The sequence below is a fragment of the Microbacterium lacusdiani genome (genome assembly GCF_054779895.1).
The window spans coordinates 55,210-100,170 of sequence record NZ_BAAGXJ010000008.1 but is presented as its reverse complement, the minus strand read 5'-3'; the positions used below and the strand labels follow the sequence as shown (position 1 = coordinate 100,170).

Annotated in this window: 43 protein-coding genes; 23 read left to right on the top strand and 20 right to left on the bottom strand. The window is 73.1% G+C overall.

The features are described 5' to 3' along the window. Nucleotides 1-464 precede the first annotated feature (464 nt). Nucleotides 465-3,656, top strand: a complete 3,192-nt coding sequence (locus tag ACYVGN_RS08045) for an SNF2-related protein (RefSeq protein WP_460789992.1) — start codon at nucleotides 465-467, stop codon at nucleotides 3,654-3,656. Nucleotides 3,657-3,852: 196 nt separating this feature from the next. On the opposite strand, the gene ACYVGN_RS08040 is transcribed toward ACYVGN_RS08045, so the two are convergent. After that, on the bottom strand, nucleotides 3,853-4,446 hold the full coding sequence (locus ACYVGN_RS08040) for a uridine kinase family protein (protein ID WP_460789990.1): 594 nt from the start codon (nucleotides 4,444-4,446) through the stop codon (nucleotides 3,853-3,855). Nucleotides 4,447-4,606: 160 nt separating this feature from the next. Here ACYVGN_RS08040 and ACYVGN_RS08035 point away from each other — a divergent pair, with 160 nt between their 5' ends. Both ACYVGN_RS08035 and ppnP read left to right on the top strand, forming a co-directional pair. Continuing rightward, complete coding sequence (locus ACYVGN_RS08035) at nucleotides 4,607-5,512, top strand: serine hydrolase (protein ID WP_230667963.1); 906 nt, start codon at nucleotides 4,607-4,609, stop codon at nucleotides 5,510-5,512. A 31-nt stretch (nucleotides 5,513-5,543) separates the two neighbouring features. Further along, nucleotides 5,544-5,852 carry a pyrimidine/purine nucleoside phosphorylase gene (ppnP, locus tag ACYVGN_RS08030; RefSeq protein WP_055988634.1) on the top strand — a complete coding sequence of 103 codons (309 nt, stop codon included), beginning with the start codon at nucleotides 5,544-5,546 and terminating at the stop codon, nucleotides 5,850-5,852. A 25-nt stretch (nucleotides 5,853-5,877) separates the two neighbouring features. On the opposite strand, the gene ACYVGN_RS08025 is transcribed toward ppnP, so the two are convergent. From ACYVGN_RS08025 to purU (ACYVGN_RS08000), 6 genes are all read right to left on the bottom strand, one after another. Beyond that, entirely contained in the window at nucleotides 5,878-6,483 is a 606-nt protein-coding gene (locus ACYVGN_RS08025) for a PadR family transcriptional regulator (RefSeq protein WP_134746839.1), read from the bottom strand. Between the two features lie 81 nt (nucleotides 6,484-6,564). Then, complete coding sequence (gene ligM / locus ACYVGN_RS08020; RefSeq protein WP_460789988.1) at nucleotides 6,565-7,974, bottom strand: vanillate/3-O-methylgallate O-demethylase; 1,410 nt, start codon at nucleotides 7,972-7,974, stop codon at nucleotides 6,565-6,567. A gap of 42 nt (nucleotides 7,975-8,016) precedes the next feature. After that, nucleotides 8,017-8,892, bottom strand: a complete 876-nt coding sequence (gene purU / locus ACYVGN_RS08015) for a formyltetrahydrofolate deformylase (RefSeq protein WP_460789987.1) — start codon at nucleotides 8,890-8,892, stop codon at nucleotides 8,017-8,019. Beyond that, nucleotides 8,889-9,698: a methylenetetrahydrofolate reductase gene (locus tag ACYVGN_RS08010; protein ID WP_460789995.1), complete on the bottom strand. Its 810-nt coding sequence runs from the start codon at nucleotides 9,696-9,698 to the stop codon at nucleotides 8,889-8,891. Before ACYVGN_RS08010 ends, purU (ACYVGN_RS08015) begins: the two co-directional genes overlap by 4 nt. Before the next feature lie 164 nt (nucleotides 9,699-9,862). Continuing rightward, a complete protein-coding gene (locus ACYVGN_RS08005; protein ID WP_460789985.1) occupies nucleotides 9,863-11,098 on the bottom strand; it encodes an MFS transporter in 1,236 nt (411 codons plus the stop codon). 204 nt (nucleotides 11,099-11,302) lie between these two features. Next, nucleotides 11,303-12,172, bottom strand: coding sequence for a formyltetrahydrofolate deformylase (gene purU / locus ACYVGN_RS08000; protein WP_055988645.1), 870 nt, complete (start codon nucleotides 12,170-12,172; stop codon nucleotides 11,303-11,305). A gap of 154 nt (nucleotides 12,173-12,326) precedes the next feature. Between purU (ACYVGN_RS08000) and ACYVGN_RS07995 the strand changes: the two genes are divergently transcribed. The 6 genes from ACYVGN_RS07995 (at nucleotide 12,327) to pcaC (ending at nucleotide 17,293) form a co-directional block, all read left to right on the top strand. Next, entirely contained in the window at nucleotides 12,327-13,121 is a 795-nt protein-coding gene (locus ACYVGN_RS07995) for an IclR family transcriptional regulator (protein WP_055988646.1), read from the top strand. 91 nt (nucleotides 13,122-13,212) lie between these two features. Then, nucleotides 13,213-14,034, top strand: a complete 822-nt coding sequence (pcaH, locus tag ACYVGN_RS07990; protein ID WP_460789983.1) for a protocatechuate 3,4-dioxygenase subunit beta — start codon at nucleotides 13,213-13,215, stop codon at nucleotides 14,032-14,034. Continuing rightward, nucleotides 14,034-14,594, top strand: a complete 561-nt coding sequence (pcaG, locus tag ACYVGN_RS07985) for a protocatechuate 3,4-dioxygenase subunit alpha (protein WP_460789981.1) — start codon at nucleotides 14,034-14,036, stop codon at nucleotides 14,592-14,594. The genes pcaH and pcaG overlap by 1 nt, the downstream gene beginning before the upstream one ends. A 7-nt stretch (nucleotides 14,595-14,601) precedes the next feature. Further along, a complete protein-coding gene (locus ACYVGN_RS07980) occupies nucleotides 14,602-16,125 on the top strand; it encodes a lyase family protein (protein WP_460789979.1) in 1,524 nt (507 codons plus the stop codon). Further along, complete coding sequence (locus ACYVGN_RS07975) at nucleotides 16,122-16,895, top strand: alpha/beta fold hydrolase (RefSeq protein WP_460789977.1); 774 nt, start codon at nucleotides 16,122-16,124, stop codon at nucleotides 16,893-16,895. The genes ACYVGN_RS07980 and ACYVGN_RS07975 overlap by 4 nt, the downstream gene beginning before the upstream one ends. Beyond that, nucleotides 16,892-17,293 (top strand): 4-carboxymuconolactone decarboxylase, encoded by a 402-nt coding sequence (gene pcaC / locus ACYVGN_RS07970; RefSeq protein ID WP_460789975.1) that lies wholly within the window; start codon nucleotides 16,892-16,894, stop codon nucleotides 17,291-17,293. The genes ACYVGN_RS07975 and pcaC overlap by 4 nt, the downstream gene beginning before the upstream one ends. 51 nt (nucleotides 17,294-17,344) lie before the next feature. Here pcaC and ACYVGN_RS07965 read toward each other — a convergent pair whose 3' ends face one another. The 5 genes from ACYVGN_RS07965 to ACYVGN_RS07945 form a co-directional block, all read right to left on the bottom strand. Beyond that, nucleotides 17,345-17,476, bottom strand: coding sequence for a hypothetical protein (locus ACYVGN_RS07965; RefSeq protein ID WP_460789973.1), 132 nt, complete (start codon nucleotides 17,474-17,476; stop codon nucleotides 17,345-17,347). Next, on the bottom strand, nucleotides 17,473-17,685 hold the full coding sequence (locus ACYVGN_RS07960) for a M14 family zinc carboxypeptidase (RefSeq protein ID WP_460789971.1): 213 nt from the start codon (nucleotides 17,683-17,685) through the stop codon (nucleotides 17,473-17,475). Before ACYVGN_RS07960 ends, ACYVGN_RS07965 begins: the two co-directional genes overlap by 4 nt. Nucleotides 17,686-17,751: 66 nt before the next feature. Next, complete coding sequence (gene cydC / locus ACYVGN_RS07955; RefSeq protein ID WP_460789969.1) at nucleotides 17,752-21,081, bottom strand: thiol reductant ABC exporter subunit CydC; 3,330 nt, start codon at nucleotides 21,079-21,081, stop codon at nucleotides 17,752-17,754. Nucleotides 21,082-21,137: 56 nt separating this feature from the next. Continuing rightward, entirely contained in the window at nucleotides 21,138-22,193 is a 1,056-nt protein-coding gene (gene cydB, locus ACYVGN_RS07950) for a cytochrome d ubiquinol oxidase subunit II (RefSeq protein ID WP_460789967.1), read from the bottom strand. A 17-nt stretch (nucleotides 22,194-22,210) separates the two neighbouring features. Then, the gene (locus tag ACYVGN_RS07945) at nucleotides 22,211-23,797 is read right to left on the bottom strand and encodes a cytochrome ubiquinol oxidase subunit I (protein ID WP_460789965.1); all 1,587 of its coding nucleotides are present in this window, start codon (nucleotides 23,795-23,797) and stop codon (nucleotides 22,211-22,213) included. Between the two features lie 134 nt (nucleotides 23,798-23,931). Here ACYVGN_RS07945 and ACYVGN_RS07940 point away from each other — a divergent pair, with 134 nt between their 5' ends. The 3 genes from ACYVGN_RS07940 to ACYVGN_RS07930 all read left to right on the top strand — a co-directional run bounded on the left by ACYVGN_RS07940 (nucleotide 23,932) and on the right by ACYVGN_RS07930 (nucleotide 26,711). Then, complete coding sequence (locus ACYVGN_RS07940; RefSeq protein WP_055988662.1) at nucleotides 23,932-24,294, top strand: BlaI/MecI/CopY family transcriptional regulator; 363 nt, start codon at nucleotides 23,932-23,934, stop codon at nucleotides 24,292-24,294. Nucleotides 24,295-24,318: 24 nt separating this feature from the next. Further along, nucleotides 24,319-25,077: a M56 family metallopeptidase gene (locus ACYVGN_RS07935; protein ID WP_460789963.1), complete on the top strand. Its 759-nt coding sequence runs from the start codon at nucleotides 24,319-24,321 to the stop codon at nucleotides 25,075-25,077. Between the two features lie 239 nt (nucleotides 25,078-25,316). Further along, nucleotides 25,317-26,711: a flavin monoamine oxidase family protein gene (locus tag ACYVGN_RS07930; protein WP_460789961.1), complete on the top strand. Its 1,395-nt coding sequence runs from the start codon at nucleotides 25,317-25,319 to the stop codon at nucleotides 26,709-26,711. A 12-nt stretch (nucleotides 26,712-26,723) separates the two neighbouring features. Here the strand turns inward: ACYVGN_RS07930 and ACYVGN_RS07925 are convergent, their stop codons facing one another. Next, nucleotides 26,724-27,368: a Pr6Pr family membrane protein gene (locus ACYVGN_RS07925; protein ID WP_460789959.1), complete on the bottom strand. Its 645-nt coding sequence runs from the start codon at nucleotides 27,366-27,368 to the stop codon at nucleotides 26,724-26,726. Between the two features lie 124 nt (nucleotides 27,369-27,492). Next, nucleotides 27,493-28,317, bottom strand: coding sequence for an SDR family oxidoreductase (locus tag ACYVGN_RS07920; protein ID WP_460789958.1), 825 nt, complete (start codon nucleotides 28,315-28,317; stop codon nucleotides 27,493-27,495). A 166-nt stretch (nucleotides 28,318-28,483) separates the two neighbouring features. On the opposite strand from ACYVGN_RS07920, the gene ACYVGN_RS07915 reads away from it, so the two are divergent. The 4 genes from ACYVGN_RS07915 to ACYVGN_RS07900 all read left to right on the top strand — a co-directional run bounded on the left by ACYVGN_RS07915 (nucleotide 28,484) and on the right by ACYVGN_RS07900 (nucleotide 32,038). Next, entirely contained in the window at nucleotides 28,484-29,233 is a 750-nt protein-coding gene (locus ACYVGN_RS07915; RefSeq protein WP_055988673.1) for a 3-oxoacid CoA-transferase subunit A, read from the top strand. Next, a complete protein-coding gene (locus ACYVGN_RS07910; RefSeq protein ID WP_134746206.1) occupies nucleotides 29,230-29,868 on the top strand; it encodes a 3-oxoacid CoA-transferase subunit B in 639 nt (212 codons plus the stop codon). Before ACYVGN_RS07915 ends, ACYVGN_RS07910 begins: the two co-directional genes overlap by 4 nt. Before the next feature lie 13 nt (nucleotides 29,869-29,881). Continuing rightward, nucleotides 29,882-31,054, top strand: coding sequence for a thiolase family protein (locus tag ACYVGN_RS07905; RefSeq protein ID WP_460789956.1), 1,173 nt, complete (start codon nucleotides 29,882-29,884; stop codon nucleotides 31,052-31,054). Between the two features lie 261 nt (nucleotides 31,055-31,315). After that, nucleotides 31,316-32,038 carry an IclR family transcriptional regulator domain-containing protein gene (locus tag ACYVGN_RS07900; protein WP_460789955.1) on the top strand — a complete coding sequence of 241 codons (723 nt, stop codon included), beginning with the start codon at nucleotides 31,316-31,318 and terminating at the stop codon, nucleotides 32,036-32,038. Nucleotides 32,039-32,051: 13 nt separating this feature from the next. Here the strand turns inward: ACYVGN_RS07900 and ACYVGN_RS07895 are convergent, their stop codons facing one another. Continuing rightward, nucleotides 32,052-32,270, bottom strand: a complete 219-nt coding sequence (locus tag ACYVGN_RS07895; protein WP_055988677.1) for a dodecin — start codon at nucleotides 32,268-32,270, stop codon at nucleotides 32,052-32,054. A 133-nt stretch (nucleotides 32,271-32,403) separates the two neighbouring features. On the opposite strand from ACYVGN_RS07895, the gene ACYVGN_RS07890 reads away from it, so the two are divergent. After that, the gene (locus ACYVGN_RS07890) at nucleotides 32,404-33,084 is read left to right on the top strand and encodes a GNAT family N-acetyltransferase (RefSeq protein WP_055988678.1); all 681 of its coding nucleotides are present in this window, start codon (nucleotides 32,404-32,406) and stop codon (nucleotides 33,082-33,084) included. A 193-nt stretch (nucleotides 33,085-33,277) separates the two neighbouring features. Here ACYVGN_RS07890 and ACYVGN_RS07885 read toward each other — a convergent pair whose 3' ends face one another. Together ACYVGN_RS07885 and ACYVGN_RS07880 are read right to left on the bottom strand one after the other, a co-directional pair. Continuing rightward, the gene (locus ACYVGN_RS07885) at nucleotides 33,278-34,579 is read right to left on the bottom strand and encodes an HNH endonuclease signature motif containing protein (RefSeq protein WP_460789953.1); all 1,302 of its coding nucleotides are present in this window, start codon (nucleotides 34,577-34,579) and stop codon (nucleotides 33,278-33,280) included. Nucleotides 34,580-34,642: 63 nt separating this feature from the next. Continuing rightward, on the bottom strand, nucleotides 34,643-35,038 hold the full coding sequence (locus ACYVGN_RS07880) for a GrpB family protein (protein WP_055987558.1): 396 nt from the start codon (nucleotides 35,036-35,038) through the stop codon (nucleotides 34,643-34,645). 145 nt (nucleotides 35,039-35,183) lie between these two features. On the opposite strand from ACYVGN_RS07880, the gene ACYVGN_RS07875 reads away from it, so the two are divergent. From ACYVGN_RS07875 to ACYVGN_RS07865, 3 genes are all read left to right on the top strand, one after another. Continuing rightward, complete coding sequence (locus ACYVGN_RS07875; protein ID WP_055987560.1) at nucleotides 35,184-36,572, top strand: glycine--tRNA ligase; 1,389 nt, start codon at nucleotides 35,184-35,186, stop codon at nucleotides 36,570-36,572. 260 nt (nucleotides 36,573-36,832) lie between these two features. Then, complete coding sequence (locus tag ACYVGN_RS07870) at nucleotides 36,833-37,504, top strand: GntR family transcriptional regulator (protein WP_460789951.1); 672 nt, start codon at nucleotides 36,833-36,835, stop codon at nucleotides 37,502-37,504. 108 nt (nucleotides 37,505-37,612) lie between these two features. Continuing rightward, nucleotides 37,613-38,245: a GntR family transcriptional regulator gene (locus ACYVGN_RS07865; RefSeq protein WP_460789949.1), complete on the top strand. Its 633-nt coding sequence runs from the start codon at nucleotides 37,613-37,615 to the stop codon at nucleotides 38,243-38,245. Nucleotides 38,246-38,252: 7 nt separating this feature from the next. On the opposite strand, the gene ACYVGN_RS07860 is transcribed toward ACYVGN_RS07865, so the two are convergent. The 3 genes from ACYVGN_RS07860 to ACYVGN_RS07850 are packed head-to-tail and all read right to left on the bottom strand — an operon-like array spanning nucleotide 38,253 to nucleotide 40,579. Next, nucleotides 38,253-38,678 (bottom strand): DUF1801 domain-containing protein, encoded by a 426-nt coding sequence (locus ACYVGN_RS07860; protein WP_460789948.1) that lies wholly within the window; start codon nucleotides 38,676-38,678, stop codon nucleotides 38,253-38,255. Between the two features lies 1 nt (nucleotide 38,679). Continuing rightward, nucleotides 38,680-39,249 (bottom strand): HhH-GPD-type base excision DNA repair protein, encoded by a 570-nt coding sequence (locus ACYVGN_RS07855; protein WP_460789946.1) that lies wholly within the window; start codon nucleotides 39,247-39,249, stop codon nucleotides 38,680-38,682. Between the two features lie 46 nt (nucleotides 39,250-39,295). Then, complete coding sequence (locus tag ACYVGN_RS07850) at nucleotides 39,296-40,579, bottom strand: glutamyl-tRNA reductase (protein ID WP_460789945.1); 1,284 nt, start codon at nucleotides 40,577-40,579, stop codon at nucleotides 39,296-39,298. Between the two features lie 140 nt (nucleotides 40,580-40,719). Between ACYVGN_RS07850 and hemE the strand changes: the two genes are divergently transcribed. The 3 genes from hemE (at nucleotide 40,720) to ACYVGN_RS07835 (ending at nucleotide 44,923) form a co-directional block, all read left to right on the top strand. Continuing rightward, nucleotides 40,720-41,790: a uroporphyrinogen decarboxylase gene (gene hemE, locus ACYVGN_RS07845; protein ID WP_460789943.1), complete on the top strand. Its 1,071-nt coding sequence runs from the start codon at nucleotides 40,720-40,722 to the stop codon at nucleotides 41,788-41,790. Continuing rightward, nucleotides 41,787-43,295, top strand: a complete 1,509-nt coding sequence (locus ACYVGN_RS07840) for a protoporphyrinogen/coproporphyrinogen oxidase (protein ID WP_460789941.1) — start codon at nucleotides 41,787-41,789, stop codon at nucleotides 43,293-43,295. The genes hemE and ACYVGN_RS07840 overlap by 4 nt, the downstream gene beginning before the upstream one ends. Before the next feature lie 65 nt (nucleotides 43,296-43,360). Continuing rightward, complete coding sequence (locus ACYVGN_RS07835; RefSeq protein WP_460789939.1) at nucleotides 43,361-44,923, top strand: TIM-barrel domain-containing protein; 1,563 nt, start codon at nucleotides 43,361-43,363, stop codon at nucleotides 44,921-44,923. Nucleotides 44,924-44,961: the final 38 nt, after the last annotated feature.

The following is a 44,961-nucleotide window of genomic DNA, read 5'->3' as shown; positions in this document are numbered from 1 at the left end:
TCCGGGAGACCTCGACGCCTACCCGGCCACCGCGACGCTCAGACCGCTACACGCTCAAATGCGATGAGCCGGATTACGATGTTGTGCTTGATCCGATTGGTGGCGGCCTCACGCCGTAGCAGTCCTCGGACCGACCCGCACTCGCCCAACGAGTTCCGGCGCAAGCAGATCGTGTGCAACATCGATGCGTTCTACTACGCGCTCGGCGTGACGAGGCAGATGCGCGCTGGTGTCCGAGGGGTTTCGCGCGAGAAGGCTCACATGATTTCCCCTCGAAGGAGCCGCGCCCGCCAGTGGCCGAGGGAGGTCACCGCGCGGGCCGAAGTGCCACGCCCGAGTGGGCGACTGCCGCGTGCAGTACCGGATTGAAGACGGTTGGCTAATCGTGGTCATCGTGCACGCGGGTCGCCGCCGCGAGGCGCACGACCATCGGCGGTGTCGGGCGTCCCGCTTAGGCTCGGGGGGTGCCGTTCGTGCTGAGCCCCGCGGACCTCCCGCGGATCCTGCCCGTGTGGATGGTTCAGCACGGTGCGCACCTCGCCGAGCAGGGCGTGGCGCGCATCGTCGAGCGGTACGACCTGGGCGGCACCACCTCGTACGAGGGGCGCGTCGCGCGGTGGACCGTCTACGTCGACCTGGATGAGCGCACCGGCCCGCGGATGGACTGCACGGAGTGCGGCGCCGTCGGATGCGTGCACGCGGCGGCCGTCCTGCACCTGATCGCGCACGGTGCGACGTCCGGGGCGACGCTCGCACGCGGCCCGGGCGCGGGCGCCGGAACCGGCACCGGCCTCGTCGAGCCGTGGCGGCGCGCACTCGAGCGCGCGCTCGACGAGGGCCACCACAGCGAGACGGTGGACGTCGCCCTGCTGATCGGGCTGGATCGCGACGGGGTGCAGATCCGCCCGGCGCTGCGCGGCACGCGCGGCACGTGGATCCGCACCGGCATCGGCTGGCGCGACCTCGACGGCAAGGGCCTCACGGCGGATCAGCGTCGCGCGCTCGGCGAGCTCGAGGCGCTGTTCGAGGCGCGCGAGCACTTCCCTGGCGCCGCAGCCGACCACCGCCCGGTGCACCGCAGCCGCTGGGGGTCGTACGACCGCGCGCCGCAGTGGATCCGCCTCGACGAGCTCCCGAGCCGCGGCCTGTGGGACGTGCTCGTCGAGCTGCGCGACGCCGGCGTGCATCTCGTCGCCGACACCAGGGCGCAGCCGGCCGTGACGCTGCGGGCCGAGCCGGCGGCGCACTTCCTCGCGCTCGACCGCCGCGACGACGCGCTGCACGTGCAGCCCGTGATCGACCTGGCCGACGCCGCGGATGCGCGCATGCTGCCGGTCGGCGTGCCCGTGGCCGCCATGGCGCTGACCGACGACGAGCGCGTGCGCGAGCTGGTGCCGCTGCGCGAGCCCCTGGCCGACTCCTTCACCCGGCTGATGCAGGGCGAGCCGTTCGCGGTCCCCGCCGAGGCCGTCCCGGACTTCGAGCGCGAGTACCTGCCGAAGCTCCGGGGCATCGCGGCGCTGCGATCGCCCGGCGGCACGTACGACATCCCGGCTCCGCCGCGGCCGGCGCTCATCCTGACCGTCGCGCACGACGAGGCGCGTGCGCGGCTCGCGTGGCGGTGGGAGCAGCCGCCGGGAGCGCCGCGGGTGCCCGCCGAGGAGCGCCGCATCGGCGACGGCGTCGCGGATGCGGCGGGCGAGCGCGCCGACCTGCTGGGCGTGCGGCAGGGCACCGGGTTCGGGGCCGCGTGGCTCACACGCGACGAGACGGTCGAGTTCTTCGCGGCCGTGCTGCCCGCGCTGCGCGGGGTCGAGGGACTCCGGATCGAGGAGACCGACGAGCTCCCCGAGTACCGCTTCGCGGGAGAGCTGCCCGTCGTGCACGTGTCGGCCCAGCCGCACGGCAACGACTGGTTCGACCTCGAGGTCAGCGTCGACGTCGGCGGCGAGCCCGTGCCGCTCGGCACGCTGCTCGCGGCGCTCGTGGCGCGCGACCGCTATCTCGTGCTGCCGAGCGGCGCGGTGTTCACGCTGCGCTCGGAGCGCTTCGAGCCGCTGCGGCAGCTGCTCGACGAGGCCCGCGGGCTGCAGGACCGCTCGACCGGCCCGCTGCGGATCAGCCGCCTGCAGGTGGACCTGTGGACCGAGCTCGTGCAGACCGGCGTGGTCGAGGCGCAGGAGCAGGAGTGGCTGCAGTCCCTCCGCGCGCTGTCGGACGCCGACCGCCTCGAACCCGTCGCGGCGCCGGACGGCTTCCGCGCCACGCTGCGCGAGTACCAGAAGGTCGGGCTCGCGTGGCTGGACTTCCTGCGCGTGCACCGGCTGGGCGGCATCCTGGCCGACGACATGGGCCTCGGCAAGACCGTGCAGGTGCTCGCCGCACTCGAGCGGGCGCGCGCGGATGAGCCGGATGCGCGGTTCCTCGTCGTCACGCCGACGAGCGTCGTGGGGCACTGGGTGTCGGAGTCGGAGCGCTTCGCGCCCGGGCTGCGAGCGGTCGGCATCGAGGAGACGTCGGGCAAGCGCGGCACGCCGCTCGCCGAGGTCGCGGCCGACGCCCGCCTGGTGGTCACGAGCTACGCGCTGTTCCGCCTCGACTTCGCGGAGTACGAGGCGCTCGGCTTCCGCGTGCTCGTGCTCGACGAGGCGCAGCAGATCAAGAACCACCGGTCGCAGGGCTACCGGTGCGCGCGGCTGCTCAGCGCGCCGACCAAGTTCGCCATCACGGGCACGCCGCTCGAGAACAACCTGCTCGAGCTGTGGGCGCTCGTCTCGCTCACCGCGCCGGGCCTGCTGGGCGGCGAGAAGTCCTTCACGGACCACTACCGCAAGCCGATCGAGCGGGAGCGCGACGGCGCCCGGCTCGCGCGGCTGCGGCGGCGCATCCGGCCGTTCCTGCTGCGGCGCACCAAGGACCGGGTCGCGGCCGACCTCCCGGAGAAGACCGAGCAGCTGCTCGAGGTCGAGCTGCACGGCGCGCACCAGCGGATCTACCAGGTGCGGCTGCAGCGCGAGCGGCAGAAGGTCATGGGGCTGCTCGACGACGTCAAGGCCAACCGGATGGAGATCCTGCGCTCGCTCACGACGCTGCGGATGCTGGCCCTCGATCCGGAGCTGGTCGGGGAGGCGCCCGCGCCGTCCGCCAAGCTCGAGAAGCTCGGCGACCTGCTCGACGAGATCGTCGGCGACGGGCACAGCGCGCTGGTGTTCAGCCAGTTCACGACCTTCCTCGGCCGCGCCGCGGGCGGCGCCGAGCGCCGCGGCATCCCGTTCGCGTACCTCGACGGATCCGTCACGGCGCCGCAGCGGCGCCGGATGATCGACCGCTTCACGTCGGGCGACGTGCCGGTCTTCTTCATCTCGCTCAAGGCCGGCGGGTTCGGGCTCAACCTCACCCAGGCGGACTACTGCATCCTGCTCGACCCGTGGTGGAACCCGGCCGCCGAGCTGCAGGCCACCGACCGCGCGCACCGCATCGGCCAGACGCGTCCCGTGGTGGTCTACCGGCTGATCTCGAAGGGGACGATCGAGTCGAAGGTCGTCGCGATGCAGGAGAAGAAGTCGCGGCTGTTCCGGGATGTGCTCGCGGGCGACGAGGATCCGGCCGCGATCGGCGGGCTCACGGCCGACGACTTCCGCGCGCTGGTGCAGTAGGCCGCCGGCGGCTTGGGGCGTTTCGACTCCGCTCGCTGGCGCTCGCTCCGCTCAACGACCGGCGGGCCGCGCCGGGGGCTTCAGGCGTTTCGACTCGCTTCGCTCGCTCAACGAGCATTCCCCCTTGTTCGTTGAGCGACCGAGCGAAGCGAGGGAGTCGAAACGGCCCGAGCCTCCCCTCGAGGCCCGGCTCCGCTCAGGCGGCGAGGATGCCGCGGATGGCGCGCACCGACGCCGGGCGGCAGCCCGCCTCCGTGAGTCGGCCCACGATGACCGGCTCCAGGCGCGCGAGCATCAGGCCGCGGCGCACGAGGAAGGCCGGGGCCTTGCGGCGCTCGCGCAGGTCGCGCGTAAGGCGCAGGCCCATCGTCAGCCAGCGCGAGCGGCGCACGCACAGCGCGTCGGCCAGGATGCCGCGGCGCCGCGCCTCGGCCACGACCTCGCCCACGAACACGCCCTCCGCGACGAACCGCGTGGCGCCGCCGAGCTCGATCGTGCGCGTGCCGACGGGGCCGTTCGCCGCGATGTCGTAGACGGGGACCTCGGTGCGCCCGGTGCGGGCCAGCTCCTCGAGGGCCGCGATCGCGCGATCGGCGTGCCAGGACGCGGGGTGGTCCCAGTCGACCTCGCCCGTGGCGAGGCGCGGCAGGGCGGGGTCGTCCCCCGAGCGGTAGAAGTCGTCGAGGCGCAGCAGCGGAAGGCCCGAGGCCTCGGCCAGGCGGGACTTGCCGGATCCGCTCGCTCCGCCGATCAGCACGACCTGCGCGAGTGGCGGGACGTCGGAGGGCATGGGGAAGATTCTGCCCGAGCGGGGCTGGGACGACGATGAACCCCGGGCCCGCCGTGCCGGCATCGATTCTTCACCGACCCGTTGCCTGATCGACCGCGGCGGGACCGCCGCGGTGAGGCACAATCGAGGAGGGGGAGTCTTCGGAGGATCGACGATCGACGTGCCCGCACATCCCTCACACCGCGCAGACCTGCGCGCCGCCGCTCCCGCGACCCGCGGCGGCCGCGCGCGGTCGAGCACGCGCCGGTTCCGCTCGACGGTGGAGGCGCTCGAGGCCCTGTCGCTCGAGGGCGCCCGCGTCTCGGTGCACGTGATCGAGCTCGACCGCGGCGAGGCCGTGCTGGCCGGCGACGACCACATGCCGCTGCCGGTCGGCGGGCTCGGCGTCGTGCCGCTGCTCGTCGAGGTGGCCGCGCAGTTCGACGCCGGCACGCTCGACCCGTTCGAGCTCTCCGATCGCTCCGACCTCGACGACGCGGGCGCGACCGGCGTCTGGCGCCTGCTCGCCGCGCCGACCCTGCCGCTCGCCGACCTGGCCGTGCTGGCCTCGTCGTCGGGCGACGCGCTCGCCGCGAACGCGCTGCTCGACCGCGTGGGGCACGAGCAGGTCACGCGCCGGCTGGTGTCGCTCGGGATGCCGCGCTCGGCGCTGCTCGACCGCTTCCGCGAGGAGCGCGGGCCGGACGACGCCCCGCACGTCGCGCTCGGCACCGCGCGCGAGTACGCCGCGCTGTTCGCCGCGCTCGCGGCGCGCACTGTGGTCAGCCGCGACGTCAGCACGCGCGTCACCGACTGGCTCACGCCGTCGGCCGACGCGGGCCTGGTGGGCGCGATGCTCGGGCTCGACCCGCTCTCGCACGGTGAGGACGAGCACGGCCTGGTGCACTTCGGGCGCACGGGCCGTGAGCCCGGCGCCCGCGCCGAGGCCGGCGTCATCGCGGGCCGCCGCGCGGCGTTCGCGTACGCCATGATCATCGCGTTCGACGACCTGTCGCCCCTGCACCGGCACCGGGCGCACAGCGCGTTCCACGCGCTCGGCAACGACCTCATGGAGTACGCGGTCTGAGCCGCGCGCCGGCCGCCGGTACGCTCGTGCCATGGCCTACGCGAACGTCACGCTGGATCCCGCCGCGAACATCTACTTCGACGGCAGGTGCGTGAGCCACACCTTCTTCCTGGCCGACGGCACGCGCAAGTCGGCGGGCGTCATCCTGCCCTCCGAGCTGACGTTCGGCACCGGCGCCCCCGAGGTCATGGAGCTCCACACCGGGTCGTGCCGCGTGCGCCTCGCCGGCTCGGAGGAGTGGACGGCGTACGGCGCGGGCGACTCGTTCGAGGTCCCCGGCGACTCGTCGTTCGACATCGTGGTGACCGAGCCCGTCTCGTACGTCTGCCACTACGGCTGACCGGGCGCCCTCCAGAGGGCCCCGCTCAGGACGCGGAGTGCGCGTCCTCGGGGCCGTAGAGGTCGTCCAGCAGCGCGAGGCCGCGCTCGGCCCACGCGATCTCGGTGCGCGCGCGGTCGACCAGCCCCTCGTAGCCGAAGCGCTTGAACGCGACCGTGCGGTCGTGGTCGTGCTCCGGCGTGGCGGCGAGCCGGCGCACGAGCATGGGGTTGATGCGCGCGTCGATGCGGCCGAGCTCGGCCTCCCACTGCTCCAGCTCGCCGCGCCAGTGCCGGATGTGGTCCTCGAGGAACGCGCGCGCGGCGTCCGGTGAGGCGGCCTCCAGGTAGGCGGCCTTCAGGTTCGCGGGCTCGCGCACGCGGGCGTAGGGGAGCGGCTCCTCCATCCAGCGGATGTAGGCCCGGTCGCCCTCCGCGGTGAGGTGATAGACGCGGCGCGTGCCGCGCTCGCCGCGGGTCTGGTCCTCGCCGACCACGAGGCCCTCGGCCTCCATCTTGCGCAGCTCGGGGTAGATCTGGCTGTCGGGCGCGTGCCAGAGATGGCCCACCGACACCTGGAACTGCTTCTGCAGGTCGTAACCCGACAGCGGTCCGACGCGCAGAAGCGCCATCAGCGCGTATCGAAGGCTCATGCGTTCATCCCCCTGTCGTGTCCTCCCGTTGTATCGGACGCGGGGCCCGGTCGGCGAACCGACCGGGCCCCGCGCGACGGATCAGGCCTTGTAGCCCGTGCGCCATCCGCCGTGGTACTCCTGGCGGGCGACCGTCGAGTACGGCACGGGGCTCACGACCACGCGCACCTCGGTCTGCTCGTGCGGCTCGACCGAGGCCTTGCGGCTGCCGCCGTCGGGCTCGCCCCACACGACCTTCAGCTCCGTGCCCTCCGGCACGTCGGCGTCCACGGTCGCGAGCGAGAGCCCGCGCTTCTCGTTCGCGCTGTAGCCGGTGAACATCGAGAAGCCCACGACCGTGCCGTCGGCGTCGACCACCTTGTCGTAGTTCGCGGATCCGTAGTTCGCCAGCGGCAGGTCGAAGAACTTGTACTGCGGTCCCTCGACGTCCAGCAGCGACGTCCACACGCGTCCGAGATCCTCGGCGTTCCACGCGAGCGTCACCTTCTTGCGCTGCGTCGCCGGGTCGATCTTCTCGAGCGCGTCGCGGCCGATGAAGTCGTGGTCGAACTTCACGAACGAGCCGTAGCCCAGGGCCCACGGCGTGAGCTCGTAGTCGGCGATGTCCTGCGAGACGAACGATCCCGCGAGCGTGCCGGTCGCCTCGTAGCTGTCGGCGGGCAGCCACTCGCGGTACGCGCGCTCGGCCTCGCCCGAGTAGATCGCGGGCAGCGGCGACGGGATCCAGCCGGACTCGAGCGTGTTCGACGGGTACGCGCGCGAGCCCACCGGCACGAGCCCGAACTCGGCGCCCGCCTCGACGATCGCGTCGCGGATGCGGTGGTGGTCGGCGTACGGGCCCCAGATCTCCAGGCCCGGGGCGCCGGCCATGCCGTGCCGCAGGGTGCGCACGGTGGTCCCGTCGATCGTCATTGTCGACATGTTGAAGAACTTGAGCTGCTCGAGGGGCCCGCCGTTGAGCTTCTCGATGACCTCCCATGCGCGGGGGCCTTGGATCTGGAACCGGTAGTACTTGCGCGAGACCGCGTCGCCGTAGGGGCGCGACGGCGAGCGGCGGTCGACCTCGATGTCGAGGTTCGCGTATCCGCCGGTCTCGCCGTGGAACAGCAGCCAGTTCGCGGCGGGCGCGCGGCCGACGTAGACGTACTCGTCCTCGCCCTCCCGGAACAGGATGCCGTCGCCGACGACGCCGCCGGTCGAGCTGGTCGGCACGTACTGCTTGGCCTTGTCGACCGGGAAGTTCGCGACCGAGTTGACCGCGGTGTCGCTGATCAGCTTGATCGCGTCGGAGCCGCTCAGGAACAGATTGTCCATGTGGTGCGACTGGTCGTACAGGACGGCCGTCTCGCGCCATGCGCGCTGCTCCTTGATCCAGTTCTGGAAGTCGGCCGGCACGACGGGGTAGATGTACGAGCCTATCTGCGAGTTGCGAAGCAGGTCGACGGCCGATCCGGCCTGGTCGATGACCTCCTGCAGATTCCTGGGTGCCACGGTGAACCTCTCTCTGTGGGGGTGGGTGTCGGAAAGACGGTGCTAGAAGACGATGGTGTGGTTGCCGTGCCGGATGACGCGGTCCTCGGCGTGCCAGGCGACCGCGCGCGACAGCACGGCGCGCTCGACGTCGGCGCCGCGGCGCTGAAGCTCGGCGACGGTCTCGGAGTGGGTGACGCGCACGACGTCCTGCTCGATGATCGGGCCCTCGTCCAGGTCCTCGGTCACGTAGTGGGCGGTCGCGCCGATCAGCTTCACGCCGCGCTCCTTGGCCTTGCGGTACGGGCCGGCGCCGATGAAGGCGGGCAGGAACGAGTGGTGGATGTTGATGACCGGCACGCCGACCTTCTCGAGGAAGCCGCCCGAGATCACCTGCATGTAGCGCGCGAGCACCACGAAGTCGACGTTGCCCGCCAGGAGCTTCAGGATCTCGGCCTCCGAGCGGCTCTTGTCCGGGCCCTCCTGCGACGGCACGTGGAAGAACGGCACGCCGAACGAGCGCACGTCCTCGGCCGTGTTCGTGTGGTTCGAGATGACCATCGGGATGGTCACGGGCAGCTCGCCGCGGCGATGCCGCCACAGCAGGTCGAGCAGGCAGTGGTCGCTCTTGGACGCGAGGATGGCCATCCGCTTCGGGATGGACTGGTCGCGCAGCGACCACGTCATGCCGAACGGCTCGAGGGTCTGCGCGAGATCCGCCTCGATCTCGGCCTGCGCGACCGCCAGATCCGGCCGGTGGAACACCACGCGCTGGAAGAAGTCGCCGCCCTCCGGATCGGAGGAGTACTGGTCGAGCGAGAGGATGTTGCCCTCGTTGCGCGTGATCAGGGCGGCCACCGCCGACACGATCCCGGGCTGATCCGGGCCGTGCACGATAAGCACTGCGTGGTCGAGCAGGGCGGGGTCGTGCAGCGTCATGCCGAGACCTTGTGCTGATAGTCGCGGGCCCACTCGGCCGTGGCGCGCAGGCCGCCGAACGCGTACATGTGCAGTTTGACGTCGCCCGCCGCCGGGTCGGCCGTGAGCAGGTCGGCCAGCTCGGTCACGAAGGTGTCGGGGCCCGCCGTGCCCATCAGGTTGGTGAGCGAGAAGCCGTACTTCTTGACGATCATGGCGTTCGCGCCGATGCCGAAGCGGCGCGCGAAGTTCAGCAGCCGCTTGATGCCGGCCGGTCCCGGCGTGCCGATCCGGATGGTGGCGTCGATGCCGCGCTCCCGCACGTCCCGGATCCAGGTCGTCACGGGGTCGGTGTCGAACGCGAACTGCGTGAGGATCACCGCGCCGAGTCCCTGCTCCGCGAGCGACGCGGCCTTGTTCTCGAGGTGCTCCCAGAGCACATCCGTCGGGATGTCGGGGTGCCCCTCGGGGTAGCCCGCGATCGAGACCTCGCGCACGCCGTACTTCTGCAGCACGCCCGAGCGGATCACGTCGAAGGAGCTGTCGTACGGGCCCTCGGGCGTGGCGGGGTCGCCGCCCACCGCGAACACGTGCTCGGTGGCGCCGACCTGCTGCAGGCGGTCGAGGAACTCCTCCAGCTGGGCCTGCGATGCCAGCCGTCGCGCCGAGATGTGCGGCACCGGGACGAACCCCGCCTCCTTCACGGCCTGCGCCGCGGCGACGCGCATCTCGAGGTCCTCGTTGCCCAGGAAGGTGACGTTCACGCGCGTCCCCTGCGGGATCGCATCCTGCGCCTCGTGCAGCCCCGGCACGTCCTTGCCCGTCATCTCGAGCGAGTAGTCGTCGGCGAGCTTCGCCTGCGGCGAGGTGGTGTCTGCCACGGGATCGGTCCTTCCGCTCCGGTGCGCGCCATCGCGCATCCGTGACGGACTTTACCTATGGCGATAGGGAATGTCCATAGGTCGTCTCGCCGCCTGAGCGCGACGTCGCGTCAGCGCTCGAAGACGCGGCGCTCGCGGCCGACCAGGATGCCCAGGATCGCCTGGGTCGCCAGGATGGCGGCGAGGAACAGCATCGGGGCGGTCCAGCCACCCGTCGCGGTGTGGAGCAGGCCGAAGGCGATGGGCGGGAGAGCGGCGAAGGCGTAGCCGACCGACTGCGCCATGCCCGACAGCGCCGACGCGGTGTGGTGGTCCCGCGAGCGCGAGGCCATGAGCGTGAACGACATCGCGAGGGACGCGCCGCTCGTGAGGCCGGCGAGCACGCTCCACGCGAGGATGCCGTCCGGCGCCAGCAGGAACCCCGCGACGCCGACGATCGCCAGGGCGGGAAGCAGCGCCGGCGCCCACCGCTCAAGGCGTCCGCGCAGGGCGAGCGGCAGCGCGAGCGAGCTGACCACGCCGGCGAGCTGGTAGATCATGACGTCCACGCCGGACTGGGCCTCGCCACGGCCGATCGACAGCGCGAACGGCGCGAGCCACGTCAGCAGCACGTAGAAGTGCGAGGCCTGGACCCCGAAGTACATCCCGACCTGCCACGCGACGCGATCGCGCCAGACCGTCTCTCCCCGACGGGCGTCGTCCGGGCGCGCCGCGGCGGCGCCGTGCCCGGCGCGGCGATGGTGGGCGAGCCAGAGACCGAGCGCGATGGGCAGCGTCGCGCACACCGCGATCAGCGCGACCCGCCAGCCCCACGGCTCGGCGCCGGTGCGGACGTGCGAGATCGGCACGACCACGCCGGACGCGAGCGCGCCGCACCCGGCGAGCAGGGCCGTGTAGAGCCCGGTCACCGCCGGGACGCGCGTGCCGAAGGCGCGCTTCACGATCGCGGGGACGAGCACGTTGACGGCGGCGAGGGCGACGCCGATCACGGCCGAGCCGATCCAGAGGCCCGCGATCGGGCCGGGCAGAGACCGGATGACGGTGCCCGCCGCGAGCAGCGCCAGCGCGAGCGTCATGACGCGGTTGATGCCGAACCGCTGCGAGGCGGAGTGGGCCAGCGGCGAGCACAGCGCCCACGCGATCAGCGGCACCGAGGTGAGGCCGCTCAGCGCCGCGATCGGCACGCCGGTGTCGGCGGTCATCTGCTCGAGCAGCGGGCCGATGCCCGTGATCGTGGCGCGCATGTTCACCGCGACCAGGCAGAGCGTGAGCAGCAGGAACCCGGTCCGGACCCCTCGAACCCGCGCGTCGACGCTCACGAGGCGCGACTCTATCGCGGTGCCCATCGGCTTCGGCTCGCTCCGCTCGCTCAGCGACCGAGAGCAACCCCCCGGTCGTTGAGCGGAGGCGAGGAACGAGCCGGAGTCGAAACGCGGCGGGATCATCCCGGCCGGCCGGGGAGGATCAGCCCGTTTCGACTCCGCTTCGCTCCGCTCAACGACCGGCAGCAACCATGGTCACCGACCGTCGTGCGAGGGAAGCGACCGCTCCTAGAAGACGATCGTGTGGTTGCCGGAGCGGATGACGCGGTCCTGGGAGTGCCAGAGCACGGCGCGCGAGAGCACGGCGCGCTCGACGTCGGCGCCGCGGCGGCGGAGCTCGGTCGTGGAGTCGGCGTGGGTGACGCGAGCCACGTCCTGCTCGATGATCGGGCCCTCGTCCAGGTCCTCGGTCACGTAGTGGGCCGTGGCGCCGATGAGCTTGACGCCGCGGTCCTTCGCCTTCTGGTAGGGGTTCGCGCCGATGAAGGCGGGCAGGAACGAGTGGTGGATGTTGATGACCGGCACGCCGACCTTCTCGAGGAAGTCGCTCGAGAGGATCTGCATGTAGCGTGCCAGCACCACGAAGTCGACCTTGCCCGCCAGGTGCTGGAGGATCGCCGCCTCCGAGGCGCTCTTGTCGGGTCCCTTCTGCGAGGGCACGTGCACGAACGGCACACCGAACGAGGCGACGTCCTCGGCGGCGTTCGTGTGGTTCGAGATGACCATCGGGATCTCGACGGGCAGCGCGCCGCGGCGGTGGCGCCACAGCAGGTCGAGCAGGCAGTGGTCCTCGGTCGACGCGAGGATCGCCATCCGCTTCGGCACGGACATGTCGCGCACGGTCCACGTCATGCCGAAGGGCTCGAGGGTCTCGGCGAGATCGGCCTCGATGGCCGGAAGCGCGCTCGTGAGCCCCTCGCGGTGGAACACCACGCGCTGGAAGAAGTCGCCGCCGACGGGGTCGCTCGAGTGCTGGTCGAGCGAGACGATGTTGCCCTCGTGGCGGGCGACGAGCGCCGCCATCGCGGCGACGATCCCCTTCTGGTCGGGACCCGAGACGATGAGGCAGGCGTGGTCGGTGAGGCCGTCGATCCGCATCCGACGATGGTATCGCCGCGGGGCGTCCGATCCGTGCCGCGGATACCCCGCCCCCGTTCCTGGGAATCTCCCGAAGGTTGGGACCTTCTTGCGTGACTTCCGCGGAAAGTCAAGACCCTGTGGTCCGCTCGCGACGGTTGGCTACGTTTGGGCCATGTCAACCGCAACCATTCGCGAGATCGCCCCGACCACCGTGGACGCCGACGGAATGCTGTCGCGGACCATGCGCATCCTGGGCTGCTTCACGGCCGATGAGCCGGAGCTGTCCGCGTCCCGGCTGGGGGTGCTGACGGGGCTGTCCTCGTCCACGCTGCACCGGATCCTGGCCCAGATGCTCGAGCTCGGGCTGCTCGCCCGCACGCCCGGTCGCCGCTACGCGATCGGCGCGCGCCTGTGGGAGCTCGGGGAGCTCTCGCCCCTGGCCCTGCGGCTGCGGGAGACCGCGCTGCCGTTCATGTCGCGCCTGTACGAGGTGACCGGGGAGAACGTGCACCTCGCGGTGCTGGACGGCCCGTCGCCGGAGCGCGCGACGGCGCTGTACGTCGGGCGCCTCACCGGCCGCACCTCGATCCCGACGCTGAGCCGGATGGGCGGTCGCCAGCCGCTGCACACGACCGGCGTCGGCAAGGCGCTGCTGGCCACGCAGAGCCGGGAGTGGCTCGACCGCTTCCTGTCGCGCCCGCTGGATCGCGAGACCACCCACTCGATCACGGACCCCGAGGCGGTCCGCGCCGAGATCGACCGCGCGCGGATGCGCGGCTATGCCACGACGCGCGAGGAGATGACGCTGGGCAACGTCTCGGTCGCGGCCCCCGTGGGCACGGTGGCGGGGCTGCCGCCGACCGCGATCGGCGTCGTGACGCGCATCGAGGGCGCCGACGTCCGCCGCCTGGGCGCGCTCGTCGTGCAGACGGCGTCGGAGCTCGGACGCGCGCTCCGCGCGGCCTGAGGGGCTTGAATTCTCACTGAGTGAGAGAATCGGGCGCCGTGCTCCGCGCCCGGTGTCAGCCTGGTGACTCCCGCACGTCGAAGGAGACGCCATGACCGACACCGCCCCGCAGGCGGCCGCTCCGGAGTCGCTTCTCAGGTCGCACGACTTCCCGCCCCAGTCGCAGATCACCGCCGAGATCGAGCAGCTCCACGCCGAGTACGCGCAGCGCGTCGCGGGCGGCGAGGACCTGCCACGCACCGTCCGCGACTTCGCCCCGTACCGCTCGAGCATCCTGCGCCACCCCACGAAGAACCCGCGCCTGGTCGACCCGGAGACGATCGAGCTGCACTCGCCGGCGTTCGGCCAGCGCGACGTCGCGGCGATCGAGTCGGACCTGACGCTGCAGCACAGCGGCGAGCCGCTGGGGGAGCGGATGACCGTCACCGGGCGCCTGCTCGACGGCCGGGGCCGCCCCATCCGCAATCAGCTCATCGAGATCTGGCAGGCCAACGCCGCCGGCCGGTACATCCACCAGCGCGATCAGCACCCGGCGCCGCTGGACCCGAACTTCACGGGCGCGGGCCGCACGATCACGAACGACGCGGGCGAGTACACCTTCACGACGATCAAGCCGGGCGCCTACCCGTGGAAGAACCACGTCAACGCGTGGCGCCCCGCCCACATCCACTTCTCGGTGTTCGGCTCGGGCTTCACGCAGCGCATCATCACGCAGATGTACTTCCCGGGCGACCCGCTGTTCCCGCTCGATCCGATCTACAACTCGATCCGCGACCAGAAGGACCGCGACCGCCTGATCGCCACGTACGACCACGACCTCACGGTGCCCGAGTTCTCGATGGGCTACCGCTGGGACATCGTCGTGGACGGCCCGGATGCGACCTGGTTCGAGCCCGAGGAGGGGGAGCACTGATGCGCGGCGACAAGATGCTGGAGCCGACCGCGGGCCAGACGATCGGCCCGTTCTTCAAGTTCGGGCTCGAGTACGAGCGGATGAACGAGGTCGCGTTCCCGCACAGCCCGGGCGCGATCGTCCTGTCCGGAGCCGTGTACGACGGCGCGGGCGCGCCGATCCCGGACGCCGTGGTCGAGATCTTCGGCGCGGACGCCGACGGCACGGTCCCGAACGCGCGCGGCACGCTGCACCGCGACGGGTATTCGTTCACGGGCTTCGGGCGCGCCATGACGACCGACGACGGGCGCTTCCACTTCTGGACGCGCGACCCCGGCCCCGTCGACGGCAAGGCGCCGTTCTTCGCCGCGATCGTCTACGCGCGCGGGCTGCCGGACAAGCTGCACACCCGCATCTACCTGCCGGAGCACGAGGAGCTGCGGGCCGCGGATCCGTTCCTGTCGGGGCTGACCGAGACCGAGCGCGCGTCGCTCATCGCGGAGCGCACACCCGAGGGATACCTTCGCCACGACATCCACCTGCAGGGCGACAAGGAGACCGCCTTCATTGCCTTCGGATAGGAGTGCATTGCCTTCTGACGCGTCGGGGTTCGATCTCGGGCTGCTGTCGCCGGTGACCGCCGGCCATGAGGGGCCGGTGTCGGACGATGCGGTGCTGGCCGCGCTGGTGGCAGCCGAGGCGGCGCTGGTCGAGGCGTACGGCGCGGTCGGCGGGCTGGACGACGTGCCCGATCGCGGCGCCGTGCTGGCCGAGGCGCGGGCTCTGGGCGCCGCCCCGATGGACGCGCGGGAGCTCGCGCTCGCCGGGGTGGCGGGAGGCAACCCCGTCATCCCGCTCGTGAAGCGGCTCAGGGCCGTCGCCGGGCCGGCCGTGCGCCCGTGGGTGCATCGCGGCGCGACGAGTCAGGACATCCTGGACACCGCGCTGATGATCGTCGCGAAGGATGCCGTCGGCACCGTGCTGGGGCGGCTGGACGTCGCGATCGACGCGCTCGGTCGCTTCGCCCGGGAGCACCGCGACGAGGTCGCCGCCGCGCGCACGCTCACGCAGCACGCCGTTCCGACCACGGTCGGACTGCGCGCGGCCACCTGGCAGCGCGGCGTGCGCCGCGCCCGGGCGCGCCTGGCCGACGCGCGCGACGCGCTGCCCGCGCAGCTCGGCGGGGCGGGCGGCACGCTGGCGTCGTTCGTCCAGATCCTCGGCGCGGAGCGCGCCGCGCGGCTCCCGGCCGCCTACGCCGACGCCACGGGGCTCGCCGCGCCGGACGCCCCGTGGCACACGACCCGCTGGCCCGTCACGGAGCTCGGCGACGCGCTCGTCCAGACGCTGGACGCCCTGGGCGTGCTCGCGGCGGACGTCGCGACCCTGTCGCGCACCGAGATCGGCGAGCTCGCCGAGGGCACGGGCGGCGGATCCTCCGCCATGCCGCAGAAGCAGAACCCCGCACGCTCCGTCCTGATCCGGTCGGCCGCGATGCGTGCGCCGCACCTGGGAGCGACGCTGCACACCGCGGCGGCGCTCGCCGTGGACGAGCGCCCCGACGGCGCCTGGCACGCCGAGTGGCCCGCGCTGCGTGAGCTGCTGCGCCTCGCGCTCGGCGCCGCCGCGCACGCCGCCGACCTCGCCGAGGGCCTTCGCGCCGATGCGACCGCGGTCGCGCGCAACCTCGCCGCCACGCGCGGCCTGATCGTCTCCGAGCGGCTGTCGATCGTGCTCGGACCGATCCTCGGCGCCGAGAAGGTGGCCGAGATCGTGCGCGCCGCCGGGCTCGGCGCCGACCTCGGACTGCTCGTCCACGGCGCCCTCGAGGCCGCGGACGCCACCGTGCCCGAGGGGCTCGACGACCTGCTGGACCCCGCGGGCTACACGGGCCTCGCGGGCCGCCTCGTCGACGGCGGGCCGGGTCACGCGGCGGCGCACGACGCGCCTCACGCCGCCCCGCCCCTGGACCCGGCCGCCGAGGCGCCGGGACCGTACGATCCGTTCGACGACGGGTCGCGCCTGCCCGAGCCGCGCGAGACGAAGCGCGGATTCGATCCGTTCGATGAGCTGTTCGGCGACGCCTCGCGCGCCGGAGAGGACGACCGATGACCCAGCCCGCTCTGACCTTCACCGCCCCCGCCGGACCCGACGGCGCGCCCCTGCTCGTGCTGGGGCCCTCGCTCGGCACGTCGGGCATCCTGTGGGAGGACGTGATCCCCCACCTGACCGGCCGCTTCCGCGTCACCTGCTGGGACCTGCCCGGCCACGGCGCGTCGAGGCCGGCGACCGAGCCGTTCACGGTCGGCGAGCTGGCCGACGCGGTGGCCGACGGCATCCGCGAGCTCGGCGCGCCCGCGCTCTACGCCGGGGTCTCGCTCGGCGGCGCGACCGGTCTCGAGCTGCTGGTGCGCCATCCGGACGTCGTGAGCGCCGCCGCCATCGTGTGCGCCTCGCCGAAGTTCGGGGAGCCAAAGATGTGGGCCGAGCGCGCGGCGCAGGTGCGCGCGCAGGGCACCGCATCGCTCGTGGTCGGGGCCGCGCAGCGCTGGTTCGCGCCCGGCTCGATCGAGCGCCGCCCGGTGCTCACGGGGCGCCTGCTCCACAGCCTGCGCGACGCGGACGACGCCAGCTACGCGCTGTGCTGCGACGCGATCGCGCAGTACGACGTGTCCTCGCGGCTGGGGGAGATCGCGACCCCGGTCCTCGCCGTCTACGGCGAGCACGACGGCGTCTCGCCGGAGGAGCACGCGCGCACGATCGCCGACGGCGTCCAGGACGGGCGGATGATCCGCATCGACGACGCGTCGCACCTGGCGCCGGCCGAGCGCCCCGACGAGGTCGCGCTCGTGCTGAACGACTTCTTCGGGGGGAACGCATGAGCCGGCCGATGGGCCAGGGCCTGAGCGACGGGGAGCGCTACGACCAGGGCATGACCGTGCGCCGCGAGGTGCTGTCTGACGCGCACGTCGACCGCGCCACGGCGAACCAGACCGAGCTCAGCGCGGACTTCCAGGACTTCATCACCCGGGTCGCATGGGGCGACGTGTGGTCCCGCCCCGGCCTCGACCGCCGCTCCCGCTCGATCGCCGTCCTGTCGTCCCTGATCGCGCACGGCCACCACGAGGAGCTCGCGATGCACCTGCGCGCGGCCATCCGCAACGGCCTCACGGTCGACGAGATCCGCGAGGTCATCCTGCAGTCCGCCGTCTACTCGGGCGTCCCCGCGGCCAACACGGCCTTCCGCATCGCGAACGAGGTGTTCGGCCCCGAGGCCTGACAGTACGACGCGGCGGCCGGAGGGAGCACCCCGGCCGCCGCGCGTGTCCGATCAGTACCCGACGGGGATGACGCCCGTGTCGGTCTGGTAGCCGGTGACCGGGGCGTGCGGGATCTCGTCCCAGCGCTCCGGGTCCTCCTGCTGCACCTCGCCGGTCGCCATGCCGAGCAGCAGCGCCTTCATGGCCTCGACGTTCTGGTTGACGCCCTTGCCGCGGCCGAGCCGTCGGGGTTGTACATCGGGATCACGTGGAACGTGTACGTGTCGCGCAGCAGCTCCCACTCCGCCGAGCCGTTCGTGCCGAGCTCCTTGAGGACCGCGAGCGTCGAGTCGACGCCGTAGGGCTCGTTGCCGTGGATGCGACCCTGCAGTCCGGTTCCTCGTCGGGTCAAGATTTCGATATGCCGCAGAATGCGCGGACGAGCGTCGATTCTGCTGACGATCGGAGGGAACCTGCGTCAGGCGCCGAGCGGGATCGCCGCGTCGCCGGGCGCGACGTCGGCGGCGCGGTGGGAGACCAGCAGCACGATGCGGTCCTCGGTCGCGCGGCGGACGTCCGCCATCACGGCGGCGGCGGTCGGGGCGTCGAGGTGGGCCGTCGGCTCGTCCAGCAGGATGACGTCCGCGCGCGTCAGCAGGGTGCGCGCGATCGCGAGGCGCTGACGCTCGCCGCCCGAGAGCGCCGCGCCGCAGGGGCCGACCCGGGTGTCGAGCCCCTCGGGGAGCCGGCGCAGCAGCGCGCCCAGTCCCGAGCGCTCCAGCACGGCGCGCATCTCGCCGTCCGTGGGAGCGTCGTCCCGGCCGCGCGCGAGGAGGAGGTTGGCGCGCAGCGTCGAGTCGAACACGTACGCGTCCTGCGGGCACCACGCCACCCGCGCGCGCCAGGCCGCCAGGTCGAGCTCCGTGAGCGGCACGCCGTCGATCCGCACGGCGCCCGCCGCAGCGGGCAGCGCGCCCATCACGACCGACAGCAGGGTGGACTTGCCGGAGCCGCTCGGGCCGCCGACCGCGAGCCACTGGCCCGTGCGCACCGCGCCGTCGACTGGCGCGAAGACCGGCGCGGGGGCGCCCGGGTAGCGGGCGGAGACGCCGTCCAGCCGGAGCTCCCACACCGGCGAGGCCGGAGTCGCGGTGCCGGTCGAGACCGGCGCGGGCTCTGCGAGCACGGGCGCGAGGCGGTGGCGCACTTCGGTGAGGGCGGGCAGCCGGTGGGCGGCCGCGACGAGGTCGGTCAGCGGCTCGGCCGCCGCGAGCGACAGCAGCGCGATCACGCACGCGAGCTCGGCCGGAGCCCCCGGCGCCCAGACCGGGACGAGGAACGCGAGCGCCGAGCACGCCAGCACCACCGCCGCGGTGCCAGCGCCGGATGCCCAGGCCACGCGGCGCTCGGCGTCCGCCAGGCGCGCGTCGGCCTCGGCCAGCACGCTCAGCGCCGCGTCGGCGGCTGCGTTCGCGCGCAGGTCGTCCGCGGCCGCGGCGAGCGAGGCCGTCCCGCGCACGAGCGCGGACCGTTCCCGGATGCGTGCCCGCTGTGCCGCGCGCGATGTGGTGATCGCCAGCAGGGAGCCGATCGCGACCGCGGAGACGACGACGAGCAGCACCCGTCCCGCCACCTCGGGGAGCACGAGCGCGGCCGTGACGCCGATGCCGGCCACCGTGAGCACGCCCGAAGCCAGCGGAGGGATGACGCGGGGCAGCAGGTCGCGCAGCTCGCCCGAGAGCGTCACGAGGTAGTCGACGGGGGAGCCGCCCTCCAGCAGGCGGCGGGATCCCGCGCCCCGTGCCGCGATCGCCCGCCAGAGCCGCAGGCGCAGCGCATCGACCACGCGGAACGCCGCCTCATGCGTCGCGAGCCGCTCCGCGTAGCGCGCGACCGACCGGCCGATGCCGAAGAAGCGCACCCCGACGATCGCCACGAGGAGGTACATGATGTGCTCCTCGACGCTCGCCCGCACGATCAGCCATCCCGATACGGCGCTCAGCGCCAGGCCGAGCGCGACCGCGGCGAATGCGAGCGCGATCCCGGCGACCCAGGGGCGGGCGGGGGAGGCGGGGGCAGGCGCCGTGGGCGCCACCGCCGTGGGGCGCTTCGGCTCGTTTCGTCTCCGCTCGCTGGCGCTCGCTCCGCTCGACGACCGGGGCGCGGGGCCGGACGACCCCCCGGCGCCGCCGACCTCGATGCGCGTCCCGGCGAGCGCGAGGGTCTCGGGCTCGTGGGCAGCGAGCACGACCGTGGCGCGCTCGGCGCGCGCGAGGATCGCAGCGCGGACGCGATCGGCCGACGTGCGGTCCAGGTGCGCGGTCGGCTCGTCGAGCACGAGCAGCGGCGCGCCCTGGTCGACGCGCGCCAGCGCCCGCGCGACCGCGAGGCGGCGCAGCTCGCCCGGGCTGAGTTCGGCGACCTGCGCGTCCGCGACGTGCTTCAGGCCCAGCTCCGCGAGCGCGGCGGCGGGATCCGCCGCACCGTGAAGCGCGAGCTCCTCGCGCGGGGTCGCGGCGAACGCCCGGGGCGCCTGCGCGGCGTAGGCCACGCCATCCGGGGCGACGCCGCAGATCGTCCCCGACACGTCGGCGTCGGCGGGCAGGACGCCCGCGAGCGCCGCGAGCAGCGTCGACTTGCCCGCGCCGCTCGGGCCCGTGACCGCCACGATCCCCGCGACGTCCGCGTCGAGGCCGTCGACCGTGGGCGTCTCCCGGCCCGCGTATCGCACGGTGAGGTCGCGGAGGGAGAGTCGTCCCGCGGGGGAGGCACCGCGGACGTCCGCGCGCCGCGGACGGGCGAGGATCCCGCGCACGCGCTGCAGCGCCGACAGGCCGTCCTGCGACGCGTGGAACGCGGTGCCCACGTCGCGCAGCACCGCGTAGCACTCGGGCGCGAGGATCAGCACGAGCAGGGCGGCCTCGAGCCCGACGGAGCCCTGCATGAGCCGCAGCCCGAGGAACACGGCGACCACGGCGACCGAGATGGTCGCGATCAGCTCGAGCGCGAGCGACGAGAGGAACGCCCACCGCAGGGTCTCCTGGGTGCGGGCACGGTACGCGCGCTGGATGCCGTCGAGCGCCCGGGACTGCTCGTCGACCCGGTTCAGGCCGACCAGCACCGGCAGGCCGCGCGCGAGCTCGGTGAGGTGGTCGGCCAGCCGCGCGAGCGCGCCGAGCGCCTCGTCGGTGCGGGCCTGCGTGTGCCGCCCGATCAGCACCATGAAGAACGGGACGAGGGGCACGGTCACGACCACGACGAGCGCGCTGACCCAGTCCGCGCCCAGGATGCGCAGCCCCACCACGGCCGGCACGACGACCGCCGCGATCATCGCCGGCAGGCTGCGCACGTAATAGTCGTCCAGGTCCTCCAGCCCGTCGGTGGCCAGCACGGCCACCGAGCCGTCGCGCCCCGCGTCGCCGTCGGCGATCCGGCGCCACAGTCGCGAGCGGAGCGTGCTCTTCACCGTGATCGCGAGCCGCCGGGCGACCGCGTCGACCGCCCATCCGGAGCCGGCGCGCAGGACGGCTCCGAGCGCGCCCAGCAGGACGATGGACCGCCCGTCGAGCGTCCCGGCCTGCAGCCCCGCGACGCCCGCGGCAACGGCACCGGCGACCAGCACGAGCCCGAGCGCACGCAGCGCCGCGAGCAGGCCGAGGGCGAGGATCGCGCCCGGCCCGACCGGGCCGAGCTCGGGGCGCTGCGCGGGCGCCTTCGGGCGCGCGGCCTCGAGGAGCCAGGGGTCGAGGTCGCGGGGAGGCTCGGTCGGTTTCGACTCCCTCGCTTCGCTCGGTCGCTCAACCACCACAGTGGTGCTGGTTGAGCGAGCGAAGCGAGTCGAAACCCCTGAAGCGGTCACCGGCGTCAGTCCTTCGCCCGGAGGATGGCGGGCACGAAGCCGTGGGCGTCGGGGATGGCGCCCGGCGCGATGCGCTTGCGGAAGATCCAGTACGACCACGCCTGGTACGCGATCACGAGCGGCAGGCCGATGGCCGCGACGACCGTCATGACCGTGAGCGTGTAGGTGCCGCTCGCGGCGTTCCACACCGTGAGGCTGTGCGCGGGGTCGAGCGTGGAGGGCAGGACGTTCGGGAACATCGCCGCGAAGATCGCGCCCGCGCCGCCGACCAGGAAGGTCGCGAAGCCGACGAACGCGAGGCGCTCGCGCCGCCCCCGGGCGCCGATCCAGCCGATCGCCGCGCCCGCGACGGCCAGCGCGACGAGCGACCACGACAGCGCCGTCCCGCCCTGGGTGAGCTGCACCCACAGCGCCCACACCGCGGCGGGGGCCAGGCACAGCGGCGACCAGGTGGCGGCGAACCGACCCGCGCGCTCGCGGACCGGCCCGTCGCTCTTCAGCGCCAGGAACGTCGCGCCGTGCACGAGCGCGAACCCGACGACCGCGAGCCCGCCGATGACCGCCGGGGGCGTCAGCCACACGAACGGATGCCCGACCCGGTCGCCGTTGGCGTCGAGCGGCAGGCCGGTCGAGGTGACCGCGAGCGCGGCGCCGATGCAGAACGCCACGACGAGGGATCCGATGCCGAGCGCCCACGTCCAGAACGCCGCCCAGCGCGGATCCGCCATCTTGCCGCGGTACTCAATGCTCACGGCACGCGCGATGAGCGCCAGCAGCGTGATCGTGAGCGGCACGTAGAGCGCCGAGAACAGCGAGGCGTACCACATCGGGAACGCCGCGAAGAGGGCGGCGCCGGCCGTGATCAGCCACACCTCGTTGCCGTCCCAGACCGGGCCGATCGTGTTGAGCATCACGCGGCGGTCGTTCTCCTTCGCTGCGCGGTCGCCCCGGGCGCTGAGGAGCATGTGCATTCCGACCCCGAGGTCGAAGCCCTCGAGCAGCAGGAAGCCGATCCAGAGCACGGCGATCGCGACGAACCAGACGATGGGGAGGGTCTCCATGGTGCTGTCCTTCGGTCTCAGTAAGCGAACGCGAGCACGTCGTCGCGCTTGTCCGGGTCGTCGTCGCCGGGGGCGTCCGGGTCGTGCCGGTGCGCCAGCTCGGGCATCGCGCTCACGGTGCCGCCGCGCACGTACTTCACGAGCAGGAACACCTCGATCACGAGCAGCACGGCGTAGATCGCGGTGAGCGAGATGACCGAGAACAGCAGCTCGCCGACCGTGGCCCCCGGCGAGACCGCGGCGGCCGTGAACATGAACACGCCGTCGATGCCGCTCGGGTCGGGGTTCGGCGCCACGACGAACGGCTGCCGTCCCATCTCGGTGAAGATCCAGCCCGCGATGTTCGCGGCGAACGGGGCCGTGATGCCGAGCACGGCGAGGCGCATGATCCAGATCGACCGCGGCACGGTGCCCTTGCGCGTGAGCCAGAGCGCCACGACCGCCGCTCCGGCCGGGATCGCGCCCAGGCCGATCATGAGGCGGAAGCCCCAGTAGGTGATCCACATCACGGGCACGTACGTGATCTCGGCGCCCGCGCGCTCGCCGTAGAGGGCGTCGTCGGGCAGCGTGGCGCCGTACGCGTCGACGTACTGCGGCTCGAGGTCGTGGATGCCGGGCATCTCGGCGCCGAAGTCGCCCTTCGCGAGCCAGCCGAGCACGCCCGGCACCTCGACCAGCGTGACCACCGAGTCGCAGTCGGTCGCCCCGGGGTCGCCGATCGACAACACCGAGAACGACGACCCCGTGTGGCAGGCGGCCTCCGCGGCGGCCATCTTCATGGGCTGCTGCTCGTACATGAGCTTGCCCTGGATGTCGCCGGTCCCCGCGACGGCGAGGAAGCCCACGACCGCGGCGACCGCGCCGATGCGCAGCGAGCGGAGCCACACGCCGTGGTCCTTCTCGTCGCGGCCGGCGACATCCGGGTGGGAGCCGACGACCACGCGCCCGGACGCGTCCACCGTGTCGATGCCGTCGGCGCGCCGGCGCCACAGGTGGTGCCAGCTGATGCCGAGCAGGAACATGCCCGCGACCATGACGGCGCCCGCGATCGCGTGCGAGAACGCGGCGATCGCCGTGTTGTTGGTGAGCACCGCCCAGATGTCCGTCATGACGGGCCGCCCGTCCGGTCCGAGCTCGACGCCCACCGGGTGCTGCATCCAGGAGTTGGCGACGATGATGAAGTACGCCGAGACCCAGCTCGCCATGGCCGCCAGCCACAGCGCCGCCAGGTGCACGCCCTTGCGCAGGCGGCCCCAGCCGAAGATCCAGACGCCGAGGAAGGTCGACTCGACGAAGAAGGCGAGCAGGCCCTCGAGCGCGAGCGGGGCGCCGAACACGTCGCCGACGAAGCGCGAGTACTCGCTCCAGGCCATGCCGAACTGGAACTCCTGCACCAGGCCGGTCGCGACGCCGACGATGAAGTTGATCAGGTAGAGCTTTCCCCAGAACTTCGTCATGCGCAGCCAGCGCTCGTCGCCCGTGCGCACCCACGCGGTCTGCAGGATCGCGACCGCCGGGCCCAGGCCGAGCGTGAGCGGCACCATGAGGAAGTGGTAGACGGTCGTGATGCCGAACTGCCAGCGGGCGATGTCGAGGGGGTCCACGTGAGGGATTCTACGAGTCGTAGAAGTAGTTCTACAGGGGATCGAATTATTTCTCCTCGACGTCGAAGTAGTTCTACGCGCCTGCGAACTCGCGTACCCTGGAGGCAGAGGGATGCGCGCGGAGGAGGTGCAGGATGGGCAGTCTGGGTGAACTGGAGCGCTCCGTGATGGACGTGCTGTGGGATGCCGACGAGGTCGCGCTCACCGCATACGACGTGCAGGAGCACCTGGAGCGCGAGCAGGGCCGCCAGCTCGCGGCGACGACCCTGCTGACCGTGCTGTCGCGCCTCGAGAAGAAGGGCTTCGTCGCGTCCGACCGCTCGGCCCGGCCGCACCGCTATCGGGCGACCGCGAGCCGCGTCGACCACGTCGCGGAGCTCATGCACGAGGTGCTCGGCGACGCGGGCGACCGCAGCGCCGTGCTCGCCCGGTTCGTGGGCGGCGTGTCCGCCGAGGACGCCGAGGTGCTGCGCCGTCTCCTCGCCGGCGCCGCCTGACGCCATGCGCCCCGCTCGGGTCCGATGACGCTGGCCGAGCTCGCCGCGGCTTCGGCGCTGATCCTCGTCGCCGTGCTGCTCGCGTGGCCGGTGCCGATCCTGCTGTCGCGCGCCGCCTGGCCGGCGCGCGCGCCCGGATGGGCACTGCTGCTGTGGCAGCTGATCGCCGTCGCGGGCGGCTTCTCGATGATCGGCGCGCTGTGGCTCGTCGGCCTCGCCCTGCTGCCGCAGTGGCCTCTGCTCGCCGCTCTTCCCGCGGCCGCGCTCGCCGCGTACCTCCTGGTGCACCTCGGCATCACGATCGTGCAGTTCGAGCGGCAGCGCCGCCGCCACCTGGCGCTCCTGCAGCTGCTGTCCGCGCCCCATCCGACCCATGCCCGCACGCGCGTGCTCGACGACGCCGCCCCGGTCGCCTACTGCCTGCCGCGCGGCATCGGGTCGGTGACCGTCCTGTCGCAGGGGCTGCTCGACGGCCTCGATCAGGATGAGCTCGCGGCCGTGATCGCGCACGAGCGCGCGCACGTGGAGCAGCGTCACGAGGTGCTGCTGGTCGCCTTCAAGGCCTGGCGCGACGCGCTGCCGTGGTTCCCCATCGCGGCGCGCGCCGAGAGCGAGGTCGCCGCGCTCGTCGAGATGCGCGCCGACGACAGCGCGCGCCGCACGACGCGCGACGAGGTGCTCGCGCGCGCCATCCTGCGCGTCGCCGGCCCCGCGGGCCCGGCCGAGCACGCCTCGTCGCGCCGCGACCGCCACCGTGACCGCTTCCTGCGGCTGTCTTTTTAGGAGCGTCTCGCACGCTCGCGCCGACGCTCCGCGCCGGACACTCGCGAGCGAGGAACGTCGCTTCGCGCCGTTCGGCAGCGCTTCGCGCTGCGGTGTTCGCTTCGCTCAACGCTCGCTTCGCTCGCATGACGGTAGAGCTGGCGGCTTCCTCTCGGTCGTTGAGCGGAGGCGACGGAGGAGCCGGAGTCGAAACGGGTCGAAGCCTGCCGGGCGACCCGTCGGGATAGGGTGGCGACACGATGGGCATCTCGCGACGCACCCTGCTCGTCGGCGCCGGGGCCGGCGCCGTCGCCGTGCTGCTCGCCTCGTGCACGGGCGACCCGGAGCCCCGGCCGACCACGGCGGGACCGACCCCCACGTCCCCGCCCGTCACCCCCACGGCCAGCCCCGTCCCCGGTGCGCCGCAGCCCGCCGCGGTCCGCCGCAGCGCCTGGGCCGCCGACCCGTTCTCCCGGGGCGCGGTCAGCTTCACGCCGCCCGGCGCGGTCCCCGCGCAGCGCGAGGCGCTCGCGCAGCCGATCGGCGGACGGGTGTTCCTCGCGGGCGAGGCCACGGATCCGGATCGCCCGGGGACGCTCGCCGGCGCCCTGCGCTCCGGCCAGCGAGCGGCGCGCGAGGTCGTCGACGCCGCCGAACAGGGCGAGCGGATCGCGGTCGTCGGCGCCGGGCTGGCGGGCGCGACCGCCGCGCGCCGCCTGGCCGAGGCCGGGTTCGAGGTGACGGTCATCGAGGCCAGGGACCGGATCGGCGGACGCCTGCAGTCCGTCTCCGACGACGCCTGGCCCATCCCGCCCCAGCTCGGCGCGTGGCTGCTCACGGACGAGGACGCCGAGATCGAGGCCCGGCTCGACGCGTTCGGGATCGAGCGCGAGCGGCTCGAAGGCGCCATCGCGCTCTCCGGCGAGGGCGAGGTGGACGTGCCCGACGCGGCGCGGATCGCCGCCGCGGTCGAGTGGGCCGCCACCCGGCCCGCCGACGTGCCGCTGGCCGAGGCCCTCGCCGAGTCGGGCGCCGATCCGGAGGATCCGGCGCTCGCTGCCGCCGTCGCCGAGCTGGCCGCCCTGGCGGGCGCCGATCCGGAGCAGCTGTCGAGCTGGTACCCGCCCCCTCTTCCCGGCACGGCGCGCACCGCCGCGCTCGGCGATCTCTCGGACCTCACCGCCCGGCCGCTCGACGAGCTGCAGGTCAGCCTCTCGACCGCGGTGGTGGGCGTCGCGTACGACGACACCGGCGTGTCCCTGCGCCTCGGCACGGGCGAGGCGCTCTCGGTCGACCGCGTCGTGCTGACGGTCCCGCTGGGCGTGCTGCAGGACGAGGGCGTCGAGTTCGAGCCGCCGCTTCCGTTCGCGCACCGCGGAGCGATCGCCGAGCTCGGGATGGGCCACCTCGAGACCATCTGGCTGCGCTACGACGAGCCGTTCTGGCGCACCGACGCCGTGCTGTGGCACGTCGTCGGCGGGGATGCGCCCATCCGGACCTGGATCAACCTCGAGCCCCTCACGGGCGAGCCGGTGCTGGTCGGCCGGGTCGGGGGGGAGGCCGCGCGCGCGTTCGCCGAGCTCGACGACGCCGCGGCCGCCGAGCAGGCGCTCTCCTCGCTCGCCCCGTTCGTCGCCGCGGGCGAAGCCGACTGACGCGAGCCGCGGTCAGCGGCGCGGCGCGGTGATCCGGCGCCGGCTCAGCCAGACCAGCGACGCCGACACCAGCGCGAACACGCCGAGCGCCGCGACGCTGGTGAGCAGGAACTCGACGGGCCCGCTCACCTGCCGCAGATCCAGGAAGTAGTACGGGTACCAGCCGATCAGCGAGCCGCGCCACATCGTGACCGCGCCCCACAGCACCGGATACGCCAACACGACGAGGATCACGCGCTTCGGCGCGCCGCGCCGCCCGGGCGCGAAGGCCCAGTCCAGCAGGGCCAGCGCCGGGAGCCAGAAGTGCAGCAGCTGATCCGACCACGGCACGTCGATCCGGATGGCGCGCTCGCCTGCCTGCCACACCAGGAACGCGAACACGATGCCGGCCGTGGTCGTCCAGCTGAGCACCACCGCGCGGATCGCGGTGATCCATGCGCGGTCCACCTGGCCGCGGAACGCCGCCAGCCCCGCGAGGGTCCACACCGCGACGAACAGGATGTTCGACTGGATCGTCAGGTAGGCCAGGAAGTTCTGCCCGGCGATCTGCCCCGAGCTGAGGCCCCAGAACAGCCGGTGCACGAGGGCCGCCGCGCACACGCCAGCCACGGCCAGCCGCAGCAGGCCGGTGAGCGTGCGGAGCGTCGCGGTCGTCACCGAGCGGGATGCCCTCCGTTCCGGCGCCGGGCGCCACCTCCTCGAGTCTAGGAAGCGCGCGGGCGGGACGAGGCCCGCGCCGGACGGCGCGCGGCGGGCTCAGGCCTGCGCCGGGACGGGAGCCTCAGGGGCGGCGCCAGTCGTCGCTCTCGAGGCTCGCGCCGGCCATCGGGCCCATCTGCAGCATGCCGCCGTCGACCGCCCAGGACGCGCCCGTCACGTAAGACGACGCGGGCGAGGCGAGGAACGCGATCACGGCGGCCACCTCCTCGGGCACGCCGGGGCGCCCGATCGGGATGCCGGGGCGCCGCGTCTCGGGCGCGTCGGCGGGGTCGATGCCGGTCATGGGCGTCGCGATCAGGCCCGGGGCCACGGCGTTCACGGTGATGCCGTGCTCGGCCAGCTCGATGGCCATGGTCTTCAGCAGCCCGCCGAGCCCGTGCTTGGCGGCGTCGTACGCGCCCGATCCGGTCTTCGGCTGGTGCTCGTGCACGCTCGTGACGCCGATGATCCGGCCGCCGCGCCCGGCGGCGACCATCCGGCGGGCCGCGCGCTGCATCACGACGAAGGCCCCGTCCAGGTCGGTCATCATCACGCGGCGCCAGCCCTCGAGGTCGACGTCGAGGAACGGCACGCTCTCGCCCGTGCCGGCGTTGTTGACGAACACGTCGACTCCGCCCAGATCGTCGGCGAGGCCGTCGATCACGTCGCCGCAGCCGACGAGGTCCGTCACGTCCAGGCGGGCGACGACCGCGCGGCGGCCCTCGGCCTCCACGAGGCGCGCCGTCTCGCGGGCGCCCTCCTCGTCGGAGTGCCACGTGACGCCGACGTCGAGGCCGTCCCTCGCGAGCGCGACGGCCGTGGCGCGGCCCATCCCCGAATCCGAGGCGGTGACGATGGCGGTGGCGGGCTGGAAGCTCTGGGGCTGAAGCATCTGGGTCTCGGTCATGGGGGCAGTCCACCCGGCGCAGCCGCTCCACGGAACTCCCTTGACAGCGGCGCCGGGCGGTTGTCCCGCGGCCCCGTCCCGCGGTACAGTATTCGCAGAACGAACACACGTTCGCACAGCGAACACGCGAGATCCCCGGATCCGCGGATGCCAGCGAGGAGGCCGGATGATCGACAAGACCGTCGCGAGCGTCGAGGACGCCGTGGCCGGGATCGAGGACGGCGCGACGATCATGATCGGCGGCTTCGGCCGCGCCGGGCAGCCGGTCGAGCTGATCGACGCGCTCATCGCGCAGGGCGCGAGCGGACTCACGATCGTGAACAACAACGCCGGCAACGGCGACACGGGCCTCGCCGCGCTTCTCGCGGCCAAGCGCGTGCGCAAGATCATCTGCTCCTTCCCGCGCCAGAGCGACTCGTGGGTGTTCGACGGCCTGTACCGCGCGGGGGAGCTCGAGCTCGAGCTCGTCCCGCAGGGCAACCTCGCCGAGCGCATCCGCGCGGCGGGCGCCGGCATCGGCGCCTTCTTCTCGCCCACGGGCGTCGGCACGCAGCTGGCGGAGGGCAAGGAGGAGCGTGAGATCGACGGGCGCCGCTACGTGCTCGAGTACCCCATCAAGGCCGACTTCGCGCTGATCAGCGCCCTCAAGGGCGACCGCTGGGGCAACCTCGTCTACCGCGAGACCGCGCGCAACTTCGGGCCGATCATGGCCACGGCCGCCACGACGACGATCGTCCAGGTCGACGAGACCGTCGAGCTCGGGTCGCTGGACCCCGAGACGGTCGTGACGCCCGGCATCTTCGTGGACCGCGTCGTCGCGGTCGGGCAGCGCGCCTGGCTGCGCGACGGCGAGTTCGTCGGCGGCGTCGACATCGAGGGCCGCCCGCTCGCGGCGGCCGAGGGAGAGAGCGCATGAGCACCCGCATCAGCCGCGACGACCTCGCGGCCCGCATCGCCGCAGACATCCCCGAGGGCTCCTACGTGAACCTCGGCATCGGCGCGCCCACCCTGGTCGCCAACTTCCTGCCGGCCGATCAGGAGATCATCCTGCACACCGAGAACGGCCTGCTCGGGATGGGCGAGGCTCCCGCGCCGGACAGGATCGATCCCGACCTGATCAACGCCGGCAAGCAGCCGGTCACCGCGCAGGCGGGTGCGGCGTACTTCCACCACGCCGACTCGTTCGCGATGATGCGCGGCGGCCACCTCGACGTGTGCGTGCTGGGCGCCTTCCAGGTGTCTCAGGGCGGCGACCTCGCGAACTGGTCGACCGGCGCGCCGGGCGCGATCCCGGCGGTCGGCGGGGCCATGGACCTCGCGATCGGCGCGAAGTCGGTGTACGTGATGACCGACCTGCTGACCAAGCAGGGAGAGTCCAAGCTCGTCGCCGAGTGCACGTATCCGCTGACCGGCGTCGGCTGCGTCACTCGCGTCTACACCGACCACGCGGTGTTCGACGTCACGCCCGGCGGCTTCCGCGTGCGGGAGCTGTTCGGCGACAACACGGTCGAGGGGCTCGAGGAGCTCACCGGCCTGAAGCTGCAGGACTGACGAGAGGACCCTCATGAGCGCATTCGTGTACGACGCCGTCCGGACGCCGTTCGGACGCAACGGCGGCGCCCTCGCCGGCGTCCGCCCCGACGACCTCGCAGCGGTCGTCATGAAGGCCACGGTCGATCGCCTCGGCCTCGACCCCGCCCGGATCGGCGACGTCGTCTTCGGCGACGCCAACCAGGCCGGCGAGGACAACCGCAACGTGGCGCGCATGGGCGCGCTGCTCGCGGGCTTCCCCACGACGGTGACCGGCGTCACGGTCAACCGCCTGTGCGCGTCGAGCGTGGAGGCGGTGCTGCAGGGATCGCGCGCGATCGAGGCCGGCGACGCCGACGTCGTCCTGACCGGCGGCGTGGAGTCGATGAGCCGCGCGCCGTTCATCGTGGAGAAGTCGAGCAAGCCGTGGCCCGCGATCGGCAACCAGACGATGTGGAACACCTCGATCGGCTGGCGGATGGTCAACAGGGCGCTCCCGTCCGAGTGGACGATCTCGAACGGCGAGTCGGCGGAGAAGGTCGCGCAGCTGAAGGGCATCACGCGCGAGGAGCAGGACGAGTTCGCCGCGCGCAGCCACCGCCTCGCCGCCGAGGCGTGGGCGGCGGGCGTCTACGACGACGAGATCGTGCAGGTGCCGGGTCACGAGCTCGCGCGCGACGAGGGCATCCGCGACGACTCCACGGTCGAGAAGCTCGCCGGCCTCAAGCCGCTGTTCGGCAAGGACGGCGGCGGCACCGTGACCGCCGGCAACTCCTCGTCGATCAACGACGGCGCCTCGGCCGTGCTGCTGGGCGCCGAGGGCGCGATCGACGCCGAGCCGCTGGCCCGGATCGCGGGCCGCGGCGTGCACGGCACCGACCCGGATGTGTTCCCGCTCGCGCCGATCGAGGCCGCGAACAAGGCGCTCAAGGCGGCCGGGCGCACCTGGGCCGACGTCGACTTCGTCGAGCTCAACGAGGCGTTCGCGTCGCAGGCGCTGTCGAACCTGCGCGGCTGGCCGGAGCTCGACCCGGAGAAGCTCAACATCCACGGCGGCGCGCTCGCGATCGGCCACCCGCTCGGAGCCTCGGGCGGCCGCATCGTCGGCCACGCGGCCCACGAGCTCAAGCGCCGCGGCGGCGGCGTCGCGGTCGCCGCGATCTGCATCGGCGTGGGCCAGGGCCTCGCGGTGGTGCTCGAGCGCTGAGAGGCCAGACGCACCGGGACGCTTCGGCGGTTTCGACTCCCTCGCTGCGCTCGGTCGCTCAACCACCACGGAGCTCCGACCTCGTGCTGGTTGAGCGAGCGAAGCGAGTCGAAACCGTCCAAGCGCACCCACGACATCGACCATCGTGCGAGCGTCCCCGTGCGCTTCTCCGTCCGTCGCATTCGCGACGGACGGAGCCTCGGCGCCGGGGGCCCAGCGAGCGTGCGAGACGCTTCTGAAAAGAGATGAGAGGCTGAGCGGATGACCGAGCCGCAGCACCGCGAGTACGTGCAGTCGTTCGCGCGCGGGCTCGCGGTCATCCGGGCGTTCGACGCGGACCATCCGCATCTCACGCTGAGCGAGGTCGCCGTGCGGGCCGACGTGACGCGCGCCGCGGCGCGGCGGTTCCTGCTCACGCTCGAGGAGCTCGGCTACGTCCGCGCGACCGGCCGCGACTTCGCGCTCACGCCGCGCGTGCTCGAGCTGGGCTTCAGCTACCTCTCGGCGCTGTCCCTGCCCGAGGTGGCGCAACCGCACCTCGAGCGGCTCTCGCGCGAGGTCGACGAGAGCGTCTCGGCGGCCGTGCTCGACGGCGAGGACATCGTGTACGTCGCCCGTGTGCCCACGCGCCGGATCATGAGCGTCGCCATCACGATCGGCACCCGGTTCCCGGCCGTCCGCACGAGCATGGGCCGGGTCCTGCTGGCCGCGCTCGACCCGTCCGAACGCCCAGACGTCGGGCCCGAGCTCTCAGACGAGCTGGACCGCGTCGCCGAGCAGGGCTGGTCGATCGTCGAGGGCGGCCTGGAGCAGGGGCTGCGCTCGGTCGCCGCGCCGCTGCACGGTCGCGACGGCGCCGCGGTCGCCGCCGTGAACATCTCCACGACCGTGACGCGGGTGTCTCTCGAGCGCCTGCGTTCCGAGCACCTGCCCGCGCTGCTCGACGCGACGCGGGCGATTGACGCCGAGATCCGCCACCTCTGAGGCGCCGCGACCGTCAGGCGGTGCCCGGGTCCTCCAGCCGGAAGCCGACCTTCAGGGTGACCTGGAAGTGCAGCACCGAGCCCTCGTCCGCGTGGCCCCGCACGGAGACCATCTCGAACCACTCGATGTGCCGCACGGTCGCCGACGCGCGCTCGAGTGCGCTCCGGATGGCCGCGTCGATCCCATCCGGCGACGAGCCGACGATCTCGCTGACGCTGTAGGTGTGAGACATCCTCGTCCTCTCCTTCGGCCGCCCGGGTGGCGGTGAGGTCCAGTCTGCTCGGCGAGCCGGGCGAGCGATAGGGCGCCGCCCCGGGTCGGCGGTCCGAACCGCGCCGGGCACCGCGGTCAGGCAGACTGATGCCATGCGAACCATCCGCGATCTGGACACCGTCGAACTGATCATCGAGGCCCAGGACCTGCTCGACTCGCTGCGCCGGTCGGAGCGGACGATCGACGCCGGCACCCTCCGCGCGCTGCAGCAGGCCGGCAACTACGTCGTCGGCCTGTTCGACGAGGACCGGATGGTCGGCGCCTCCATCGCGTTCTTCGGGGCTCCCGCGCGCCGCACCATGCACTCGCACATCACGGCGCTGCTGCCGGAGTACCGCGGCCGCGGCTGGGGCCGTGAGCTCAAGGAGCACCAGCGTCAGTGGGCGTTCTCGCGCGAGGTCGGGAACATCACCTGGACGTTCGATCCGCTCGTCGCCCGCAACGCGCACTTCTTCCTCACCGTGCTGGGCGCACGCGTGACCGGCTACGCCGTGAACCAGTACGGCATCTTCGGCGGCGGCGACGCGGGCGACGAGAGCGACCGCCTCGACGTCGAGTGGGCCCTCGCCGACATCGCCAAGCCGCCGGCCGACGATGCCGTCGTCCAGACGCTCGAGATCCCGACCGACATCGAGCTGATGCGGGTCGACGACCCCGACGCGGCGCACGAGTGGCGCCTCACGCTGCGTGCGCAGATGGAGGAGCTGCTGGGCCGCGGGCTGCGGATCGGCGGATTTGAGGCGTCGCGCGGCTACCTGTTCGTCCAGGCCTGATCAGGTCCGGGCCACCAGGGGTGGTCGTGCTCTGCCGCGTGCTCTGCGGCGTGTGAGGGCGCAGGGTGCGGGCCGGTGGGTGCCGCGGCTGTCGATCCAGGGTGGGGCTTTGACTTCGGGGATGCCGTTGCGCATCCGGATGTTCCATCCGGATCGTTCGAGGTTGTGGTGGTGCCACCAGCATCCCCGACGGCTACCCCACACGTCGCATTCGCGACGCGTGGGGCCCCTCGCCGCGGGGGCCCAGGAGGACCCCGTTGTCGGTGTGGGTGGGGCCGCCTTTGGCGTGGTCTTGGACGTGGTGGATCTCGCACCAGGCGGCGGGGATGGTGCATCCGGGGATGATGCAGCCGCCGTCGCGGGCGGTGATGGCTTTGCGCTGGTGGTGGTTGAACAGGCGTTCTTTGGTGCCGAGGCGGACGATGCGTCCGTTGCGGTCGAACACGACTTTCTGCACGGCGCCGGTGCAGGCGATCCGGTGGGCGAGGTCGGCGGGGACGGGCACGTCGATGCCGTCGATCGTCGCGACGCCGGTGGGGGACTGGAGGTCCTCCAGCGCCACGTGTACGAGGAGGGTGGGGGCGTCGCCGCCGAGGGTGGGGACCTCGAGGGAGCGGGCGGCGGCGTGGAGGGCGGCAACGAGCACGTCGTGGCGTTTCTGGGCGGGGGTGCGGGGGTCGTCGACGGGTTCGTCGTCAGTCCACGGCTCACCCTCGCCCTTATCTCGGTAGCTGTCGGTGAAGCGGACGGCGGGGTTGCCGCCCGCGTCCAGGATCCGCTGGAGCACGGCGGCGCCTTCGGGGGTGAGGTCTCCGCGTGCGGGGAACAGGCCGTCGCGTTCCTTCCCGATCGTGAACCCGCGCCGCTGGGATGCCTTCTCCGCGTCCGGGGCGGGGCCGTCCTGGTCGAGGTACGCGGCCCACGTGTCCGCCTGCACCTTCAGCTGCGCGAACGTGGGCGGCATCCCGGCGATGAGCCCGGTGGCGCTGGCGACGAGCTCGCGCTCGGCGGCGATCATGACGACCGGGTCGGCGCGGTGCGCGACCCGGTCCAGCGTGCCCGTGATCAGTTCCGCGACCGGCGTGCCGATGTCCCCGTGCCGCATCGCGGCGGCGACCTCGGGATGCCGGGGCGGGAGGGCCTCGCCGGTGAGCGCCGTCTCCGCGCGCAGCCGCTTGTCCAGCCGCACCCGCGCGACGACCTCCCGCGTCGGCGCCTGCGTGAGGCGTTCGAGCAGCTCGATCCCGTTCCGGCAGCCGTGCTGCGCGGAGAGCCGCTCGTCGAGCATCCGGTCGGAGCGGGCGTCGATCTCCCCGGCGGTGCGGACCCGGATCCCGTCCGTGAGACGGCCGAGCTCTTCGGCGAGCGGCGCGAACGACACCGTCTCCGCGTCGCTCATCCCCGCGATCTGCGGTTGCACCGACCGCAGCACCGCGATCGCCGCCCGCATCGCCTCGTGCGGGGAGAGAGCTTCGAAGATCGGCTGCTCGGCCATGACCACAGTATAGTACGTATGTACCACATAGACCAGGAAGCAGCTCGAAAGTATCGAACAGAACTACGAGACCAGCCCCGCGGCCTCGAAGGCCTTCGCGTAGATCGCCCGGATCACCGCCTGCTTGCGCACGTTGTACTGCATGACCGTCTCGCGGCCGGCGTTCGCCGCGTCAGCCGCCTCCCGCTTGACGGTGGCGTAGCGTGTGCGGTCCTCCGCATCTCGGCGCAGGTGATCGCGGAAGATGCGATGCCTCCACGGCTCGGGTGCCTCGGGACCGAACACGTGGATGTTCGACTCGCACCCGTCCCATCTCAGGCCCCGGTGGCCATCCCACCACGGCTCCCGGATGACCAGGGTGAACCCGGCGCGCTCGAGCGGGGGCAGCCACGCCCAGGGACTCGCCCCCGGCGGCGGCGGGCTGTCGGCGAAGGCCATGATGTCGCGGATGCTCGGCATGCGGTCACTGTCTCACAGGCCTCCGCCGACCCATCCGCTCCACCCCGCGACCGGTTCCGCGCACGAACTAGGATTGAGGCATCCGCGCGCGCATCCCGACGGACGCGCGCGCCCATCCCGATCCCTCCCGACCATTGGAGCCACCATGGCCGAGCCCTCCCGCCTCGACAAGGTCATCAGCCTCGCCCGCCACCGCGGGTTCGTCTTCCAGGCGGGAGAGATCTACGGCGGCTCCCGCTCGGCGTGGGACTATGGCCCCCTCGGCACCGAGCTCAAGGAGAACATCCGCCGCCAGTGGTGGCAGACGTTCGTGCGCGGCCGCGGCGACATGGTCGGCCTCGACTCGTCGATCATCCTGCCCTCGAAGGTGTGGGAGGCCTCGGGTCACGTGGCGACGTTCACCGACCCGCTGGTCGAGTGCCTGCAGTGTCACAAGCGCCACCGCGAGGACCACCTGATCGAGGCCTTCGTGGAGAAGAAGGGCCGCCAGCCCGAGAACGGGATGGCCGACATCGTGTGCCCCGACTGCGGCACGCGCGGCCAGTGGACCGAGCCGAAGTCCTTCTCGGGCCTGGTCAAGACCTACCTCGGCGTGATCGACGACGAGTCGGGCCTGCACTACCTGCGCCCCGAGACCGCGCAGGGCATCTTCGTGAACTTCGCCAACGTGCTCACGGCGTCGCGCAAGAAGCCGCCGTTCGGCGTGGGTCAGGTCGGCAAGGCGTTCCGCAACGAGATCACGCCCGGCAACTTCATCTTCCGCACGCGCGAGTTCGAGCAGATGGAGATCGAGTACTTCGTGCCGCCGGCCGAGGCGCCCGAGTGGTTCGATCACTGGGTCGAGGAGTGCTGGAACTGGTTCGTCGACCTCGGCATCGACCCGGAGCACATGCGCAGGCTCGACATCCCGGACGGCGAGCGCGCGCACTACTCCGACCGCACGATCGACGTGGAGTACGACTTCGGCTTCCCGGGCAAGGGCTGGGGCGAGCTGATGGGCATCGCCAACCGCACCGACTTCGACCTGACCAACCACATCGAGGCGTCGGGCGGCAGCAACCTCACCTACTTCGACCAGGCGTCGGGCGAGAAGTACGTGCCGTACGTGATCGAGCCGTCGTTCGGCCTGACCCGCTCGATGATGGCGTTCCTGATCGACGCGTACACCGAGGAGGAGGTGCCCAACGCCAAGGGCGGCACCGACACCCGCACGGTGCTGCGCCTCGACCCGCGCCTCGCTCCCGTGAAGGTCGCCGTGCTCCCGCTCTCGCGCAACGAGCGCCTGTCGCCGCTGGCGCGCGAGATCGCCGACGACCTGCGCGGCACGTGGAACGTCGACTTCGACGACGCCGGCGCCATCGGGCGCCGCTACCGCCGCCAGGACGAGATCGGCACGCCGCTGTGCGTCACGATCGACTTCGATTCGCTCGACGACCGCGCCGTGACCGTGCGCGATCGGGACACGATGGGCCAGGAGCGCGTGCCGCTCGAGGGCCTGCGCGCCTACCTCGCGGAGCGCCTCCGCGGCGCCTGACCCGCGCACAGCGCGACCCATCGACACCCCGCCGGCCGCCAGGCGCCCGCTCGGCCGGCTGGGCCGCCGGCGACGCCCGGATCACGCGCGGGCCCCGTCGGGAAGACGGGGGCCCGCGCCCGTGTCCGCCCCGGGTACTTACCGGGATGACGGAATAGATCCTGGCCACGGAAAATTCAATGAATGTAGAATCGTCCGCTATGGGAGGTAAACCCGGCCTCCCAGTGCTCGTCAGCCGTCAGGCTGGATCGGATCGTTCAATGTCCCCGCTCGACTTCGGCGCCCCGCTGCGCCCGCCGCAGGCCCCGCGACTCTCAGACATGGTCTTCGACCAGATCGCCGAGGCGATCGTCCACGGAGAGCTCAAGCCCGGCGAAGGCCTTCGCGACCAGGCCCTCGCCGACCGCCTGGGCGTCTCGCGCATGCCCGTGCGCGAGGCGCTGCTGCGCCTGGAGCGCGCGGGCCTCGTCGAGACGGCCGCGAGTCGCTACACCCGCGTCGTCGAGATCACTCCCGAGCGCGCGTCCGAGATCGTCGAGCACGCGGGGTACCTCTACGGCGCCGCGACGCGCATGGCGACGCGTCGCATGGACGACGCGCAGCGCGAGGAGGCCGTCCGGCTGCTCGATGCGATCGTCTCGGCCGGCACAGATCGCGACGCGTACTTCAACGCTGCGCGCGCGTTCAACCGCCACATCATCGCCACGTGCGGCAACAGCAACTTCAAGCTGCGCAGCGACCTTCTCTACACGGTCGACTACGTCACGCGGAACATCCCGCTCGCGGGCGTGCTCGACGCGGTCCTTCCGCTGATCGCCCGGCTGCGTCGCGCGATCGAGGAGAAGGACGCGGATGGCGCCGAGGCCGCCGTCCGCGAGCTCCACGGCATCGACGGCGATCTCGGGGAGGTCGCGCAGCGCGTGCGGCAGTGATCGCGCCCGGCGCGTCGCGGCCGCCTTGCCGCATGGGTACCCTACCCGGGTACTAGCATGGGCAGGGGAGGGGGTTCCCTGTTCTCTCTGCGGAAACGGAACGCCCCATTGGACGCTGTACTCGATCTCGACACCCCGCTCAGCAACCGGGGTCCACGCCTGTCGGACCTGGTCTACGACCGTCTCCGCGAGGCGATCCTGGACGGCCGCCTCGCGGCCGGGGAGCTGCTGCGCGACAGCGAGCTGTCGGCCGGGCTCGGAGCGTCCCGCATGCCGATCCGCGAGGCCGTCCAGCGGCTGGAGCGCGCGGGGCTGGTGGAGACCTCCGCCAGCCGCTACACGCGCGTCACGGCGCTGACCGAGCAGCACGTCGCCGAGGCGTGGGAGTACGGCGGCTACCTCTACGGATCGGTGTCGCGCCTCGCCGCCTACCGGATGTCCGAGGACGACCGCGCGCTCGCGCTCACGATGCTCGACGAGGCGACCGCAGCCGCCGAGCCCGGGGAGACCGCCGCGACGCTCGGCCGCCTCTTCAAGCACCTGATCGCGTGCACCGGCAACAGCCTGATCCGCGGCTGCACCGACGTGACCGCCATGATCGACCGCGCCATGCGGGTCTCCTGCGACGCCGCGACAGCGGCCCGCATCCTCGAGCACCGCGCGGCGCTGCGTGAGGCCGTCGTAGCGTGCGACGGCGTCGCGGCCGAGCGGGCGGTCCGGGCGATGTTCGGCGTGCTCTGACGCGCCGTCATCCGGTGACGGTGAGACGCATCCCCTCGCTGCCGCCCGCCTCGACCCAGGCGAGCGAGCGGGTCAGGATCCCGCGGAGCACGTCGAGGTCCACGTCCTCCAGGCGCTTCACGTAGAGGCACCCCACCCCGGTCGTGTGCGGGCCGAGCCGTGCGAGCTCCTCGGCGTGCGCGTCGACCCCGTCGAGGAGGTAGATCGTCGTGGCGGCCTTGCGCGGCGCGAAGCCGAGGATGCCGCAGTCGCCCTCGGTGCCGGTGGGGTAGCGGTAGTGGCACGAGCCGAAGCCGATGATCGTGCCCCACAGCACCGGCTCGCGCCCCGAGATCTCCCGCATGAGGTCGATCAGGATCTCGGCGTCCGCGTGGCGACGCTCGGGCGTCACTCCCAGCAGGTGCGCGGCGACGTCGCCGCCCGACGGCCTCACGTCAGCCGTTCTTGGCGGCGGCCTTCGCCGCGCGCTTGTACTCGCGCACCTTGGCGAGGGTCTCGGGGCTCGTGATGTCGGCGACCGAGCGGAACGCGCCCTCCTCGCCGTACGGACCCGCCGTCTCGCGCCATCCGGCGCCATCGAAGCCGTACTGCTTGCCCAGCAGCGCGAGGAAGATCCGCGCCTTCTGATCTCCGAATCCCGGCAGGGCCTTGAGGCGCTTCAGGACCTCCTTGCCGTCCGGGTCGCCCTGCGTCCAGATCGCGGCCGCGTCGCCGCCCCAGTCGTCCACGATCGTCTGGCAGAGCGTGCGCACGCGGTCAGCCATGGAGCCCGGGAAGCGGTGCACGGCCGGCGTCTGCCGGAACGCCTCGACGAACGCGTCCGGGTCGTAGCCCGCGATCGCGGCGGCGTCGACGGATCCGATGCGCTGCCGGATCTTCTCCGGACCGGTGAACGCCGTCTCCATCGCGATCTGCTGATCCAGCAGCATCCCGATCAGGAGCGCGAGGGGGTTGTCGGTCAGCAGCGCGTCGGCGGCCTCGTCGCCGGTGATCGTCAGAGCCATGGCTCCATCCTCGCACCGCGCGTCGCGGGCGGGGGATCGCAGCGGATCAGGCGGTGGCGATCGCGCCCGTGACCGGGCAGGACGCGGGCGCGGACGCCTCTTCGGACCGCGCGGCGGGCTCGTCGTCGACCGCTGCCGCGGCGGGACGCGCGTCGATGCCGAAGAGCGTCTCGATCGCTGCGAAGACCTCGTCGGCGCGGCCCTGCATCGCGTAGTCGGCCGCGCGGACCGTCGGCGTGTGCAGCAGCGTGCCCACCAGGTGGCGCAGGGCCGCCTCGGACTCGGGGTGGCGCGCGATCTCGGCCTCGAGCAGGCCGAACACCTTCTCGCGCAGCGCCACCACCGCCGGCTGGGCGGCGCGGCTGCGGCTGACGTCGACGAAGCGCGCGGCGGCGTCCTTGACCATGGCGCGCGCGGTGTCGGTGGCCTGCAGCTCCTCGAGCGGCGCGTGCAGGCGGATCGTCTCGAGGTCGAGCAGGGTCACGCCGCGGATCTCGCCCACGGCCGGGTCGACGTTGCGGGGCATGCCGAGGTCGATCACGAACAGCGGCTTGGCGAGACCCTCGATCGTCGCGGGGGTGACGACGGGCTCGTCCGCGTTCGTGCACGTGATGACGATGTCGCTCGCGACCGCCGTCTCGACGAGATTCGCGCGCGTGGCGTGGGCGATGCCGTACTTGGCGCCGAACTTCGCGCCGCGCCCCGAGGGGGAGTAGACCGTGATGTCCGTGACGCCGCGGTCGCGCAGCGCCGCGATGGTGGCCGCCGCGTACATGCCCGTGCCGACCAGCAGCACCTTCTGCGTCGTCCAGTCGGCGAGGCGGCTGTCGGTGAGCTCGAGGGCAAGCCGCACCAGCGAGCGGCCGGCTCGGCCGAGCGCCGTGGCGTTCTTGATGGCCTTCTGGGTCTCGGTCGCTCGCTGGAACATCCGCTCCAGGTCGCTGGTCGTCGTGCCGTGGTGGCGTGCGTCGGTCAGAGCGCGGCGCACCTGGCCGCCGATCTCGCCCTCGCCGATCACGACCGACTCGAGGCCCGCGGCCACCGCGAACAGGTGCTCGGCTGCCTTGGCCTCGGTCTTGACCGTGTACGCGCCCGCGAACTCCTCGGGGCTCAGGCCCGAGGCCGTGCGCATCGCCTCGGCGATCAGCTCGGCGCTGTCGTCGCGGTCCGTCTCGACGTACGCCTCGATGCGGTTGCAGGTCGAGAGCACCACGACGCCGTCCACGACGGGGGCGATCAGGGGTGCGATCTTGTCGGCGCCGGGTGCGGAGAGCTGCTCGAGGACGTCGAACGGCGCGGTCTTATGACTCGCGGTGACACAGAGCAGCACGCATTGATTCTACGCCGCGTCGAAGCCGGGGGCTGAGCGCGCGCTGGATCCGGGCTGCGGATGTCTCGACGTCGAGAGAACCGGCCCCTCCCGGGACCCGGCCCAGCGGATCCCGAACTTCCACGCGGCAGGATGGAGGCATGTCCCACGCCGACGCGCCCGAGCCGCGCGCCCCGCTGTCCTCGTCCGCCCTGCTGAGGGCCCTGGCCGGCGACCGTCCCGAGACCACCCCGGTCTGGTTCATGCGCCAGGCCGGCCGCTCGCTCCCCGAGTACCGCGAGCTGCGCGTCGGCACCCGGATGCTCGACGCGTGCCTGACGCCGGACCTCGCGGCGGAGATCACGCTGCAGCCCGTGCGCCGTCACGGCGTGGACGCGGCCGTGTTCTTCAGCGACATCGTCGTGCCGCTGCGCCTGGCCGGCGTCGAGGTCGAGATCGAGCCGGGGCGCGGGCCCGTCTTCGCGTCCCCCGTCCGCACGGCGGACGACGTGGCCCGCATCACCGCCATCGCGCCGGCCGATGTCGCGGCGGCGGCCGAGCCGGTGCGCGAGGCGGTGCGCCTCACGGTCGCCGAGCTCGACCGGACCGGCACGCCCCTGATCGGCTTCGCGGGCGCGCCCTTCACGCTCGCGGCGTACCTGGTCGAGGGCGGCCCGTCGAAGGAGCACCTGCGCGCCCGCGCCATGATGCAGTCCGACCCGGGGTCCTGGAACCGCCTCGCGGGCTGGCTGTCCGAGGTGTCCCGTGCGTTCCTGCAGGCCCAGATCGAGGCCGGCGCCGCGGCCGTGCAGCTGTTCGACTCGTGGGCCGGTTCGCTCGCGCCCGCCGTGTACCGCTCGCTCGTCGCGCCGCACTCGCGGGCGGCCGTGACGGATCTGCCGGTGCCGGTGATCCACTTCGGCGTCGGCACCGGGCCCTTCCTGGCAGACATGCGTCTGGACGGCGCGGCCGCCGCGGTCGGCGTCGACTGGCGCCAGCCGCTCGACGAGGCCGCCGCCCTGGTCGGCCCCGACACCACGCTGCAGGGCAACATCGACCCCGCGCTGCTCGGCGCCCCGTGGGAGGTGCTCGAGGCGCACGTGCGCGACGTGGTCGAGCGCGGCCGCGCGGCGCGCGCGCACATCGTGAACCTGGGCCACGGCGTGCCGCCCGAGGCCGACCCGGCCGTCCTGACGCGCGTCGTCGAGCTGGTCCACTCCATCCGGTCATGACGGATCTGGACGGCCTGTACCGGCACGCGCACGGCACGCGCGTCGTCGTGATCGGCGGCGGGATCGGCGGCCTCGTGGCCGCGCGCGAGTTCGCCAAGGTCGGCATGGTCGTCACGGTGCTGGAGGCGGGCGATCGCCTCGGCGGCGCGATCCGCGGCGGCGAGGTGGCCGGTCTGGAGCTCGACCTCGGTGCCGAGAGCTTCGCGACCCGCGGGGGCCACGTCCGCGCCCTGGTCGACGAGCTCGGCCTGGGCGACGCGGTCGTCGAGCCCGACCGGGCCGGCGCCTGGGTCGCGGGTCTCCCGGGCGGCAGGGCCGAGCCCCTCCCCAAGGGCGGCGTGCTCGGCATCCCGGCCAACCCGTTCGCGGAGGACGTCCGCCGGGTGATCGGATGGGGCGGCGCGTGGCGCGCGTACCTCGACCGCCTGCGCCCGCCGCTCACGATCGGGCACGAGCACAGCCTCGGCCGGCTGGTCGAGTCGCGCCTCGGCTCCGCCGTGCTCGACCGGCTCGTCGCGCCCGTCACCACGGGCGTGTACTCGGCCCGGCCGCACGACATCGACGTGGACGCCGCCGCCCCGGGCCTGAACGCGGCGCTGACGCGCGCCGGATCGCTCACGGGAGCGGTCGCGGAGCTCACGGCCGCGCGTCAGGGCAAGGCGCCCGGGTCGGCCGTGCTCGGGCTCGCGGGCGGCATGGGCCGCCTCGTCGCGGCGCTCGAGTCCGAGCTCGCGTCGGCGGGCGTGGAGATCCGCACGGGGACGCCGGTCGCGTCGCTCGAGCGTGCGGCGGGCGGCTGGCTGGTCGGCGCCGCGCGGGATGGGGAGCCGGAGGGCGCCGGACTGACGCCGCCTCCGGCCGAGGGCATCGAGCCGTCGGACCTCGACGGCGAGCGCAGCCTGTTCGCGGACGTGGTGCTCGTGGCGACCGAGGAGGCCGCCGCCCGCCGCCTGCTGGCGCCGCACATCGAGGGCCTGGCCGCCGAGGCCCCGCTGCCCGGTCCCGCGGTCGACATCGTCACGCTCGTGCTGGAGGCGCCGGAGCTCGATGCCGCGCCGCGCGGCACCGGCGTGCTCACCGTGCCCGGCTCGTCGCGCGCCAAGGCCCTCACGCACGTCACCGCCAAGTGGGCGTGGGTGCGTGAGCGCGCGGCCGGGCGGCACGTCGTGCGCGTCTCGTTCGGAACGCAGGACGAGGCCCCGGCCACGTCGCGCCTGGATCAGGACGAGGTCGCCGAGCTCGCGCTCGCCGAGGCCGCCGGCCTGCTGGGCGTGCCGCTGCGGCGGCGGCAGCTGCTCGGCGCGCGCCTCGAGCGCTTCGCCCAGTCGCAGCCCGCCTCGCGCGTCGGCCATCGCGACGAGACCGAGCGCACCCGCGCGCTCCTGGCATCCACCCCCGGCATCGGCGCCGTCGGCGCCTGGCTCGCCGGAACCGGCCTGGCGCAGGTGGTGCCCGACGCGATCGCCGAGGCCGATCGCGTGCGCCGCGCCGCCCTCTTCGGCTGATCCGCGCGGCCCCGCGACATCACAGCCCCCCGCGACGTCACATCGGGGCCGGATGGGGCTTCCACGTGCGGACCTCCCGGCGCGTGTCGTTCGACGTCGGAGCGGAGCGCGCCGACCGCGTCGTGATCGAGGCGGAGGTCGACGCGCCCGCCGGCGCCGAGCGCGCCGTCGAGGTCGCCCTCTACTCGGGATCCCCCGCCGTCGTGCTCGACCGGTTCCTCGCCGAGGTGGGGCGCCCGGCCGAGCTTCCCGACTGGGTGTTCGGGCTGTGGGCGAGCGGCAACGAGTGGAACACCCAGGCCGAGGTGCTGCGGCAGATGGAGCTGCACCGCGAGCACCGCATCCCGGTGCGCAACGTCGTGATCGAGGCGTGGAGCGACGAGTCGAGCTTCACGATCTTCCGCGACGCGCGGTACGCGGTGCGCGAGGACGGCGGCCCGATGCGGCTGTCCGACTTCACGTTCCCCGCCGACGGGGCGTGGCCCGATCCGAAGGGCATGGTCGACGCGCTGCACGAGGAGGGCGTGCGCGTGCACCTCTGGCAGATCCCGCTGATCAAGATGCGCCCGCATCCGGTGGGCCAGGCCGCGGCCGACGCGCGCGCGGCCCGCGAGGCCGGCGTGCTGATCCGCGAGGAGACGCCCGACGGCGGCCTGCGCCCGTACCGCAACCGCGGCTGGTGGTTCCCGCTGTCGCTCATGCCCGACCTGACCGACGAGCGCGCGGCGCGGTGGTGGACCGAGAAGCGGCGCTATCTCATCGAGGAGGTGGGCGTCGACGGCTTCAAGACCGACGGCGGCGAGCACGCGTGGGGCGCCGAGCTGGCCTATCTCGACGGGCGGCGCGGCGACGAGGCGAACAACACGTTCCCGACCGCGTACGCCGCGGCCTACGGACGGCTCCTCGAGTCGGCCGGCAAGGCACCCGTGACGTTCAGCCGGGCGGGGTTCACCGGGTCCCAGGCGCACGGCGCCTTCTGGGCCGGCGACGAGAACTCCACCTGGGAGGCGTTCCGCTGGTCGATGCTGGCGGGGCTGTCCGCCGCCGCGAGCGGGATCGTGTACTGGGGATGGGACATCGCGGGCTTCTCGGGTCCGATCCCGGACGCCGAGCTGTACGTGCGCGCCATGGCCGCGAGCGTCTTCGTGCCGATCATGCAGTACCACTCGGAGTTCAACCACCACCGCCTGCCGTCGAACGACCGCACCCCGTGGAACATCGCCGAGCGCACGGGCGACGCCGCCGTGATCGACGAGGTGCGGGAGCTCGTGGAGCTGCGCGAGCGGCTCGTCCCGTACCTTGCGGAGTCGGCTCGCGCGACCATCCGGACGTCCCGGCCGCTCATGCGCCCGCTCTTCTTCGACCACCCCGACGACGAGCGCGTGTGGGCGCACACGATCCAGTGGCTGCTCGGGGACGACGTGCTCGTGGCTCCCGTGCTCGAGCCCGGTGCCGTGACCTGGGAGGTGTACCTGCCGCAGGGCGAGTGGATCGACGCGCGCACCGGGGCGGCGGTGACCGGCGGCGCGCCCCACCTCGCGGACGTCGCCGCCCGCGCGACGGTGCCGGTGTTCGTGCGCGAGCCGGCGTGGGAGCGGCTGCGGGAGGTGTTCCGGCCCCGGGACTGAGGCCTAGCGGGTCGCGGTCCCCACCGCAAGCGGATGCC

What these genes read in the sequence shown, in the direction of transcription:
- ACYVGN_RS08040 (WP_460789990.1), bottom strand. Translation starts at nt 4,446, where the DNA reads ATGCCCTCCGACGTCCCGCCACTCGCGCAGGTCGTGCTGATCGGCGGA.
- ppnP (WP_055988634.1), top strand. Translation starts at nt 5,544, where the DNA reads ATGGCCTACGCGAACGTCACGCTGGATCCCGCCGCGAACATCTACTTC.
- ACYVGN_RS08025 (WP_134746839.1), bottom strand. Translation starts at nt 6,483, where the DNA reads ATGAGCCTTCGATACGCGCTGATGGCGCTTCTGCGCGTCGGACCGCTG.
- purU (WP_460789987.1), bottom strand. Translation starts at nt 8,892, where the DNA reads ATGACGCTGCACGACCCCGCCCTGCTCGACCACGCAGTGCTTATCGTG.
- ACYVGN_RS08010 (WP_460789995.1), bottom strand. Translation starts at nt 9,698, where the DNA reads ATGACGGGCAAGGACGTGCCGGGGCTGCACGAGGCGCAGGATGCGATC.
- ACYVGN_RS08005 (WP_460789985.1), bottom strand. Translation starts at nt 11,098, where the DNA reads ATGGGCACCGCGATAGAGTCGCGCCTCGTGAGCGTCGACGCGCGGGTT.
- purU (WP_055988645.1), bottom strand. Translation starts at nt 12,172, where the DNA reads ATGCGGATCGACGGCCTCACCGACCACGCCTGCCTCATCGTCTCGGGT.
- ACYVGN_RS07995 (WP_055988646.1), top strand. Translation starts at nt 12,327, where the DNA reads ATGTCAACCGCAACCATTCGCGAGATCGCCCCGACCACCGTGGACGCC.
- pcaH (WP_460789983.1), top strand. Translation starts at nt 13,213, where the DNA reads ATGACCGACACCGCCCCGCAGGCGGCCGCTCCGGAGTCGCTTCTCAGG.
- pcaG (WP_460789981.1), top strand. Translation starts at nt 14,034, where the DNA reads ATGCGCGGCGACAAGATGCTGGAGCCGACCGCGGGCCAGACGATCGGC.
- ACYVGN_RS07975 (WP_460789977.1), top strand. Translation starts at nt 16,122, where the DNA reads ATGACCCAGCCCGCTCTGACCTTCACCGCCCCCGCCGGACCCGACGGC.
- pcaC (WP_460789975.1), top strand. Translation starts at nt 16,892, where the DNA reads ATGAGCCGGCCGATGGGCCAGGGCCTGAGCGACGGGGAGCGCTACGAC.
- ACYVGN_RS07965 (WP_460789973.1), bottom strand. Translation starts at nt 17,476, where the DNA reads ATGAAGGCGCTGCTGCTCGGCATGGCGACCGGCGAGGTGCAGCAGGAG.
- cydB (WP_460789967.1), bottom strand. Translation starts at nt 22,193, where the DNA reads ATGGAGACCCTCCCCATCGTCTGGTTCGTCGCGATCGCCGTGCTCTGG.
- ACYVGN_RS07940 (WP_055988662.1), top strand. Translation starts at nt 23,932, where the DNA reads ATGGGCAGTCTGGGTGAACTGGAGCGCTCCGTGATGGACGTGCTGTGG.
- ACYVGN_RS07935 (WP_460789963.1), top strand. Translation starts at nt 24,319, where the DNA reads ATGACGCTGGCCGAGCTCGCCGCGGCTTCGGCGCTGATCCTCGTCGCC.
- ACYVGN_RS07930 (WP_460789961.1), top strand. Translation starts at nt 25,317, where the DNA reads ATGGGCATCTCGCGACGCACCCTGCTCGTCGGCGCCGGGGCCGGCGCC.
- ACYVGN_RS07920 (WP_460789958.1), bottom strand. Translation starts at nt 28,317, where the DNA reads ATGACCGAGACCCAGATGCTTCAGCCCCAGAGCTTCCAGCCCGCCACC.
- ACYVGN_RS07915 (WP_055988673.1), top strand. Translation starts at nt 28,484, where the DNA reads ATGATCGACAAGACCGTCGCGAGCGTCGAGGACGCCGTGGCCGGGATC.
- ACYVGN_RS07910 (WP_134746206.1), top strand. Translation starts at nt 29,230, where the DNA reads ATGAGCACCCGCATCAGCCGCGACGACCTCGCGGCCCGCATCGCCGCA.
- ACYVGN_RS07905 (WP_460789956.1), top strand. Translation starts at nt 29,882, where the DNA reads ATGAGCGCATTCGTGTACGACGCCGTCCGGACGCCGTTCGGACGCAAC.
- ACYVGN_RS07900 (WP_460789955.1), top strand. Translation starts at nt 31,316, where the DNA reads ATGACCGAGCCGCAGCACCGCGAGTACGTGCAGTCGTTCGCGCGCGGG.
- ACYVGN_RS07895 (WP_055988677.1), bottom strand. Translation starts at nt 32,270, where the DNA reads ATGTCTCACACCTACAGCGTCAGCGAGATCGTCGGCTCGTCGCCGGAT.
- ACYVGN_RS07890 (WP_055988678.1), top strand. Translation starts at nt 32,404, where the DNA reads ATGCGAACCATCCGCGATCTGGACACCGTCGAACTGATCATCGAGGCC.
- ACYVGN_RS07885 (WP_460789953.1), bottom strand. Translation starts at nt 34,579, where the DNA reads ATGGCCGAGCAGCCGATCTTCGAAGCTCTCTCCCCGCACGAGGCGATG.
- ACYVGN_RS07880 (WP_055987558.1), bottom strand. Translation starts at nt 35,038, where the DNA reads ATGCCGAGCATCCGCGACATCATGGCCTTCGCCGACAGCCCGCCGCCG.
- ACYVGN_RS07875 (WP_055987560.1), top strand. Translation starts at nt 35,184, where the DNA reads ATGGCCGAGCCCTCCCGCCTCGACAAGGTCATCAGCCTCGCCCGCCAC.
- ACYVGN_RS07870 (WP_460789951.1), top strand. Translation starts at nt 36,833, where the DNA reads ATGTCCCCGCTCGACTTCGGCGCCCCGCTGCGCCCGCCGCAGGCCCCG.
- ACYVGN_RS07855 (WP_460789946.1), bottom strand. Translation starts at nt 39,249, where the DNA reads ATGGCTCTGACGATCACCGGCGACGAGGCCGCCGACGCGCTGCTGACC.
- hemE (WP_460789943.1), top strand. Translation starts at nt 40,720, where the DNA reads ATGTCCCACGCCGACGCGCCCGAGCCGCGCGCCCCGCTGTCCTCGTCC.
- ACYVGN_RS07840 (WP_460789941.1), top strand. Translation starts at nt 41,787, where the DNA reads ATGACGGATCTGGACGGCCTGTACCGGCACGCGCACGGCACGCGCGTC.